57 protein-coding genes and 2 pseudogenes (1 of these 59 only partly in view) are annotated in these 55,149 nt (G+C 65.6%); 29 read left to right on the top strand and 30 right to left on the bottom strand.

Features of this window, described 5'->3' with window-relative positions; genetic code table 11:
- Positions 1-251 carry the 5' end (the start) of a helix-turn-helix domain-containing protein gene (locus CDO44_RS04335; protein WP_087779218.1) on the bottom strand. Its footprint begins 529 nt before the window's first position, so 251 of the gene's 780 nt are visible here — the first part of the coding sequence; it begins with the start codon at positions 249-251; its stop codon lies beyond the left edge, outside the window.
- A gap of 123 nt (positions 252-374) precedes the next feature.
- Here CDO44_RS04335 and CDO44_RS04330 point away from each other — a divergent pair, with 123 nt between their 5' ends.
- Positions 375-746 carry a nuclear transport factor 2 family protein gene (locus tag CDO44_RS04330; RefSeq protein WP_087779217.1) on the top strand — a complete coding sequence of 124 codons (372 nt, stop codon included), beginning with the start codon at positions 375-377 and terminating at the stop codon, positions 744-746.
- 30 nt (positions 747-776) lie between these two features.
- Here the strand turns inward: CDO44_RS04330 and dbpA are convergent, their stop codons facing one another.
- The 4 genes and pseudogenes from dbpA to CDO44_RS04310 form a co-directional block, all read right to left on the bottom strand.
- Entirely contained in the window at positions 777-2,165 is a 1,389-nt protein-coding gene (dbpA, locus tag CDO44_RS04325; RefSeq protein ID WP_087779216.1) for an ATP-dependent RNA helicase DbpA, read from the bottom strand.
- Between the two features lie 203 nt (positions 2,166-2,368).
- Positions 2,369-3,052, bottom strand: a pseudogene (locus tag CDO44_RS04320) (sterol desaturase family protein); the annotation flags it as partial.
- Positions 3,053-3,154: 102 nt separating this feature from the next.
- Positions 3,155-3,919, bottom strand: a complete 765-nt coding sequence (map, locus tag CDO44_RS04315) for a type I methionyl aminopeptidase (protein WP_087779215.1) — start codon at positions 3,917-3,919, stop codon at positions 3,155-3,157.
- On the bottom strand, positions 3,916-4,128 hold the full coding sequence (locus tag CDO44_RS04310) for a ParD-like family protein (protein ID WP_087779214.1): 213 nt from the start codon (positions 4,126-4,128) through the stop codon (positions 3,916-3,918). The genes map and CDO44_RS04310 overlap by 4 nt, the downstream gene beginning before the upstream one ends.
- Before the next feature lie 154 nt (positions 4,129-4,282).
- Between CDO44_RS04310 and CDO44_RS04305 the strand changes: the two genes are divergently transcribed.
- On the top strand, positions 4,283-5,107 hold the full coding sequence (locus CDO44_RS04305) for a helix-turn-helix domain-containing protein (protein ID WP_087779213.1): 825 nt from the start codon (positions 4,283-4,285) through the stop codon (positions 5,105-5,107).
- Positions 5,108-5,124: 17 nt separating this feature from the next.
- Here the strand turns inward: CDO44_RS04305 and CDO44_RS04300 are convergent, their stop codons facing one another.
- Positions 5,125-5,580 carry a hypothetical protein gene (locus CDO44_RS04300; RefSeq protein WP_198951297.1) on the bottom strand — a complete coding sequence of 152 codons (456 nt, stop codon included), beginning with the start codon at positions 5,578-5,580 and terminating at the stop codon, positions 5,125-5,127.
- A 409-nt stretch (positions 5,581-5,989) separates the two neighbouring features.
- On the opposite strand from CDO44_RS04300, the gene CDO44_RS04295 reads away from it, so the two are divergent.
- From CDO44_RS04295 to CDO44_RS04265, 7 genes are all read left to right on the top strand, one after another.
- Positions 5,990-6,856, top strand: a complete 867-nt coding sequence (locus tag CDO44_RS04295; RefSeq protein WP_087779211.1) for an AraC family transcriptional regulator — start codon at positions 5,990-5,992, stop codon at positions 6,854-6,856.
- Positions 6,857-7,103: 247 nt separating this feature from the next.
- Positions 7,104-10,127: a molybdopterin cofactor-binding domain-containing protein gene (locus CDO44_RS04290; protein ID WP_087779210.1), complete on the top strand. Its 3,024-nt coding sequence runs from the start codon at positions 7,104-7,106 to the stop codon at positions 10,125-10,127.
- A complete protein-coding gene (locus CDO44_RS04285) occupies positions 10,124-10,969 on the top strand; it encodes a xanthine dehydrogenase family protein subunit M (RefSeq protein ID WP_087779222.1) in 846 nt (281 codons plus the stop codon). The genes CDO44_RS04290 and CDO44_RS04285 overlap by 4 nt, the downstream gene beginning before the upstream one ends.
- Complete coding sequence (locus CDO44_RS04280) at positions 10,959-11,480, top strand: (2Fe-2S)-binding protein (protein ID WP_087779209.1); 522 nt, start codon at positions 10,959-10,961, stop codon at positions 11,478-11,480. Before CDO44_RS04285 ends, CDO44_RS04280 begins: the two co-directional genes overlap by 11 nt.
- 12 nt (positions 11,481-11,492) lie before the next feature.
- A complete protein-coding gene (locus tag CDO44_RS04275) occupies positions 11,493-13,037 on the top strand; it encodes an AMP-binding protein (protein WP_087779208.1) in 1,545 nt (514 codons plus the stop codon).
- A gap of 67 nt (positions 13,038-13,104) precedes the next feature.
- Positions 13,105-13,911 (top strand): enoyl-CoA hydratase/isomerase family protein, encoded by an 807-nt coding sequence (locus CDO44_RS04270; RefSeq protein ID WP_087779207.1) that lies wholly within the window; start codon positions 13,105-13,107, stop codon positions 13,909-13,911.
- Positions 13,912-14,009: 98 nt separating this feature from the next.
- Complete coding sequence (locus CDO44_RS04265) at positions 14,010-15,365, top strand: MFS transporter (RefSeq protein WP_087779206.1); 1,356 nt, start codon at positions 14,010-14,012, stop codon at positions 15,363-15,365.
- Positions 15,366-15,424: 59 nt separating this feature from the next.
- Here CDO44_RS04265 and CDO44_RS04260 read toward each other — a convergent pair whose 3' ends face one another.
- Positions 15,425-15,835 (bottom strand): OsmC family protein, encoded by a 411-nt coding sequence (locus CDO44_RS04260; protein WP_087779205.1) that lies wholly within the window; start codon positions 15,833-15,835, stop codon positions 15,425-15,427.
- A gap of 210 nt (positions 15,836-16,045) precedes the next feature.
- On the opposite strand from CDO44_RS04260, the gene CDO44_RS04255 reads away from it, so the two are divergent.
- Entirely contained in the window at positions 16,046-16,783 is a 738-nt protein-coding gene (locus CDO44_RS04255; protein ID WP_087779204.1) for an SDR family NAD(P)-dependent oxidoreductase, read from the top strand.
- Between the two features lie 14 nt (positions 16,784-16,797).
- Here CDO44_RS04255 and CDO44_RS04250 read toward each other — a convergent pair whose 3' ends face one another.
- From CDO44_RS04250 to CDO44_RS04220, 6 genes are all read right to left on the bottom strand, one after another.
- Complete coding sequence (locus tag CDO44_RS04250; RefSeq protein ID WP_087779203.1) at positions 16,798-17,157, bottom strand: YcgJ family protein; 360 nt, start codon at positions 17,155-17,157, stop codon at positions 16,798-16,800.
- A gap of 262 nt (positions 17,158-17,419) precedes the next feature.
- Positions 17,420-17,749, bottom strand: a complete 330-nt coding sequence (locus CDO44_RS04240; protein ID WP_087779202.1) for an SRPBCC domain-containing protein — start codon at positions 17,747-17,749, stop codon at positions 17,420-17,422.
- Positions 17,746-18,069, bottom strand: coding sequence for a helix-turn-helix transcriptional regulator (locus CDO44_RS04235; RefSeq protein ID WP_087779201.1), 324 nt, complete (start codon positions 18,067-18,069; stop codon positions 17,746-17,748). The genes CDO44_RS04240 and CDO44_RS04235 overlap by 4 nt, the downstream gene beginning before the upstream one ends.
- A gap of 50 nt (positions 18,070-18,119) precedes the next feature.
- Positions 18,120-18,503, bottom strand: coding sequence for an alpha/beta fold hydrolase (locus tag CDO44_RS04230; RefSeq protein ID WP_233146040.1), 384 nt, complete (start codon positions 18,501-18,503; stop codon positions 18,120-18,122).
- A complete protein-coding gene (locus CDO44_RS04225) occupies positions 18,504-20,303 on the bottom strand; it encodes a glycoside hydrolase family 15 protein (protein ID WP_087779200.1) in 1,800 nt (599 codons plus the stop codon).
- A 52-nt stretch (positions 20,304-20,355) separates the two neighbouring features.
- On the bottom strand, positions 20,356-21,345 hold the full coding sequence (locus tag CDO44_RS04220; protein ID WP_087779199.1) for an SDR family oxidoreductase: 990 nt from the start codon (positions 21,343-21,345) through the stop codon (positions 20,356-20,358).
- 218 nt (positions 21,346-21,563) lie between these two features.
- On the opposite strand from CDO44_RS04220, the gene CDO44_RS04215 reads away from it, so the two are divergent.
- Positions 21,564-22,334 (top strand): membrane-anchored protein, encoded by a 771-nt coding sequence (locus CDO44_RS04215; RefSeq protein ID WP_087779198.1) that lies wholly within the window; start codon positions 21,564-21,566, stop codon positions 22,332-22,334.
- A gap of 40 nt (positions 22,335-22,374) precedes the next feature.
- On the opposite strand, the gene CDO44_RS04210 is transcribed toward CDO44_RS04215, so the two are convergent.
- Positions 22,375-23,064, bottom strand: a complete 690-nt coding sequence (locus tag CDO44_RS04210; protein WP_087779197.1) for a glycosyltransferase — start codon at positions 23,062-23,064, stop codon at positions 22,375-22,377.
- A gap of 128 nt (positions 23,065-23,192) precedes the next feature.
- On the opposite strand from CDO44_RS04210, the gene CDO44_RS04205 reads away from it, so the two are divergent.
- From CDO44_RS04205 to CDO44_RS04195, 3 genes are all read left to right on the top strand, one after another.
- Positions 23,193-24,122, top strand: coding sequence for a hypothetical protein (locus CDO44_RS04205; RefSeq protein WP_144389470.1), 930 nt, complete (start codon positions 23,193-23,195; stop codon positions 24,120-24,122).
- Between the two features lie 41 nt (positions 24,123-24,163).
- Positions 24,164-25,030, top strand: coding sequence for a glycosyl transferase (locus tag CDO44_RS04200; RefSeq protein WP_087779195.1), 867 nt, complete (start codon positions 24,164-24,166; stop codon positions 25,028-25,030).
- Between the two features lie 298 nt (positions 25,031-25,328).
- On the top strand, positions 25,329-26,315 hold the full coding sequence (locus CDO44_RS04195) for a glycosyltransferase family 9 protein (protein WP_087779194.1): 987 nt from the start codon (positions 25,329-25,331) through the stop codon (positions 26,313-26,315).
- Positions 26,316-26,330: 15 nt separating this feature from the next.
- On the opposite strand, the gene CDO44_RS04190 is transcribed toward CDO44_RS04195, so the two are convergent.
- Positions 26,331-27,539: a YbfB/YjiJ family MFS transporter gene (locus CDO44_RS04190; RefSeq protein ID WP_087779193.1), complete on the bottom strand. Its 1,209-nt coding sequence runs from the start codon at positions 27,537-27,539 to the stop codon at positions 26,331-26,333.
- 159 nt (positions 27,540-27,698) lie between these two features.
- Between CDO44_RS04190 and CDO44_RS04185 the strand changes: the two genes are divergently transcribed.
- The gene (locus CDO44_RS04185) at positions 27,699-28,625 is read left to right on the top strand and encodes a LysR family transcriptional regulator (RefSeq protein ID WP_087779192.1); all 927 of its coding nucleotides are present in this window, start codon (positions 27,699-27,701) and stop codon (positions 28,623-28,625) included.
- Positions 28,626-28,648: 23 nt separating this feature from the next.
- Here CDO44_RS04185 and dkgB read toward each other — a convergent pair whose 3' ends face one another.
- Positions 28,649-29,452 carry a 2,5-didehydrogluconate reductase DkgB gene (gene dkgB / locus CDO44_RS04180; protein ID WP_087779191.1) on the bottom strand — a complete coding sequence of 268 codons (804 nt, stop codon included), beginning with the start codon at positions 29,450-29,452 and terminating at the stop codon, positions 28,649-28,651.
- 119 nt (positions 29,453-29,571) lie between these two features.
- Complete coding sequence (locus CDO44_RS04175) at positions 29,572-30,468, bottom strand: LysR substrate-binding domain-containing protein (RefSeq protein WP_087779190.1); 897 nt, start codon at positions 30,466-30,468, stop codon at positions 29,572-29,574.
- Between the two features lie 204 nt (positions 30,469-30,672).
- Here CDO44_RS04175 and CDO44_RS04170 point away from each other — a divergent pair.
- A pseudogene (locus CDO44_RS04170) lies at positions 30,673-31,491 on the top strand (TIGR03571 family LLM class oxidoreductase); the annotation flags it as partial.
- Positions 31,383-31,793 (top strand): AAC(3) family N-acetyltransferase, encoded by a 411-nt coding sequence (locus tag CDO44_RS27790; RefSeq protein ID WP_198951298.1) that lies wholly within the window; start codon positions 31,383-31,385, stop codon positions 31,791-31,793. The pseudogene CDO44_RS04170 and the gene CDO44_RS27790, both read left to right, overlap by 109 nt.
- 26 nt (positions 31,794-31,819) lie before the next feature.
- Here CDO44_RS27790 and CDO44_RS04165 read toward each other — a convergent pair whose 3' ends face one another.
- The gene (locus tag CDO44_RS04165; protein ID WP_087779188.1) at positions 31,820-32,431 is read right to left on the bottom strand and encodes a superoxide dismutase; all 612 of its coding nucleotides are present in this window, start codon (positions 32,429-32,431) and stop codon (positions 31,820-31,822) included.
- A 198-nt stretch (positions 32,432-32,629) separates the two neighbouring features.
- Between CDO44_RS04165 and CDO44_RS04160 the strand changes: the two genes are divergently transcribed.
- The 5 genes from CDO44_RS04160 (at position 32,630) to CDO44_RS04140 (ending at position 37,396) form a co-directional block, all read left to right on the top strand.
- Positions 32,630-32,806 (top strand): ribbon-helix-helix protein, CopG family, encoded by a 177-nt coding sequence (locus tag CDO44_RS04160; protein WP_087779187.1) that lies wholly within the window; start codon positions 32,630-32,632, stop codon positions 32,804-32,806.
- Between the two features lies 1 nt (position 32,807).
- Positions 32,808-33,158 carry a glyoxalase gene (locus CDO44_RS04155; RefSeq protein WP_087779186.1) on the top strand — a complete coding sequence of 117 codons (351 nt, stop codon included), beginning with the start codon at positions 32,808-32,810 and terminating at the stop codon, positions 33,156-33,158.
- A 10-nt stretch (positions 33,159-33,168) separates the two neighbouring features.
- On the top strand, positions 33,169-34,029 hold the full coding sequence (locus CDO44_RS04150; protein ID WP_087779185.1) for a class I SAM-dependent methyltransferase: 861 nt from the start codon (positions 33,169-33,171) through the stop codon (positions 34,027-34,029).
- 255 nt (positions 34,030-34,284) lie between these two features.
- Positions 34,285-36,618: a mechanosensitive ion channel domain-containing protein gene (locus CDO44_RS04145; protein WP_087779221.1), complete on the top strand. Its 2,334-nt coding sequence runs from the start codon at positions 34,285-34,287 to the stop codon at positions 36,616-36,618.
- A gap of 46 nt (positions 36,619-36,664) precedes the next feature.
- A complete protein-coding gene (locus tag CDO44_RS04140) occupies positions 36,665-37,396 on the top strand; it encodes a hypothetical protein (RefSeq protein WP_087779184.1) in 732 nt (243 codons plus the stop codon).
- On the opposite strand, the gene CDO44_RS04135 is transcribed toward CDO44_RS04140, so the two are convergent.
- Complete coding sequence (locus CDO44_RS04135; protein ID WP_087779183.1) at positions 37,393-37,866, bottom strand: helix-turn-helix domain-containing protein; 474 nt, start codon at positions 37,864-37,866, stop codon at positions 37,393-37,395. The two genes, CDO44_RS04140 and CDO44_RS04135, sit on opposite strands and share 4 nt — an antisense overlap.
- Before the next feature lie 108 nt (positions 37,867-37,974).
- Here CDO44_RS04135 and CDO44_RS04130 point away from each other — a divergent pair, with 108 nt between their 5' ends.
- On the top strand, positions 37,975-39,270 hold the full coding sequence (locus CDO44_RS04130; RefSeq protein ID WP_087779182.1) for an MFS transporter: 1,296 nt from the start codon (positions 37,975-37,977) through the stop codon (positions 39,268-39,270).
- An 18-nt stretch (positions 39,271-39,288) separates the two neighbouring features.
- On the opposite strand, the gene CDO44_RS04125 is transcribed toward CDO44_RS04130, so the two are convergent.
- From CDO44_RS04125 to CDO44_RS04085, 9 genes are all read right to left on the bottom strand, one after another.
- A complete protein-coding gene (locus CDO44_RS04125) occupies positions 39,289-39,720 on the bottom strand; it encodes a CopD family protein (protein ID WP_087779181.1) in 432 nt (143 codons plus the stop codon).
- Between the two features lie 9 nt (positions 39,721-39,729).
- Positions 39,730-40,065: a DUF3817 domain-containing protein gene (locus CDO44_RS04120; RefSeq protein ID WP_087779180.1), complete on the bottom strand. Its 336-nt coding sequence runs from the start codon at positions 40,063-40,065 to the stop codon at positions 39,730-39,732.
- On the bottom strand, positions 40,062-40,325 hold the full coding sequence (locus tag CDO44_RS04115; RefSeq protein ID WP_087779179.1) for a hypothetical protein: 264 nt from the start codon (positions 40,323-40,325) through the stop codon (positions 40,062-40,064). The genes CDO44_RS04120 and CDO44_RS04115 overlap by 4 nt, the downstream gene beginning before the upstream one ends.
- Positions 40,326-40,335: 10 nt before the next feature.
- The gene (locus tag CDO44_RS04110) at positions 40,336-40,662 is read right to left on the bottom strand and encodes a helix-turn-helix domain-containing protein (RefSeq protein WP_087779177.1); all 327 of its coding nucleotides are present in this window, start codon (positions 40,660-40,662) and stop codon (positions 40,336-40,338) included.
- A gap of 124 nt (positions 40,663-40,786) precedes the next feature.
- Positions 40,787-41,977: a chromate efflux transporter gene (gene chrA, locus CDO44_RS04105; RefSeq protein ID WP_233146039.1), complete on the bottom strand. Its 1,191-nt coding sequence runs from the start codon at positions 41,975-41,977 to the stop codon at positions 40,787-40,789.
- Between the two features lie 72 nt (positions 41,978-42,049).
- On the bottom strand, positions 42,050-42,478 hold the full coding sequence (arsC, locus tag CDO44_RS04100) for an arsenate reductase (glutaredoxin) (protein ID WP_087779173.1): 429 nt from the start codon (positions 42,476-42,478) through the stop codon (positions 42,050-42,052).
- Entirely contained in the window at positions 42,475-43,572 is a 1,098-nt protein-coding gene (arsB, locus tag CDO44_RS04095) for an ACR3 family arsenite efflux transporter (RefSeq protein ID WP_198951296.1), read from the bottom strand. The genes arsC and arsB overlap by 4 nt, the downstream gene beginning before the upstream one ends.
- Before the next feature lie 9 nt (positions 43,573-43,581).
- The gene (locus CDO44_RS04090; protein WP_087779172.1) at positions 43,582-43,902 is read right to left on the bottom strand and encodes a helix-turn-helix transcriptional regulator; all 321 of its coding nucleotides are present in this window, start codon (positions 43,900-43,902) and stop codon (positions 43,582-43,584) included.
- Between the two features lie 97 nt (positions 43,903-43,999).
- Positions 44,000-44,935 (bottom strand): LysR family transcriptional regulator, encoded by a 936-nt coding sequence (locus CDO44_RS04085; protein WP_087779170.1) that lies wholly within the window; start codon positions 44,933-44,935, stop codon positions 44,000-44,002.
- Between the two features lie 103 nt (positions 44,936-45,038).
- Here CDO44_RS04085 and CDO44_RS04080 point away from each other — a divergent pair, with 103 nt between their 5' ends.
- From CDO44_RS04080 to CDO44_RS04065, 4 genes are all read left to right on the top strand, one after another.
- On the top strand, positions 45,039-45,914 hold the full coding sequence (locus CDO44_RS04080; protein WP_087779168.1) for an aldo/keto reductase family oxidoreductase: 876 nt from the start codon (positions 45,039-45,041) through the stop codon (positions 45,912-45,914).
- 94 nt (positions 45,915-46,008) lie between these two features.
- Entirely contained in the window at positions 46,009-46,467 is a 459-nt protein-coding gene (locus tag CDO44_RS04075) for an Rrf2 family transcriptional regulator (protein WP_087779166.1), read from the top strand.
- 97 nt (positions 46,468-46,564) lie between these two features.
- Positions 46,565-47,458: an NAD(P)/FAD-dependent oxidoreductase gene (locus tag CDO44_RS04070; RefSeq protein ID WP_087779164.1), complete on the top strand. Its 894-nt coding sequence runs from the start codon at positions 46,565-46,567 to the stop codon at positions 47,456-47,458.
- A gap of 433 nt (positions 47,459-47,891) precedes the next feature.
- Positions 47,892-49,331 carry a M20/M25/M40 family metallo-hydrolase gene (locus CDO44_RS04065; protein WP_144389468.1) on the top strand — a complete coding sequence of 480 codons (1,440 nt, stop codon included), beginning with the start codon at positions 47,892-47,894 and terminating at the stop codon, positions 49,329-49,331.
- Between the two features lie 16 nt (positions 49,332-49,347).
- On the opposite strand, the gene nhaA is transcribed toward CDO44_RS04065, so the two are convergent.
- Both nhaA and CDO44_RS04055 read right to left on the bottom strand, forming a co-directional pair.
- Entirely contained in the window at positions 49,348-51,189 is a 1,842-nt protein-coding gene (gene nhaA, locus CDO44_RS04060) for a Na+/H+ antiporter NhaA (RefSeq protein ID WP_233146037.1), read from the bottom strand.
- Positions 51,190-51,324: 135 nt separating this feature from the next.
- A complete protein-coding gene (locus tag CDO44_RS04055; protein ID WP_087779219.1) occupies positions 51,325-52,269 on the bottom strand; it encodes a phytanoyl-CoA dioxygenase family protein in 945 nt (314 codons plus the stop codon).
- 411 nt (positions 52,270-52,680) lie between these two features.
- Here CDO44_RS04055 and CDO44_RS04050 point away from each other — a divergent pair, with 411 nt between their 5' ends.
- Both CDO44_RS04050 and CDO44_RS04045 read left to right on the top strand, forming a co-directional pair.
- On the top strand, positions 52,681-54,252 hold the full coding sequence (locus CDO44_RS04050) for a hypothetical protein (RefSeq protein ID WP_233146036.1): 1,572 nt from the start codon (positions 52,681-52,683) through the stop codon (positions 54,250-54,252).
- 434 nt (positions 54,253-54,686) lie between these two features.
- Positions 54,687-55,058: a hypothetical protein gene (locus tag CDO44_RS04045; RefSeq protein ID WP_144389467.1), complete on the top strand. Its 372-nt coding sequence runs from the start codon at positions 54,687-54,689 to the stop codon at positions 55,056-55,058.
- The last annotated feature ends 91 nt before the right edge of the window (positions 55,059-55,149 follow it).

Genomic DNA, 55,149 nt, shown 5'->3' with positions numbered 1-55,149 from the left:
TCGTCCAGCGTGCGCGCGTTGAAAACCGGCGCGTAGCCGCCGGCGACCAGCAGGCGATTGCGGTCGCGCAGCGGCATGGAAAGCCGTTCTCCAAGCCGCAGGAGAAGTTCGCGGCTGGCGCTGGCTCGACCGCTTTCGACGAAGCTCAGGTGGCGCGCGGACACGTCGGCATCCAGGGCGAGGTCGAGCTGGCTTTTGCCCCGGCGTTTGCGCCAGGCGCGGGTCAGGTCGCCGACTGTTTCGCTGCTCACGCATGACTCCTGTGATCGGGCTGCATCATATTGGCCTGTTGGCGAGAGATTACCTCGGAGGTAATCGACCGGTCTTTTTGTGCCGTCCATCATGCTTCCGGTCAACACCAGGAGAATGAAATCATGTCCGATCCGAAGATTGTCGCGCAGGCCTATCTGGAAACGTGGAACGGGGCGCCCAGCCACAGGCCCGCCGCCTTGTCCGCATGGCGTGCGGACGCGGTTTACACCGATCCGCTCATGTCGAGCAGGGGGCATGAGGCGTTGCGGACCATGATGGAGAGCGCCATGTCCCGGTTTCCTGGCCATCGTTTCGCGCTGGACGGCGAACCGGACGGGCATGGGCCTTTCGTCCGGTTCAGCTGGATCTTGCGCAATGGCGCCGAGGAAGCGATCGCCCGGGGAACCGACGTGGTCAGGCTGGACGAGAACGGCCGGATCGCAGAGGTAATCGGCTTCCTGGATGGCGCCGCCAAGCCATCGCAAGCCATGTGATCGCTTTCCGGCCACGCGGTCTGGGGGAGTTCAGAACTCCTCCAGAAACCGCATCCGGAACCGCCGCCCCTTGATATTGCCATTGGAAATCCGCGCAAATGCCTGTTTGGCAATTTGCCGGTCCAGCGCCACATAAGAACTGAATTCGGTGATATTGATTTTCCCGACCTGCTCGAAAGCCAGGCCGCCATCGCCGGTCAGTGCGCCCAGCAGGTCCCCGGGCCGCAGTTTGTCCTTTTTTCCCCCCTGGATGCACAAGGTGATCATGCGCGCCCGCAGCGGGCGATCGGCCTTGGCGCGCAGCGATTTGAGATCGCCCCATTTCAACGGCGAGCCCTGGTATTGCTCGATCAGATTGGCCCAGCGCATTTCCTCGGGCGAGCACAGGCTTAGCGCCAGCCCCTTCTGGTCGCCGCGACCGCTACGGCCGATGCGGTGGATGTGGACCTCGGTGTCCTTGGTGACGTCCACGTTGATGACGGCGCCCAGGTCCTGGATGTCCAGGCCGCGGGCGGCGACGTCGGTGGCGACCAGCACGGCGCAGCTCTGGTTGGCGAACTGGATCAGGATCTCGTCGCGATCGCGCTGTTCCAGGTCGCCGTTCAGCGCCTGGGCGCTGATGCCCTCGGACCGCAGGCGTTCGAGCAGTTCTTGGCTGCGGATCTTGGTATTGCAAAAGGCCAGCGTGGAGACGGGGCGAAAGTGCGCCAGCAAGGCGACGACGGCGTCCAGCCGTTCGCCTTCGTCGATTTCGTAGAAGACCTGTTCGATGCGGCTGGCGTCGTGCTGGGCCTCGACCTTGACTTCGGCCGGGTTGCGCAGGAAGCGGGCGCTGAGCTTGCGGATGTTGTCGGGGTAGGTGGCCGAGAACAGCAGGGTCTGGCGCTTGGCCGGGCAGTGCGAGGCGATGGCGACGATGTCGTCGTAGAAGCCCATGTCGACCATGCGGTCGGCCTCGTCCAGCACCAGGGTGTTCAGGGCGGACAGGTCCAGGCTGCCGCGTTCCAGGTGGTCCTGGATGCGGCCGGGCGTGCCCACGACCAGGTGGGCGCCGCGGGCCAGCGATTCGGCCTGGGGGCGGGCGGCTACGCCGCCGCATAGGGTCAGGACCTTGACGTTGGGAATCCGGCGGGCCAGCCGGCGCAGCTCCTGGGCGACCTGGTCGGCCAGTTCGCGGGTGGGGCAGACGACCAGCGCCTGCGGAACCAGGCGGTCGACGTTCAGTTTCTGCAGCACACCCAGGCCGAAGGCCGCGGTCTTGCCGCTGCCGGTCTTGGCCTGCGCGATCAGGTCGCGGCCTTCCAGGATGAGCGGCAAGCCTTGCGCCTGGATGGGCGTCATCTGGTGGAAGCCCAGGCTTTGCAGGTTGTCCAGCAGGGCGGGCAGGAGGGGGAGGGAGGTAAAGGGAGCGTCGGTCACGATGGAGCGGGTCGTTAGACCCGCGAAAGGCTGGATTGACCGACAGTGTATGCCGCGCCGCCGTCGGGCGAGCGTTCAAACGCGGTAATGGTGGGGATCATCGAAAGGCTCTCCAGGGATATTCGAGCTGCATGGCGACCACGTCGGCGGTGCGGGCGCCGTAGCGTCCGGCGATGGCTTGCAGCGTCCGGTCCAGCGCCTGCCATGAAGGTGAACTGGAACCCGTAGTTCCCGTTGAAGCAGGCATGGTGCAGATGATGCCGGCGGCTGGCGGCGAACCAATGGGCGTAGGACACCTCGGGAAAGAAATCGTAATTGGCGTGGCCGACGCAGTTGAAGAACAGGCTGAACAAAGGCACCGAAGCCAGCGACCAGAAGCTGAAGTCGTGCACCACCATGGGCAGCAGGATCACGTTGCCCAGCATCAGGGCCTCGACCGGATGGAAGCTGTACGTCGAGAACGGCGTGGTGACGATGGAGCGGTGGTGGGGGAGGTGGAAGCGGCGCAGGAGCTTCGTATGCAGCAGGCGATGATTGATCCAGAAGTGCACGTCGTTCCAGGCGACGAGGGCCAGGATTTCCAGCGCGATCTTCCAACCGCTGGCCGCCGGGTCGAGCCTGGCCCAGCCGAGCTGCAGCAAGCCCCAGGGAAAGATCATTCCCGTGCCGAACAAGAGGATGGACATGCCGGACTGGAACAGTTCCCGGCGCAACTGGCCAGGGGCCAACGGGCGGGGATCCAGCGGGCGGCCCAGGTCCAGCGCCGGCAGCAGGTGGCGGGTAAGCAGCCAGGTCAGCGCGCCGAACGCCAGATAGATGCCGCCGAAGAAAAGCAGGCCCACCAGCATGACCTGCAATGCCGATAGCTCCTGGAAGGCTTGGCCCATGAATTCTTGTCATTGATGCAAGGAAGGGCCATATGATAAGCAATATGCCGGTCCGGGCGTGCGGCTGCGATGCGAAGCGCAGCCAGGCGCCAGCCGTCTGGTTCAGCCCGGTCTTTCTTCCGGGCGCAGCGTCAAGACCCGCACGCCGGTCCGTGTCACGGCCACCGTATGCTCGAACTGGGCGGACAGGGTCCCGTCCCTCGTAACGACCGTCCAGCCGTCATCTTCGGTCCTGACCTCGGGGCGACCTTGGTTGATCATCGGTTCGATGGTGAAGACCATGCCTTCCCGCAACGGCAGCCCGCTGTGCGGCTTGCCCCAGTGCAGCACCTCGGGAGGTTCGTGCATTTCACGGCCAATGCCGTGCCCGCAATATTCCCTGACGACAGAGTAGCCTCGGCGCCGGGCATGGCGCTCGATGGCATGGCCCACATCCCCCAGCCGGGCGCCGGGACGAACGGCCTTGATTCCTTTCCACATGGCTTCATAGGCCACCTGCACGAGCCGCCTGGCCGATGGGGCGACTGCGCCGACGAGGTAGGTCTTGCTGGAGTCGGCGATGAATCCGTTTTTCTCCAGCGTGATGTCGAAATTCACGATATCGCCGTCCCGCAGAATATCCGCCGGGGACGGAACGCCGTGGCAGACCACGTGGTTGCGGGAGGCGTTCAATGCATAGGCATAGCCGTACTGCCCCTTGCTGGCCGGACGCGCGCGCAGTTCATGCACGATGAAGCGGTCGACCATGTCGTTGACCTGCATGGTCGACATGCCGATCAAGTTCATCTGGTCCAGGTAGCCGAATACCGTCGCCAGCAGTCTGCCGGATTCCGCCAACAACGCGATTTCTTCCGGCCGCTTGGTCATGTCGAAACGGCCCTGGCGGCTTGAGCCTCGACGCCGGCGGCCCGCAGTTCCCGCGCGACGATTTCATTGAAAGTCAGCGTCGGGTTCATTTCGCAGAGCATGCCGATCTTGATCCAGAAGGCAGCCTGGGCGTTGATGGACCGGCACGCTACCGCGCTCGCCTTGCGTAGCTGGTCGTGCAGATCGTCGTCAATGTTCACGATGCCCATGCGGCCCTCTAATATATGAAACGTATATAGATCATATTGCCTGTTGGCCGACGAAACAAGACCGGCGAGGGCGCCATGCGGCTTGGGTACGCAGGCTGGTAGCCGGCGTGGCCGCTATAGAATATTCATGACCTGAGATGAATGGTGTACGCCAATGGCCGCCCTGACGATCGATAGAAGCCTGGTCGATGCCTCTGACGGTCCCGTCGTGTTCGTCGTCGCAGGCCGCTGCCAGGACACCGAGTTTGCGCAGGGGCCGCATCGCCACGCCCGCGGGCAGCTTTTCGGGTCGCTGCAGGGGTTGTTGTCGGTCGGCGTCGAGGGCGGGGTGTGGGTCGTCCCGGCCATTCATGCCGTCTGGCTCCCGCCGCATCACGTCCATTCGGCCCGCTCCCACGGCCCCTTCAACGGCTGGAGCGCCTACATCGCGGAAGCGGCGTGCGGGACCCTGCCCAGGCGTCCTTGCACCTTGCGCGTGTCGGGGCTGCTGCGCGAGGCAGTCCTGCGGGCCAGCAGCTGGCCCATCGAACCACTCGACGAGGCGCGCGGGCATGTGGCGGCGGTCATCCTGGATGAGATCAGGAACCTTCCCGTCGAGACGTTCGGCCTGCCGCTGCCCAAGGAGGTCCGCCTGGAGCGCATTGCGCGCGCCCTGATCGACGATCCGGCCGATGCGCGCAGCCTGGAGCAGTGGGCGGAGTGGGGCGCGGTCAGCACCCGGACGCTCAGCCGCCGCTTCGTCGCCGAGACCGGATTCAACTTCACGGCCTGGCGACAGCGCGCCCGCCTGATGCGGGCGCTGGAACTGTTGGCGGCGGGGACGCCGGTGACGAGCATAGCCATCGAGTTGGGATATTCGACGGCCACGGCATTCATCAATCTTTTCAGGAAGACGTTCGGCGAGACGCCCGCGGTGTACCGGGAGCGTCTTCGCCCGGGGGCCGCTGCCACCGGCCACGGCGAACCAAACCGGGCTTGATCGAATCCGGGAACTCGTCACTCCTCCCGGGCCAGCAGTGCTTCGCCCTGGCGGATTGCCTCGTTTTCGTCGGAGGCGAAGGCGACCGCGAAGCCGAAAACCTTGCTGGCGGTGGCCGCCATCAGGCGTGCCGGCCCGGAAGTGGGCTTGCCGCGTTCGATGACGATCATCCCGCGGCACTGGCTGCGCAGGCGATCCTTGACCTTCTTGAAGAAGAGGGCCTTTTCCCGGCGTTCCTCGACGCTCTCGTCGTGGTGATCGTCGGGCGAGTGATCCGTCATGAGCACGAACGGCTGGCCCTTGTCGAGCAACCGTTGAAATTGCTCTTCGATGGAAAGGCCGGTTTCCACTTCCGGCCGAAGGAATACGAAGGGTGCGCGCGAGTCATCAACCAGCATTGCCGAGTTCCTGCCAAAGACGATGAAGGGAAAGCCCGAGCGCTTTCGACCAGTCGCTCGCAGCGGTTCCAGCATCTCACCCGCCCGGAACCGGCGCTCTCGCGCAGCCGCCAATCCGTAGTGCGCAGCCGCCATTCGGGGGGCCGGCCATCGCACAGCCGCGCCCGCCCGCCGTGACGCCGGCAGGCGGTTCGCGTCGCCGAAGCCGACCCATACTAAAATCAAACGAGTCGCTAGACGCCCCTGAACCTTCATTCTGGCCAGAGGCACCTCTCAAGCACCATGAGGAGAGCACGCCCGCGCTTTCGTCGCATACGGATTACGTGGAGCATTCCCACCATGTCAGTCTTCCATCCTGCAGTGTGCCCCCCGTCTCGAATAAAAAGACGCACCCGCTCCTTACCGAGGGCACCGCGGACCCGGCTCCGCCGGTCCGCCAGTGCCGCCCCCCGGGGGGCGCGCGTAAGCGCGTAGGGGGGCGTCCATGTCAGCTGCAATCAGGATCCTGCAGGGAAAGTTCGGGCGCGTCGCCTTGCTCGACATGAACATGCTCCTGGTGTCGCATGCGCATCACCATTGCCACGTCCTGATCAAGGCGTTCGGCGCGGACACGTATTTTTCGGTGCGCGGCCGGCCGCAGCCGCTCACGGACGACAGCGCCGTGCTGGTCAACGCCTGGGAGCCGCATTCCTACACGCACAACGGCGCGGAAGTGAAACGCACGGTCATCCTGGCGCTGTATATCGAACCCAGTTGGCTGGCCGGCATCCAGCAGGCGTTGACGGTCAGCGCGCATCCGCATTTTTTCCAGCAACCCTGCGTCGCGCTTTCTCCCGCGGCACGCAAACTGGCGGATGCGCTCGCCCGCGACATGCTGCTGATGACGGAACTGCCCGCGAGCCAGCTGGAGGAGCGTCTTTTCGAGCTCATGATCGCCACCATCGAGCATCATTCCGAGTGGCGCAGCTATCAGTCGCTGATGGGCAGCCTGCGGCAGCATCACGGCGACGTGCGGATCCGCAAGGCCATCACCCGCATGAAGGAAAACCTTGCGCAGCCGCTGGACATGGACGTGCTCGCATCGGAGTGCGGCCTGTCGCGGGCGCATTTCTTCGAGCTTTTCCGGAAGACGACCAAGCTGACCCCCCGCGTGTATGCCAACGTGCTGCGCATGGAGGCGGCCATCGCCGCGCTGACCGCGGGCGATACACCCATCGCCGACGTCGCGTACGACGTGGGTTTCTCCGCCCCGGGGCATTTCACCCGTTTCTTCCGCGAGCACCTGGGAACCACGCCTACGGAATATCGCCGGGTGGTGGACCTGTTCGATGCCGGCCAGGACAGGCGCTGACAGGCAGTCCTTTGCGCCGTTTTTCCGTCAAGAAACTGAAAAATCAGACTCTACGGTAAGTCGCCCGATGCAGCGGTAACGGCTGCGGGCAGCACGCCGCTTATCTTTCTCCCCATTCTTTTTTGAGGCTTGAACGCCTCGCGCAGACCGCCTCAGGCGGCATGCCGGGAACAGGAGGAAGACAAATGCGATGCTTGCGTGTGATGCCCGCAAGGCACGGCGCTTGCGCTCCAGCAGGAGGGGGGCGATGAGCGAGGCGAGCGTTCTGTCCGCGGCCCGGGCGCCGTTCGTAGGGCGCCGGCTGGAGCGTGTCGAGGATGCGGCGCTGCTTTCGGGGCGCGGCGCCTATGGCGACGACCTGCCGGTCAAGCCCGGCACGCTGCATGCCGCCATCCTCAGATCGCCCCACGCTCACGCGATGTTGCTAGGCATCGATGCGAGTGCCGCGGAAGCGTTCCCGGGCGTCCGGGCGGTACTGACGGGCGCGGACGTGAAGCGCTGGTCCCAGCCTTTCGTCGTGGGTGTGAAGTCTCCCATGGAGCATTGGTCGCTGGCGCAGGACCGCGTGCGCTACGTGGGCGAGCCCGTGGCCGTGGTGGTGGCCGAGGACCGCTACGTGGCCGAGGATGCGCTGGAGCTGATCCGGGTCGATTACGAGGCGTTGCCCGTTGCCGTGGAGATCGAGGCGGCCATCGCCGAGGGGGCGCCGGTGCTGCATCCCGCGGTGGGCAGCAATGTCGTCAGCGATCGCAGCTTCAGCTACGGCGAGCCGGACGCCGCCTTCGAGGCGGCCGAGCACCGCGTCCGGCTGACCGTCCACTATCCGCGCAATTCCTGCACGCCCATCGAGGGAGCGGTGGTGATCGCCGAGCATCTGCCCGGCGAGGACGGGTACGAGGTCAGTTCCAACTTCATGGGGCCGTTCTCGCTGCATTCCGTGATGGCGCTGGCCCTGAAGATTCCCGGCACGCGCCTGCGCCACAAACTGCCCAGGGACTCGGGCGGAAGCTTCGGCGTGAAGCAGAGCGTCTTTCCCTACGTCGTGCTCATGTGCCTGGCCTCGCGCAAGGCGGGCGCGCCGGTGAAGTGGGTGGAGGACCGCCTGGAGCACCTGGTGGCGGCGACCTCCGCCACGTCCCGCATGTGCACGATCGAAGCGGCGGTGGATGGCGAGGGCCGGATCAGCGCGCTGTCGTACGACCAGTTCGACGACGTGGGCGGCTATCTGCGCGCCCCCGAACCCGCGACGTTCTATCGCATGCACGGCTGCCTGACGGGGGCCTACGCAATTCCTCACCTGAAGGTACGAAACCGCGTGGTGCTGACCAATCGCACGCCGGCCGGCCTGGTGCGCGGTTTCGGCGGCCCCCAGGTGTACTTCGCCCTGGAGCGCCTGGTGCAGCGCATCGCGCAGGAGCTGGGCCTCGATCCGCTGGCGGTGTACCGGCGCAATTTCGTGCAGCCCGAGGCGTTTCCTTACCGGGCCGCCGCCGGCGCCTTGCTGGATTCCGGCAATTATCCGCTGGCCGTGGAAATGGCCGCCCGCGAAGGCGGGCTGGACGAACTGCTGCGGCGGCGCGACGCGGCCAGGGCCGAGGGCCGGCTGTACGGCATCGGTTTTTCCGCGATTGTGGAGCCGTCCATTTCCAACATGGGCTACATCAGCACGGTCCTGACGGCGGAGCAGCGCGCCAAGGCCGGCCCCAAGAACGGCGCCATCGCCAGCGCCACCGTCGGCATCGATCCCCTGGGCGGCGTGTCGGTGGTCGTCGCGTCCTCCCCGGCGGGGCAGGGGCACATGACCGTGTGCGCGCAGGTTGTCGCGGACGTGTTCGGCCTGGCGCCGGAACAGGTGACGGTGAACGTGGACTTCGATACGCAGAAGGATGCGTGGTCGGTGGCAGCGGGCAACTACTCCAGCCGCTTCGCGGGCGCGGTGGCCGGAACGGTGCACCTGGCGGCGACCCGGCTGCGCGACAAGGTGGCGCGCATCGTGGCCCACCAGCTGGCCTGCGATCCGGCCGACGTGGTGTTCGCCGGCGGCAAGGTGGGATTGCCGGACGTGCCGGGGAAGATGCTGTCGTTCGGCCGCGCGGCGAGCAGCGCGCATTGGGCCCCGGGACAACTTCCGGAAGGGGAATCGCCGGGCTTGCGCGTGACCGAGTTCTGGACGCCGGAGCCATTGACCGCCCCGGACGAGCAGGATCGCGTCAACACTTCCGCGGCCTACGGCTTCGCCTTCGACATCTGCGCGGTCGAGATCGACCGCGATACGGGGCGCGTGCGCATCGACCGCTATGTCACCACGCATGACGCCGGCAAGCTGCTCAATCCCGCCCTGGCGGACGGCCAGATCCGCGGGGCCTTCGCCCAGGGGCTGGGCGCCGCGTTGATGGAGGAGTTCCGCTACGCGAACGATGGCAGCTTCCAGTCCGGCACGTTCGCCGACTATCTCGTTCCGACCTCCTGCGAGGTGCCGGACCCGGTCATCGTGCATCTGGAAACCCCGTCGCCGTTTACGCCCCTGGGGGCCAAGGGACTGGGCGAGGGCAACAACATGAGCACGCCGGTATGCGTGGCCAACGCCGTCGCGGACGCGCTGGCGCCGATCCGTGGGGCGTGCGACGTGCGCCTGCCCCTGACCCCGTTGAAGGTCATGGAACTGATCGGGTTCGACGACCCGCCGCCCAGCGGAAGCCCGCACGTGGCATCCGCGCCGCCCGCGGGCGTCGCGCCGCAGGGCAGCGGCTCGGGCAAGGCCTTGTCCGCCGCGGGCAGCGTGCAGATCGCGGCCGCGCCCGAAGTGGTCTTCGGCGTGCTGCTGGATCCGGAAGCCCTTGCAAAGGTGGTGCCGGGCTGCCATTCGTTGGAAGCGATAGGGGAGAACCGGTATCGCGCCGACGTGACGGTGGGCGTGGGCATGATCAAGGCCCGCTATGCGGCCGAGATCGCCCTGTCGGAGCTCGATCCGCCGCGTTCCTTGCGGCTGGCCGGTTCCGGGAGCTCGTCGCTGGGCAGCGCGCGCGGCAGCGGGAAGGTGCTGCTCGAGCCCCACGAGGGCGGCACGCGCCTGCGCTACGACTACAGCGCCGAGGTCAGCGGCAAGGTCGCCGCGGTGGGCAGCCGCATGCTGGAAGGGGCGGCCAAGATCGTCCTCGCGCAATTGTTCGAACAACTGGGCCGGCAGGCCAGCGGACAACCGCCGGCCGCCGCATCGCGAAGCTGGTGGCGCAAGGTGCTGGCGCTGCTGGGATGGAGGGGGGCGGCATGAAGCCGGCGGCTTTCGATTACGTGCGGCTGGAGGACGAGGCGCAGGCCTGCGACCTGCTGGCGCGCCATGGCGAGGAGGCCCGCGTGCTGGCGGGCGGACAGTCGCTCATCACGGTGCTGAACATGCGTCTCGCGCAGCCGTCGGTGCTGCTGGACGTCTCGCGCTGCGAGCCGCTGGACTACGCGAAGGTGGTGGGCGGCAAGCTGGAAGTGGGGGCTGCCGCCACGCAGGCCAGCGTGGAGTGGCGACCGGGACTGGCCGACGAGGTGCCGCTGCTGGCTTGCGCGTTTCCGTATATCTCGCATTTCCAGGTGCGTAACCGGGGCACGGTTTGCGGGTCGGTCGCGCATGCCGACCCGAGCGCGGAGCTGCCGCTGTGCCTGGCGTTGCTGGACGGCGAGGTCGTGCTGGCATCCAGGCGGGGCCGCAGGACACTGTCCGCGCGGGACTTCTTCCAGGGAATGCTTACCACGGCGCGCGCCGGCGACGAACTGATCGCCTGCGTGCGCTATCCCCTGCGGGCTCCGGGGACTGGCTACGCATTCGAAGAATTTTCGCTGCGCCACGGCGATTTCGCCATCGCCGCATGCGCGGCCGCGGTCAGCCAGGACGCCATACGCCTGGGGGTGGGCGGAGTGGCCGACCGGCCGGCCGTCGTGCAATGGCCACGCCTGCCGCGGCACGAGCTGGAAGCGGCCATCAATGATTTCGCGTGGACGCTGGGGGCTCAGGACGATGCGCACGCGAGCGCGGCCTACCGCCGGCGGCTGGTGCGGCAACTGGCGGCCAGGGCAATCGCGACTGCCGCGGCGCGGGCGCAAGGGGCAAGCAATGAAGGATGAACGCAAGACCGCCGGACAAGCGCTGCCTGCCGGCAGGACGCATCGCGTCCGCTGCACGCTGAATGGCAAGCCGTGCGAGGGCGCGGCGGAAAGCCGCACGCTGTTGTCCGATTTCCTGCGGCACGAGCTGGGGGCGACCGGCACCCACGTGGGATGCGAGCACGGAGTATGCGGCGCCTGCACCGTGCGCATCGACGGCGTGGCCGGCCGCTCGTGCCTGACCCTGGCCGTCCAGGTGGACGGCCGCAGGGTCGACACGGTGGAGGGGTTGGCCCGCGACGGCGAACTGAGCGACCTGCAGCAGGCCTTCCGGCGGCACCACGCGCTGCAATGCGGCTTCTGCACGGCGGGGATCCTGATGTCGTGCGCGGACTTCCTGGAGCGCGCGCCTGCGCCGACCGAGCAACAAGTGCGCGACATGCTCTCGGGGCACCTTTGCCGGTGCACGGGCTACACGCCCATCGTCCAGGCCGTCCTGGACGTGGCCGCCGCGCGCAACAAGAACACATGAAGGAGGCATTCGATGCTGGATTTGGGACGTACATTCTTGCAGAGCGTGGAGCGCAATCCCAACGCGATAGCGGTCGTGGAAGGCGAATCCCGCCTGACCTATGCCGAGTGGCTGGGGCAGGTCCTGCGCGTTGCGCAAGGGCTGGATGACCTCGGACTCAAGCACGGCGACCACTTGCTGGTGGTGTTGCAGAACCGCCTGGAAATGGCCACCCTGCATTGGGCCTGCCAGTTCCTGGGTGTGATCGTCACGCCCTTGAACTGGCGCGCCAAGCCCGAAGAGGTCGACTATTGCCTGGCAGATTCCGCGGCGAAGGCGATCGTCTATGAAGAAGCCAGCGGGGACGCCGTGGCGCATGCGGCGGGAGCCGCGCACGTCCCGCGCATCGTGGTGGGATCGGACGCGCGCGCGACGCACGAGTATGCGCAATTGCTTGCCGCAAGCCCCTGGACCGCCGGGCCGTCGGCGGGAGCGGACGATGTATCGCTGATGCTCTATACGTCCGGGACCACCGGCAAGCCCAAGGGCGTGCCGCGCAGGCACCGGCAGGAGCGGGCCGCCGCGCTGGGGCACGTGGCGCAGAATCAGTACGGGATCGGCGAGCGCACGTTGGGCGTGATGCCGCTCTATCACACCATGGGGGTGCGGTCATTGCTGGCCATGGCGCTGGTGGACGGATGCTTCGTCTGCCTGCCGCGCTTTTCCGCCGCGACGGCGCTCCAGCTGATTGAGCGTGAGCGTGTCAGCAACCTGTACCTGGTGCCGACGCTCTACCACGACCTGCTGGCGCACGAGGATTTCGCGCGCACCGACATTTCCAGCGTCCGCAAGCTCGGCTTCGCCGGAGCTCCCATGCATGATGCGCTGCTGCTGCGCCTGGACGAGGCATTCCGGCCGGAGCTGTTCGTCAATCACTACGGCAGTTCCGAGGTCTACACCATGGCCATCAATCCCGATGCCCGCCGCAAGCCCGGCAGCGCGGGGCGCGCGGGCATCAATACGCGCCTGCGCCTGGTGCGGCTGGAAACGACCGACCCCGACGACCTGGCGCCGCGCGGAACGGAGGGCCAGATCATCGCCGACCTGGCCGGAGACGAGGCGTTCGAAGGCTATTGGAACCGGCCAGACGCCAACGCCAAGTCGCTGCGCAACGGCTGGTACTTCACCGGCGATACCGGATACCTGGACGAGGATGGCGAGCTGCACGTCACCGGACGGGTCGACGACATGATCATCAGCGGCGGCGAGAACATCTCGCCGGTCGACATCGAGTCCGTGCTGTCGCTGCATCCCGGCGTGGACGAGGTCGCCGTCGCCGGCCTGCAGGACGAACGCTGGGGCCAGCGTGTCGTCGCGTTCATCAAGCGCAAGAACGCCGTGGATGGCGACGAGCTGGACGCCTACTGCCGGGGCACGGACCTCGCGAATTTCAAGCGCCCGCGCGAGTACGTCTTCGTCAGTGAGATTCCCAAGTCGCCGGTGGGGAAGATCCTGCGCCGCAAGCTGACCGCCGGCGAGTTCGAGCCGGATCCGGGCGTGGAGCCCGAACCGCACTGACCGGAAAGGACGCCGCCCGCATTCCCCGTATCGAAGTCTTGTCTACGACCCAAACAAGGAAATTCCCATGCCCAATCTCAACCATCCGGCCCAGACCCTGCTTGAACGACTCGACGGCTTCGAAGTCATCGTCGACGCCGGGCGCGAGCGCGCCGATATCGTCCTGAAGCGGCCGCCCTTCAACATCATTTCCATGCTGCAACGGGAACAGCTGCGCCTGGTGTTCGAGGCGCTGGACGAGGATCCGCGCGTACGGGTGATCGTGTTGCGCGCCGAGGGCGAGCACTTTTCCAGCGGCGGTGACATCCGCGGTTTCCTGGAAGCCTCGCCCGAGCACGTATCCAAGCTGGCCTGGAACGTCGCCGCGCCGGCGCGCTGCACCAAGCCCGTGATCGCCGCCAACCGAGGATATTGCTTCGGCGTGGGATTCGAGATCTCGCTCGCCTGCGACTTTCGTATCGCCAGTGTCACGGCACAGTATGCGCTGCCCGAGCAGAAGCTGGGACAGATACCCGGATCGGGCGGCTCGGCGCGGCTGCAAAGCATGATCGGCATTGCGCGCACCAAGGACGTCGTCATGCGATCCCGCCGGGTTTCGGGCCAGCAGGCCTATGACTGGGGTTTCGTCGTCGAATGCGTGCCGGACGACCAGCTCGAGGCCGCCACCGACAAGCTCGTGGACGAGCTGCGGGAGTTTTCGCCGCTTGCGCAGCGTACGGTCAAGAAACTCCTCAACGACACCGAAGATTCGCCGCTGTCGATCGCCATCGAACTCGAGGGCCATTGCTACAGCCGCCTGCGCAGCTCCGAGGATTTCCGCGAGGGTGTGGAAGCGTTTCACGCCAAGCGCAAGCCGCAGTGGTTGGGGCGCTGAGCCGGCACCGCCGGTTCGCTCGCAGGGCAGGCTGACGACCGGAGTCGCCAGCCGGGCGACAGGGCGCCCCCAGTCCTCGTTCAAACAAAGGAGACATCATGAATTCCACCACTGACACGGTCAGCGGCGCGGGCTCGCGCGAGTCCGCGGCCGACCCCGCGCAATCGCGCAAGGCTTTCCTGGCAGGTGTTGCATCGACCTTCGGGTGGGCGCTGGACCTGTTCGATCTGTTCATTCTGCTGTATGTGGCGCCCATCATCGGCCGCCTGTTCTTTCCCTCGGACAAGCCGACTCTGTCGCTCGCGGCGGTCTACGCTTCGTTCGCCGTGGCGCTGCTGGTGCGGCCCCTCGGGTCGGCCGTGTTCGGTGCCTATGCGGACAAGCATGGCCGCAAGCGGGCGCTGATGATCTCGATGGTGGGCGTAGGCCTGAGCACGGCGGCGTTCGGCTTGCTGCCGACCATTCACCAGGCCGGGCTGATCGCTCCCATCATCTTCCTGGTGCTGCGCATCGTGCAGGGGTTGTTCGTGGGCGGCATCGTGGCCTCGACGCATACGATCGGCACGGAGTCGATCGCGCCGCGCCATCGCGGCCTGATGTCGGGGCTGGTGGGAAGCGGCGGTGCGGGCATGGGAGCTTTGATGGCCTCCATCGTGTACTTTGCGCTGTCCCATGTGTTCCCCGGCGACCGGTTCGACCAGATCGGCTGGCGTGTCATGTTCTTCTCCGGCCTGATCAGTACCGTGTTCGGCCTGGTGATGTATCGGCTGCTCGACGAGACGCCTTCCTTCAAGAAGATCCAGGCCGAAAGGGCGAAGCAGAAAGACGGCGCGGCCAGGCAGGCCTCTCCGCTCAAGACGTTGTTCGCGGGCGAGTACCGGAACGTCCTGTTGATCAACCTGCTCATCACCTTCGGCGGCGGCGCCACCTACTACATCACCGCGGGCTATCTTCCGACGCTGCTGAAACTGGTCGCGAACGTGCCGCACGAGAGTTCGGCGCTCATCCTGATGATCAGCTCGGTGGGAACGATCGTCGGCGCGCTGGCATTCGGCGCCCTGAGCGACGTGATCGGTCGGAAGAAGACGTTCTACGCGCTGGGGGTTTTCTGCCTGGTGTTGCTGCCGTACCTTTTCATGCTCATCGCCAGGCCCGCGTCCCTGCCGCAGATCACGGTCATCGCCTCGGCCATCGCCCTGCTGGGAGGGGCCATCATCGCGCCGGTCATGATCTTCCTGAACGAGCGCTTCCCGGCCAAGATGCGCGCCAGCGGCACGGGGTTGTCATGGAACATCGGATTCGCCATCGGCGGCATGATGCCTACCGTGGTCTCGCTGATGAGCGGCTCGCCGCAGGACATTCCCCATGTCCTGGCTGTCACTTCGGCCTTGCTGGCGGCGGTCTACCTCGTGGGCGCGAAAGTTTCGCCCGAGACGCAGGGCCAGTTCGATTGACCGGAGGAGGGCGGCGGGAACGGCTTGACGATGAGCGGCCCGGCCATGGCGCCGGCTGCCTACGTGTCCGCCGCGACGGCTTCGCTGGTGATTACCGCGCCATTGCTCATGACCTTGGTGACTGGTGTCTTGGCAGCGATCTCCAGCAGCCGGTTCCACTGCTCGCTGGTCAGCGGCTGGTCCGAATACAGCTTGCGGTGGATGTGCGCCGTGCCCTGGTCGTCGAAGCTCAACGTCAGCTCGGCGCGGAATTCGCCCAGGCTCCAGCCCTTGCGCTGCGCATACATGCGCAGCGTGATGGCGGTGCAGGCCGACAGGGACGCCAGGTAGTAGTCGAATGGGGCCGGGGCGGCACCCTGGCCGCCCAGAGTCCTCGGCTCGTCGGTGTCCAGGTCGAATGCCCCGACGTGGATGCGATGCAGGTAGTTGGTGTCGGTGGAGGATATGGTGGCGCTGCTGGCTTGACGCATGACGGGTCCTTCAGGGGTTTCCCCGTGCCGGGTGAAGTAGAAGTCTACCTCCTTGCGGCCTTGCGCTTGAAACGGTTGACGGCCTTGTCCGGCTTCCGGGTATTCTGGCGTGTCGACTCCCTCAAGCCCGGTGACGCTTGCCTGGCATGGCGCGGTGCTGCGTGCGCCGCCGGCTGGGGGAGGTATGCCTGACCGGAGTGGGAGGTCTCAATGTCTCGAATCTTCATCACGGGCTCGGCCGACGGACTGGGCCAGGCTGCGGCGCGAAATCTGCTCGCCGGCGGCCATGAAGTAGTGCTTCACGTGCGCGGCAAGCAACGGCTCGATGCAATCCGGGATTTGCTGGATCAGGGGGCCCGCGTGGCCGTCGGCGACCTGTCGGACCAGGGGGAGATGGAGGCCGTTGCCGACCAGGTGAACCGGCTCGGCCGAATGGATGCGGTCATCCATAATGCCGGCGTCTATTCCGGGCGACAGGTGCTGCCTGTCAACGTCGTGGCGCCCTATGTGCTGACCGCGCTGATCACCAGGCCGGACCGCCTGGTGTACCTGAGCAGCGGCATGCACCTGGACGGTCGCCCGGTTCTTGGCGGGCTGGATTGGAGCGGGCGCGGCGCGTCGGGTTCCTATTCGGACAGCAAGCTTTTCGTGACGGCGCTGGCCGCAGCGGTCGCCCGATTGTGGCCCCGGGTGGTCAGCAGTGCGGTCGATCCGGGCTGGGTCCCGACCAGGATGGGCGGACCGGACGCGCCCGACGACCTACGACTGGGGCATCTGACGCAAGAATGGCTGGCGTCCAGCCAGGATCCGCAGGTTCTCGTCACCGGCGGTTACTGGCACCACCAGCGCCGCATCGAGCCTCATCCGGCATCGCTCGACGTGGCGTTCCAGGACGAGTTGCTGGGCGAGCTTGAGCGGGCCACCGGTGTCGCACTGCCCCGATCCTGACGGTCGAGGCGGCATCATTTGCCGAACAGCAACTGCGTGTACTGTTCCGACACCTCGCCGCTGCGCTTGCCATCCGAGCCAAAGTAGCGATCCTTGCGACACAGGCGTTCCTTCGTGTCGCAGAAGACGCCATTTGCGAGGGTGAATTCGGTACGGTCGAACTCGCCTTGCGAGAAAAGCCGTGCCGCGGCTTTCTCGCCAAGATGCCTGGCTGTCAGCTCCCGCGAAATGCCCTGGTCGTTCGCGCACAGGTACGGGTCGCATAATACGCCAGGCGCTGGAGAGCGCACACCGGCCGCGTGCTCCGCACCGGTTGCCGTCGCCGCCACTGCGAAGAAGAGCGCCAGGCAGGCGAACCGGATCGGCTGCTTCATGGAAGGGTCTCCGTTTTGATGATTGCAGGATGCGAGACGCGCCGCGAGGGCAAAGGCCCACTGCGCCTTACCACCGCGCCGACCGCGTTATCTGCGGAATGTTGCCACAAGTGTCCTTCAAGCGCGCAACGGCCGAACCCGTCACCTCGGTCGGCGCCATGGTGAAATCGTCGCCACGCGCCTTGATGCGTGCGTAGTCTCTCTCGACGTCATCGGTATGGAATTGATTGCTGGCTGGCCCTGCCGGAAGCGCCGGCGCAGATCAAGCCGTTCGCGCCAAGAGTTGTTCCAGCTTGCCGAAGAATTGCGGCCATCCGAGCTTGGCGCCGCCGTAAGCTTGTTTCTGGTCCGGTCGGAAGCCGGATTGCTCCATGCGCAGCAGGGTCCCTGCGCGCGTGGGCGTGAGCGTGAAGGTCACGACGCTCCTCAGGTCGAATGCCGTATCGTCGTGGCTGAAGTTCCATGTATAGGACAGCGCCTTGTCTGGCTCGATCAGGTGCGGCTGGGTGAGCGCGCGCCAGATTTTTTCCGGAGGGTGGGGAAACTCGCGTTCGACGACGACGGTGCGCGTCTCGGCCGGCGTATCAGTCATTGGTCCATCCGTTTGAGCAGGTCTTCAAGGTTGTCGAACCGGCTTTCCCAGAACCCGGCCATCCGGGTGGTCCAGTCGACCAGAGGAATCAGCGAACGGCGTTGGGCGCTGTAGTGCGTCTGGCGTCCCTCGTGCCGATCGAGCACGAGGCCGGCCCGTTTCAGCATCCTGAGGTGCTTGGAGACGGCCGGCTGCGAGACACCGGCTTGCGCCGTCAGGGCGGCGACGGTTTGTTCCCCGTCGCGGCACAGGCGTTCGAAAATGGCCCGCCGGGTCGGGTCGGCAAGGGTCGTGAAAAGCAGGTCAGGAGTGTTCTTCATGGATAATTCATAACCGCTCGGTTATTTTTAAAATCATAACCACTAGGTTATTAATCGGTCAATAGACATCGTCGAGGCGCAAGGCGATCAGCGCACCGGCCCAGGAAATCGCGCATGAGCGCCACCACTTCGTCCAGGTAGGTCTCGAGAAGCCAATGGCCGCCGTCCAGCAAATGCAGCTCGGCCGACGGCAGGTCGCACGGGTACGCACGCGCGGATTCCTCCGGCATGTAATGATCCCGGGGACCCCATACGGTCAACGTCGCGGGTTGGCGGTCGGCGAGGTATTTCCGGTGCTGTGGGAACCAGGCCCGATTCTGTTTCAGGCCCGTGATGAGGTCGACGGCGATCGCCTTGCGCCGCGGCGTGACGAGCGACCCGTGCAGTGTCCACAAATCCGGCGGGATGCGCTGCGCGATGGTTTCATCGCCCATTCATTTCCAGCGGGCTTCCCGCACGGCGCCGCGGGACTGCGAGAAATTGAAGGCCGTGTCGACCAGCGCGAAGTGCGAGAACGCTTGCGGATAATTGCCGGCGAAGGCCTTGGCCTGGGTGTCGTACTGTTCCGCCAGCAGGCCGACGTCGTTGCGCAGGGATAGCAGCCGCTCGAACAGGCGCTCGGCCTCGTCCCGGCGTCCCTGCAGGATCAGGTTGTCCGCCAGCCAGAAGCTGCACGCAAGAAAGGCGCCTTCGCCGGCCGGCAGGCCGTCGCCGCCGCCGCGCGTGTCGTAGCGCAGCAGCAGGCCGTCGCGGCACAGATCCGTTTCAATCGCGCGCACGGTCGAGACGATGCGGGGATCGTCGGGCGGCAGAAAGCCGAATATCGGCATCAGCAACGTTGCGCTGTCCAGTTCCTTGGATCCGTATGCCTGGACGAAGGCGCCTTTTTGCTTGTCGAATCCTTTTTCCAGTATTTCGGCGTGGAGGCTTGAGCGCTGCGTCTTCCAGCGTTCGACGGGCCCCGCGAGGCCGAATCTTTCGGCCGATGCGACGGCCCGGTCGAAGGCGACCCACGCCATCAGCTTGGAGTGGACGAAGTGCCGGCGCTCGCCGCGTATTTCCCAGATGCCTTCGTCGGGTTCCCGCCACACTTGCTCCAGGCGCTGCAGTAGTTCCGTCTGCAGCCCTGTCGCGGCCTCGTGAAGCTCGAGGCCCAGGCAGCGCGCCTCGAAAAGCGCATCCATCACGTTGCCGAATATGTCGATCTGCAACTGGGAGTGGGCGCCGTTGCCGATGCGAACCGGGCGGGAACCGCGATAGCCAGGCAGCCAGGGCAGCTCGCTTTCATCATTGCGGTGCTCGCCCGCCACGCCGTAGAGCGGCTGGATTTGCGAGGCGGCGCCTGCCACGGCGCGCAGCAGCCAGTCGCACCAGGCTTGCGCCTCGTCGCGGTAGCCGGCGTTCATCAGCGACAGCACCGTGAAGGTGGCGTCGCGCAGCCAGCAGAACCGGTAGTCCCAGTTGCGCACGCCGCCGAGCTGCTCGGGAAGCGAGGTGGTGGCGGCGGCGACGATGCCGCCGGTGGGGCGATAGGTCAGGGCCTTGATGGTAATAAGCGACCGGACGACCGCGTCCTTCCACGGTCCCTCGTAGTTGCAGCGTGCGGCCCAGTCGCGCCAGAACCGCTCCGTCTCCGCCAGGGCGCCTTCGCTGTCGCCCGGAATGGCCGCCGGCAGGTGGGACGCTTCGTAGGCCAGCGTGAACGGTACGCGCTCGCCTGCGCCTACGCTGAACTCCGAGACGGTCGTATAGTCTTCGCCGCGCAGGGGAGCGGGCGTCTTGAGCATGACCGAATGCGGGCCGGCGACCGCGCGCAGGCACCCCCCTCCGGTCTTCGTCACCCAGGGAATGAGCCGGCCATAGTCGAAGCGCAGAGCCAGGTCCATGCGCATGCGCACCTTGCCGCGGCGGCCGATGACCAGGCGGACCAGTTCGGAAACGGGCCGGCCTCGGCGGATGGGCATGAAGTCGACCAGCGAGACCGCGCCTTCGTCGTTTTCGAAGTCCGTCCGCAGTATGAGCGTGTCGGGAAGGTATTGGCGCTGTGTGCGCGCGATGCCGCCGGCCGGCGCAATGCGCCATCGTCCATGTTCCGCCGTGCCGAGCAGGGCGGCGAAGCACGCGCCCGAATCGAAGCGCGGCCAGCATAGCCAGTCGATGGAACCGTCGCGCGTCACCAGCGCCGCGGTTTCGCAGTCCCCGATCAAGGCATGGTCTTCTATGCGAGCTGTCATGGGGTTCCTTCGAGGTTCGGCGGGGCCGCTCCGGCGGGGCGGCATGCCCGGTTCAAGCCAGGGCGAGCGTGACCAGCACGATCCCCAGGACCGCGGCCGCGGCGGCCAGTGCGAGCAGCTTGCCGACGCTCTCGGACGACAGGCAGGTCGCCTTGTCCAGGCATGTATTCTCGAAGCGGCCTGCCGTGCGATGCAGTGCGTCCACGGCCTGATAGAGATTGTCGGGGCGGGGCGGTTCGTGATCGTTGGTGGATTGGCCCTCGTACGCCCGCTTGGCCAACAGCCGGTCGAGCCAGCCGGGCATCAGCGCCGTGCCCAATATCGATTGGAACGTGGCGCGGCCGAGCCACAGCTCGCGCGGTGCCTCGGTCGCCGCCCGCAGGATGGCGCGCGCGGCTACCTCGGGCGCATAGATAGGCGGCACCGGTTGGAGCCGGCGTCCCAGCTTGTTGCGGGCCCACTCGAACTGCGGGGTGTTGTGGGCGGGCAGCTGGACCATGGTAAGACGGATATGGCTGCCATCATGGATAAGCTCGCAGCGCAGCGCGTCGGTAAAACCGCGGACGGCGAACTTGGCCGCGCAGTACGCCGATTGCAGGGGAATGGCGCGGTAGGCCAGCGCCGAACCGACCTGCACGATCGTGCCGCTGTCCCGCTTGCGCATGTGCCGCAGGGCCGCCAGTGTGCCGTGCACGAAGCCCAGGTAGGTGACTTCCGTCACTCGCTTGATTTCTTCCGCCGTAAGCTGGCTGACGGAACTGAATACCGTCGCCATGGCGGAATTGACCCATACGTCGATGGGGCCCAGTTCCGTTTCGAAGCGCACCGCGGCGCGCTCGACCGCCTCGGCATCGGCCACGTCGACGCAGGCGGACAGGGTCGTGGCGCCGCGCGCGCGCAATTCCGCTTCGGTGTCGCGCAATCCCGCCTGGCTGCGTGCCAGCAGGCCCACCCGGTAGCCGGCGCTGGCGAAGGCAAGCGCTGTGGCCCTTCCGATGCCGGCGCTGGCGCCGGTAATGACCACGGTGCGGGGTTCGGTCATGGGAACGGGTCCTTGGATCGTGTCGACGCTAGAGCAGATTCCCCAGACAAGAACCGTGCCCGGAGGCGCTCCGCATGGGCCTGTGCCCGGGCATGGCTCGACGCGCGCCGCCGCCATGCCAAAACTTACAAAGACTGAAAGAAAAACACGCGGCAGGCATGGCCGCGCGCCGCGGTACTCTATATCGATGAAGGTACCAACCAGCCGGATTTTCCAGGATGAACAATTTCCTTGTAGATACGAAAAAACTCGTTTATCGATGGATAAAGTACCGCCTCGTCCGGCCGGAGCCGCCCCCATCGCCTTTCCGTTTTACCGGTCCCGCCGTCGTCGTCGGTTCGGCGCCTGTGTCGCATTGCCCCGCGGGTATGGACGACAGTTTTTCCGTCATCACCGTCAATGGATCTCAATCGATCACGTCGCAATGGGGCATCGAGGTCCCCGATATCACGATGATGATGTTCAATCAGATCGAGGGGACCACGCATAATGCGCGGGAAGTAAGGCGAGTGTTATCCGGGCGGCGAACCCGGGCTCTGTTCGTGCTTTTATGGCGCAAGAATGAACGCGAACGGCTGGAGCGCGGGCTGGCATCGTTCAATTACCGATACGACCACCTTTATATCGTTGACCGCTACGAACGAATGGCGCTGCTCGACAAGGTAGCCGGCCTCCGTTCCCTGGAGATCGACGCGGAGTCGAAATGCTCCAACGGCGTCAATGCGGTCCTGTTCGCCCTCTATCACGGCGCGCCGGCCGTCATCATTACGGGAATCAATCCCAATTCAAGCGGCCATGCATACAACGATGCGGGCCTGTCGAGGCTGCACGTCCGAATGGACACGATTATCCTGCGGCGATTGCTCGAGGCGGGCCGGCCTATCTATACCGCTGATCCGGAGGTGGCCCGTGAAACGGGCATCCCCCTGTGGAATGCGGCGCTGACGGAAACCCTCCCGGCGAAGGCAGCGCCGGCCACCGATATTTAGACCTCCCCGGGCCGGGCGGGGGCTCGCCGACCGGCGGAATTCATCCGATGCGCTGCTGGACGTGCAAGAGGCGGTCACGTGCGGCAAACCATTCGTCCGCGTAGTCGTCGTCCTTGTGTTCGTCGAAGTAGGGGCCGCCATCGGTGAAGTGAACCAGCTTGGCGTCGGGCCGGTAATCGTATTCGCTGACGAGCCAGTTCCAGGCGGCAGGTAATTCGCCGATGAGTTCGTCGGATTCCAGCCATTTGAACTGGTGGAGTTCGAGTCCGGTAGCGCTGCTCACGTAGCCCGGTTCGAGTTTCCGGCATTTCCCGTTGTTGAAAAGGAGCACGCTCGACCAGTTTTTCTTGCTGTATTTGGTCTGGATGTGTCCCAGGAATTTGGTTTCGGTTTTCGGAACATAATCGTGCTTCACGCACATCGCGGCATAGCGATCATTCCTCAAGGCCCAGAGTTCGGCGATGTCCGCGCGCACCAGTGTGTCGCAATCGATGAACAGGGACCAGCCCTCGAATCCGCTCAGGTAAGGGACAAGGAATCGCGAGAATGAAAATTCGGTCGATTGCAGGGCATTTCGTTCCCGGGTAAAGACGGGCCTGACGTGATTCAGCGCGACAGGGGTGAAGGAAACCGGAATGGAGCTTTTTTCCAGGATGCTCTGGCACAGTACGTGATAAGCGACGACTTCCTTGCTGTCGAAACCGATGTAGATCCGCGCAGATTCAATCATGATTGGCTGATTCTGTTTCTGGTGAGCTTATGTTGTACCGGGCCGATGCCCCGGAGGAAGTATCACAACGTTTCAATCAGGTGAAAAATCGGTTCGACATTCTGCCCGGTGCGGTAAACAATACGCTCATGTCCGCTTCCCGCCGAATCGCGAATACCGCGCTCAAGCTGCTGTATCGCTACAGCCACGGTCCCGGCCATCGCCACAACGAGCGTCTCTGGCCGCACGTCTCGGTCGGCCGCGACGCCGACGGCAACCTGGTCAGTTATTCCTACCGCGGCCGCCCGCTGCCGCTGGCCAATCCCGTGCTCGGGCGCGGCGCCTTCAGCGGTACCGGACACATCATCGCCTGCGGCCCGTCGATCAACGAGATCGACTACGGACGCCTGTCGCTATCCGGCGTGATGGGCGTCAACGGCGCCATCGCGCTGGCCGACCGGCACCCGGTGCGCTTCGACTACTACTGCTTCAATGACACCGGCTTTGTGCGGGCCCGCCCCGATCTGGTCCGCCGCGTCGTGGCGCAGGAGCTGCTGTTGTTCACCACGCCGCTGTGCCTGTGGCACGTGCTGCAGCGGGTGCCCGCCGCGGCGCTTGGCTGCCGGCTGTTCCTGATCGAGAATCCGCAGCGCAGGGCATTGCTGCCGGCACGCACCATGGCGGAAGTGCGGCGCGACCATCCCGATACCGAACTGGCCATCTTCGATCTCGACCGCGCGTTGGGATTCAGCCACGACATCCGCAAGGGCGTGTTCGACGTGGGTACCGTGGCGTACACTGCCCTTCAGGTCATGGCCTGGCTGGGGTTCTCGGAAATCGTGCTGCATGGCGTCGACCTCGTCAACGCCGCCACCGCGCCACGTTTCTACGAAACGCCCGCCGACCGCCTGCCCACGACGCTCGATCGTTATCTGCCCGACCATATCCTGCCGTCCTTTACCCGCGCCGCGGCGCTGCTGGGCGAGTCGGGGGTGCAGATCGCCAACCTGTCGCGGCATGGCGCGCTGTCGGCCGGCCCGTTCCGCCAGCTCGACTGGCGGGAACTGGTGGTGGACTGAAGCGCCGGCTCGGCGCCGGCGACCCGATCTCAGAGGAGAGCATGGAAGACCGGATCAGGCTGTTCGTCGGATGCGATCCGAACGACTGCGACCTCGAGCAGATGATGGTGCTCGAGTACAGCGCTCGCAAGCATAGTTCGCTGCCTATCGACATCGAATGGATGCGGCTCACGAGAGACGCATCGAGCTTCTGGTACGCAGACCCCGAACGCGGGCTCGGGTGGCGCACAGAAGCGTGGGCAACGCCATTCTCGGGGTTTCGCTGGGGCGTGCCGGCGTTCTGCGGCTACGAGGGGCGGGCCATCTACATGGACACCGACATGCTCGTGCTGTGCGATCTGGCGGAACTCTGGCGCCTGCCTTTCGGTCCCGGCAAGGTCTTGACCGGCAAGGGGCGCAAGGCATCTTGGCGTTTCTGCGTGGCCGTATGGGATTGCGCCGCCGCCCGGGCCCAGTTGCCGCCCATCGAAGACCTGCGCGCCGAGCCCGAGTCGCACCAGCGCATGATGCGGTATTTCGCCCAGCATGCAGAGCTGATCGAGCCCATGCATTCCGACTACAACAACGTCGATGGGGAGAAAAAGCCGCTCGAGGCCATCCGCATCCTGCATTACTCCGACATGGGGACGCAGTTCAGCCACAAATACGCCTTTCCCAGGCTCGCGGAAGAAGGGCGGCGGCACTGGTTCGACGGTCGCGTGCTGCCTCATCCCCGGGCCGATCTGGCCGCGCTGTTCGATCGCTACTACCAGGAAGCATTGTCGGCGGGCTACGACCTCGATCGCTACCGGGCGCCGCAGCCATTCGGCGACCTGATGAAGGCTTCCCAACGCGACTACGCCGGCAACCGGCGCACCCGCAAGCGCTCATTCTGGTCGCGCATAGGCCTGGGCGGCTCCGCAGGCTGATGCCGGGCCCGGGCCGCCGCGGCGGCCATGCCGCGCTCCCCGCAGGAAATTCCTGTTGCCGCGAATGTCGCGGACATACGCCGTTTCGATATCACGGGCGGGATCGCCCCTTGCGGGAAAACCCCTGCGCGCGGGCACGAAATGTGCGCGGAACATCATGGCGTTACCATAAAAAACAAGTTGCGACAAATGTGAGGGTACAGTTTGTTTTGTATCGATCTGAACCGTTACAGCCGGTGGAGTCGCCATCAACCATCCTCAATATTCGATTCAGAAAGACTGGTCCGTTGCCTTCGTGATGTCGCCGCGGATCGGTGACACGCTCATCTCCATGGTGGTCGCCAACAACCTGGTCCGCCATGGGATCGAGGTCACGATTTTCAGCGCACATCTCTACGCCTTGCGCGACTGGTTTCCCGGGTTCCGCATCGAGCCGGCCCTCTGCGCGGCCCGGGCCGGGAGCATGCTCGAGCGTTACGACGTCGTGCTGCACGCCTACGAGTCCGACGTGATGGGCGGGTATGACTGGCATCCGCGAGTCTGGGTCATGGACCAATGGCCGACCTATCGCCAGGTCAAGCCCATGATCGACATCCAACTCGATCTTTGCCGATATTGCTTTGGGCTCGGCTCGCTGACGCGCGACAACGGCCTGGTGGTGCCGGCCGACATTGGCGCGGCGGTGGTCCGCAACCGCGTGGTCATCCATCCCACCGCGAGCGAGATCCAGAAGCAGTGGTTGCCGCGGCGCTTCCTGAGGCTGGCGCGACGCTTGCGAGACGAAGGCTACGATCCCTGTTTCGTGGTCGCGCCATACGAGCACGCCGACTGGACGTGGGTGGAGGCGCACGGATTCCGGCTCGTCTCGCACGCATCGCTGGCCGATCTGGCACGTTGGCTGATCACGGCCAGCGTTTTCGTCGGCAACGATTCGGGCCTCGCGCACCTGGCCTCCAACGTCGGCGTGCCGGCCGTCTCGCTGGCCATGCGGCCGCGCATCGCCTTGCGCTGGGCGCCCGGCTGGGCGCCCAGCCTGGCGATTACCGCGCCTCCGCTGATGCCCGGCCGATGGTTGCGGGAGTTCTCGTGGAAATACCTGCTGCCGGTCTCCAAGGTTGCGGCCGCTGTCGAAAAACTGCGCCGGCGGGTCGCCAACACGTCGCGCGCCTTCGGTCCCGGTACGGCCGACGGCGCCGGCATCCCGCTGCTCGGTGCCGCCCGTCCCGCAAGCAGGATCCTGTCCGTATCCGAGCGCATGTCCGGTCCGCGCCAGCCTACGCACTGAGCGCTGGCTGCCCGTTCATCGATACCTCGCGGCCATCGCCAGGTCGATCATCAGCGCCAGCACCATTGCGCAAGTTCCGACGACGAAGAGCTGGGCATAGTTGCCCCCGTTGTGCGAGAAGAGAAAGGACAGCCCATAGGCGGCCATCGCCTGGAATAGCGCGAATCCCACGGTTGCGGTTCTCCATGCCGGTCCCTGATGCGCGGGATGCCCGGCAAGCAGCTCCTGCACGCGGCCCAGCACCAAAGGAACCGTGCCTGTGACGAACGCGCCCACCACCACGCTGGAGGCCATGAGCCAGACCGCTCCGAGTTCCAGAGCGGGAATGGCCACGGCGCATGCCTCCAGGGCGAACGACATCCGCAACGCCCGGCCGAAACCGACCTTGTCGGCCAACAGGCCGGCGAGGACCGGCCCCGCGGTGGCGCCGATGCCGAACAGCACCCAGTACTGGGCTCCGGCACGGACACCTTGTCCCAACCCGTGCGCAACGAAGTCGACGAGGAAAATCATGTGGGGCACCCAGCCGGCCGCATTGAGGGCGTATTCGACATACAGCGCTCGCAAGGTGCCGGCCCCGGCCACGGGTGCGCGGTGATGCGTCGTTGCCTGAGTTTGCCGGATCTCGCCGGGCCACCCTCGCCAGGCCAGGCCGGACAGCAGCAACGACAAGGCTCCCAGCCCGAGCCACGTCCGGTCCAAGCCTTGCTGTAGCCAGAGTGGCACGAGCGTTCCGGACAGCGCGATGCCCGCGCCCACGCCTGTGAAGACGACGCCGCCGGCGAGTCCTCGCCGTGAAGCGGGGATCCGTGACAATACGGCGGGTGCCGCCAACACCATGAGCGCGCCGCCCGCGAGGCCGGACAGGAAGCGCCAGGCGAAGAACCAGATGAAGGATACCGGCACGGCGCAAGCGAAGAACGCGGCCGTCGCCAGCAGCATCATCCCGCGCAGGACCGCGGAGGCCGGCAGCCTTGCGGCCAAAGGGCGGCCAGTTAGGGCGCCGGCGAGATAACCGGCCAGATTGGCGGCCCCCAGATAGGCCGCCAGGGATGGTTCGAACCAGTGTGCATCGATGATGGCCGGCAGAAGGGGGGTATAGGCGAAGCGGGCAAGTCCGATGCCGACCAGGCTGGCACAGAAGCCTGAAAGAATTCCCCATCCCTCGTGCGGGACGGCGGGATTCCCGGCCTTCGCATGGCCCTGCGCCGTCGACCTTTCCATTGCCGTTCCTTCTGTTCTAAGGATAGGAAAAGCGTACGCGCTATCATTTATCTCAAGAAGCGAATTTATTGGATTGCCGCTATCTGAAATAATGATATGCACGCCATGGTCGATGGCGCGTAGCGTGTCGCAGCGCCGACCCATCACGATAGGAAAAGCATGGATCTAGCCGACCTGAAAACGTTCGAGGCGGTTGCAAGGCACGGCAGCATGAACAAGGCGGCGGCCGAGCTGCATACCGTCCAGTCCAACGTCACGGCAAGGATACGCGCGCTGGAGGACGAGCTCGGACTGCCCTTGTTCGACCGGCATCCCCGCGGCGTCGTGGTGACGCCGGCGGGACAGCGCATCCTTCCCCTGGTGGGACGCATTTCGAAGCTGGTGTCCGAGGTCCGGGTCGCGGCGCGGGACGACGGGACGCCGACAGGCGCTTTGTCGCTGGGAGGACTGGAAACGACGACCGCGCTCCGCCTTTCTCCGGTGCTGGCTTCTTATGCGCGAGCCTACCCGGCCGTCCGGCTGGTCCTGAGTACGGGTACGACAGCCCGGCTGGTGCAGGATGTGGTCGAATACAAGCTCGACGGCGCTTTCGTCGCGGGCCCGGTCACCCATCCCGACCTGTACCAGGAAACCATGCTTGCCGAAGAGCTGGTGCTGGTCAGCAGTCCGGCCGTGCGGACGCTGAAGCAACTGGCAGGCATGCCGGAACTCAAGACCATCGTTTTTCAGTTCGGCTGTTCGTATCGGCAGCGGCTGGAAGCCTTGCTGGCGGGTATGGGGGTGGTCGCCGCCCGGCCCATGGAATTCGGCTCGCTGGACGCCATCGTAAGCTGCGTATCCGCGGGAGCGGGCGTGACGCTGCTGCCCAAAGGCGTGGTCGCCGAAGCGGCCAAGGCTGGGCGGGTAGCCCTTCATCGTATTCCCGGTGAACAAGCCCATGTAGAGACATTGTTCGTTCGCCGGCGGGACGGCCATGTTTCCAGCGCGTTGACGGCTTTCCTGGAGCTGGTCCGGGAGTTCCACGGCCGCGGCAAGAGGGGTGGGGCACGAGCCGGCCGGCTGCCCGGCCGTGCCGCAAAGGTTTGAGCCTTGCTTTCAGGACGTCTTTTTCAATCCCACTCCGGCGCCAGGCCTTTGGGATCCACTTCGCGGCCGTTGCGCTCTAGCGTGCCGATCTTGGCCATGTCGTCGGCGTCCAGCCGGAGGTCGCGAGCGAGCAGGTTGCTCGCGAGGTTTTCGCGCTTGGTGGACGAGGGAATCACCGCGTAGCCGAGCCGTAGCGCCCAGGCCAGCGCGACTTGTGCCACGGTGGCCCCGTGCTTGTCCGCGATCTGCGCCAGGACCGGATCCTTGAGCACCTTGCCGTAGGCCAGGGTCATGTACGAGGTGACGGTGATGCCTTGGTCGTTCAGGAAGCTCGCCAGCTTGAGGTTCTGGAGATAGGGGCTGAGCTCGACCTGGTTGGTGGCTATCTCGCCCTTGCCGACCGCTGCAATGGCTTCTTTCGTCAGCGCGATGTTGAAGTTGGATATCCCGATCTGCCGGGTAAGGCCCAGCGCCTTGGCCTCGGCGAGCGCCGACATGTATTCGGGCAGTTCGACACCGTTGCCCGGCGCTGGCCAGTGGATCAAGGTCAGGTCGACGTAGTCGGTGCGCAGCTTCTCCAGGCTCTCGCGCAAGCTAGGCACGAGCTTGTCCCTGGCGTAGTTGTCGGGCCAGATCTTGGTGGTGATGAATAGATCGGCACGCCGCACGCCGCTCTCGGCGATGGCTTGGCCGACCTCGGCTTCGTTGCCGTAGATCTGCGCGGTATCCACTGCGCGGTAGCCCAGCTCCAGCGCGTTGCGCACCGAATCGATGACGGTCTGGCCGGTCAGGCGGAAAGTGCCCAGGCCGAAGGAGGGGATGCTCATGAAAAGACTCCGGATGGCGTTGAATGATTGCATTCTGCCGGCTTTACGTTTGCCGATAAAGTCCTGAGCGCGCGCCTGGTGCGATGAAGATGGCCGGAAAACGGCCCGCGGCGCCGTGGTCAGGCCCGGGCTTCCCGCAGCGCCTCATCCGTGATCCAGTCGATGAACGCCTTGACTTCGGCGCGTGCGAGGGCGCCTGGCCGGGTGACGGCATAGTACGCAAATCGCGCGGGCCAGGGTTTGTCCAGCACCTGTACCAACCGTCCGTCCGCGATGTCCTCGCGCGCGTACTCGATCGGCACGAGGGCGATGCCCTGGCCCGCCTGCGCGGCGCGGATCAAGAGGAAATCATCGTCGAACGACGACCCGCGGGCGGCGCGCGGATCGTCGGCCACGCCATGCGCGCTCAGCCATAGGGGCCAGTCCGCACGATCGGAATCGTGCAGCAGGGGATACCTGAGGCAATCCTCCGGCGCATCGAGCGTATCGCCGGGGCCGAGCAGCGAGGGGCTGGCCACCGGCACGAGCACCGGCGCCATGAGGCGAATGGTGTCCAGGCCGGGGTAGTCGCCCAGGCCGTGGCGGAGCGCGACATCCACACGCTGTCGCCGCATGTCCGCGAGCGCGGAGGTGGCCTCGATGCGGATCTCGATGTCCGGGTGCCGTTCGTTGAAGCGGCCGAGGCGGGGCACCAGCCAGGAGGCCGCGAACGTGGCGACCGTGCTGACCGTCAGCGAGAGAGGGGAAGCGCTGTTGGCGAGTTGCGCCATGGTTTTTTCGATCTGGTCGAATGCCTGGCGCAATGGCGGATAGGCCTTGGCTCCCGGTTCGGTCAGCCGCAGCCCCTGGCGTTCGCGCTTGAAAAGCATCACGCCCGTCCTGCTTTCGAGCAGGCGCACTTGCTGGCTGATGGCGCCGGGCGTGACGTGCAACGAATCGGCCGCGGCCTTGATGGTGCCGCGCTGCGCGACTTCGACGAAGGCGCGTAGCGCCAGCAAGGGAAGGGGTGCGCTCATAGATTTAGTTTTTCTAAATTGATGGGGTAGAACAAATCGTTTCTACCTGCCAGATATTAGGGTGATCATGATGCAGCTTAGCCTACCTCAAGACTGTAGGAAAACTATATGAATTTCGCACCCAACCCCGGCCTCTCCCGGACGCCGCCCTCCACATCCGGCATGTCGTCGGAGGCGTTCAGTCATCACCGCGGCTACCTGAGAATGTTCAAGCCGGGGGAATTGACCGTGGGGGTCTTTCTGCCGTTGCGCTTCTATAAGGGCGACATGCGCGTGTTTGCCGGCCAGGAAGAGCTCGTGAGCCGGATCGATGCACATGGGTTCGCCGCGGTATGGGTGCGCGACATCCCGCTGTTCGATCCGTCGTTCGGCGACGCAGGCCAGGTTTTCGATTCCTTCTCCTATCTGGCATTCCTTGCGGCGAAGACGCGGGATGTGGCCTTGGCGACCGGCAGCGCGATTTTCTCGCTGCGCCACCCCATCGACCTGGCCAAGGCCGCAACGACCATCGATCATCTTTCCGGCGGACGCCTGGTGCTCGGCATTGCTTCGGGAGACCGTCCCGTCGAGTTCCCTGCGTACGGCATCGATCACGGTGCCCGAGGGGAGCGATTTGCGCAGGCCGTGGACTACTTTCGGCGGTTGATACGGCCGGGCATGCCTGCGATCGATTCGCCGCTCGGGCGCCTCGAGAATGTGGAGCTCCTGCCCAAGCCGGTCGCGGGCGCCATTCCCCTGATAGTGACCGGCGCATCCGGACAGGCGCTCTCATGGCTGGGCGAGCATGCGGACGGCTGGCTGACCTATCCCGGCGAATCGCATACGCGTCAAGGGCCGAAGCGACTGGAAAGCAAGATACGGGCGTGGCGCGACGAGATTCCCGATGGCGGGTTCCGGCCGCACATGACCAATGAATGGATCGACCTCGTGGAAGATCCCGACCATCCTCGCACGCCGTTGCGCGGCGGCTTTTTGCTGCAGACCGGGCGAAAGGGCTTGATCGATCTGTTGGGCGAATGGCGGCAGGGCCGCGCTATTGCACGGTTATCGAGCACGGCTCGCCGGTCCGCGTCGACTATCGCGAGAACGACCATTGCTGCGAGCGCTTCAGTCTGGCCGATGCCTGGCTCGGTGCAAAAGGGCTGCAGAGGAAAGGCCGGGTCGGCCATGCCATGGCGCGCCTGGTCCGGTCGCGCGACATCGTGGCGACGGCGCTCGGCCACCTCGCGCGCGATCCGCTGATCTTCCTGCATCCGCCCGAGGCCCGGTGCGAGGAATGCGACGAGGCGCGCAGGTCGGCGACCGGAGCCGGCCTGCCGCACTGAGCGGGCACCGCGGCCTGCCGCGGGTCCTACGCCATCGCCGCTTCGTATCTCCGACCCACCTCCGGCCAGTTGATCACGTTGTAGAACGCGGAAATATATTCGGGCCGCCGGTTCTGGTACTTCAGGTAATACGCGTGCTCCCACACGTCAAGCCCCAGTATGGGGGTGTTGCCGGTCATCAGAGGACTGTCCTGGTTGGCCGTGCTCTCCACCACCAGCTTTTTCCGGGGCGTGACGCTCAACCATGCCCAGCCGCTGCCGAAGCGCGAGACGGCGGCCTTGGTGAAAGCATCCTTGAATTTGTCCATGCCGCCCAGTTCGCCATCGATGGCGGTCGCTAGTCTCCCTTGAGGTTCGCCGCCGCCGTTGGGCGCCATGACGGTCCAGAAGAGGCTGTGGTTGGCATGACCGCCGCCGTTGTTGCGGACCGGTCCCTGGACCGCCTCCGGCAGCTTGGCGATGTCGGCGATCAACGCTTCGACGGGGGGAAACGGCAGGTTGGCGCCTTCCAGCGCCGCGTTGACGTTGTTGACGTATGTCTGGTGGTGCTTGGTGTGATGGATCTCCATGGTTTGCGCATCGATGTGGGGTTCGAGCGCGTCGTAGGCGTACGGCATAGGGGGAAGGGTGTAAGCCATTTGTTCCTCCAGGATCAGCTCGCGGTTCGGAAATAAACAATAATGATAATCAATATCATTGTGCGCCGAACGGGCGCATTCCGGTAGCAGCAAGCGACAGACCTGCGCTTTTTTCCATCCCGGCAGCTAGGCAGGCGCAGGATTGACCGGCTGCCCGGGATTTTCTAGAATGCTAGCAATCTAGCAATCAGGGCAGCCATGGCGGATGAAGACGTCAAGCAATTCAATGTGTACCTGCCGGTCAGCCTGATCCGGCGGGTCAAGCATCACGCCATCGAGTCGGAGTCGTCTCTCTCGGCCCTGGTGGCTGAAGCGTTGCGCGCCTATCTGGACGCGCGGCAGCCCGAGCGGCGATCAACCAGAAAGGAGAAATGACATGCAATCCGAGCGGATCGAGGCCGTGTTCCTGACCACTCACAACTGGGGCAAGGCGGCCAAGTTCTTCCAGGCGCTGGGCTTTACCCTCGAGTTCGAGACCGACCACAACTCGGGGCAGCTTCGCAGCGGCGACGGCCCTTATCTGTTCATCGCCGAGGTGCCGGCAAGCGAAAAGCCCGAGATGCAAGCCGTGCTCAAGGTGCCCGATGAGGATGCCTTCCGGCCCGAGCCCATCGTCGATGTGGTCACGCCGTTCGAGGATACTCATTGGGGCACGAGGGAAATGACGGTGCGCGATCCCGACGGGCGCATCTGGCGGCTGCAGGCCCCGGCCAAGACGGACAAGTGAGGCCGCGGCCATGAGCGACGAGCAAGATGCAATACCGGACAGCACGGCGGCGCGGGTTGCCTTGTGGCGCGCCCTGCATGTGGAAATCGATCCGCCGCCCCATGTGCTGGAAGACAAGGTCGGTCTTCAGCTGCTGGCCCCGGAGCAGGGCTGGCAGCGCCGCGGAGACATGGACCAGGAATTCACGCGGCCCTTTCGCGCTTCCATCGTCGCGCGCGCCCGCTTCATCGAGGACCTGGTGGTGGAGCAGGCGGGCCGCGGGTTGGGCCAGTATGTCATCCTGGGGGCCGGCCTGGACAGCTTCGCGCAACGCAAGCCGGAAGTGGCGTCCCGCCTCAAGATATTCGAAATCGACCGGCCAGGTCCCCAGGCATGGAAACGCCAGCGCCTGACCGAGCTCGGTTTCGGTGTCCCGGAGTGGCTGCGGTTCGTGCCGGTCGATTTCGAGGCGGGCCAATCCTGGCTGGACCAGCTCCTGGCGGCGGGCTTCGATGCCGGCAAGCCGGCGGTCGTGGTGTCCACGGGCGTGAGCATGTATCTGACGAAAGATGCGAATCGGGCGACGCTGCGCCAAGTCGCGGCGCTGGCGCCGGGCTCGACGTTCGCCATGACCTTCCTGCTGCCGCTGGAGCTGTCCGACCCCGACGTGCGCCCGGGACTGGAGATGGCGGTGAAGGGCGCGCAAGCCAGCGGCACGCCGTTCCTGAGCTTTTTCTCGCCACCCGAAATCCTGGCTCTGGCCCGCGAAGCAGGCTTTGGCGAAAGCCGGCACGTGTCGGCGGCCGAGCTGACCCAGCGCTACTTCGCGGGCCGGACGGACGGCTTGCGGCCGCCGGCCAATGCGGAAGAGCTGCTGGTGGCCCGCACTTGATTTGTTTCCTCGCGCAGGCTGTTTTACCCTGTCCCGGCGCAGCCCGGGGCAGGGCCGCGCCATGCTTCGCCAAGATATCTGTTTTCCCGATCCGGAGACCTCCTAGTGGTTCGACTCGCAACGACAGCATCCATTCTTCCCTTGCAATCAAACCGCGACGTTTCGCTGAGTCGTCGCAGGCTGTCGAAGCCCTGGTCGGTCCACGTCGCCTTGCTGTTGTGCCTGGTATTCGCGCTGGCCGCGAGCCGCGTCGCGATGGCGGCTCAAGCCGAGGGCGCATCATCGGTGTCGACCCCGACGCCGGCCGCCTTGGCGGACCTGCTCGAGAACCCCGAAAGCCGCCAGGCGCTCATCGACCAATTGCGCGCGCACGAGCCGGCTTCCGCACAGGCCCAGGCAAGGCCGGCGTCCGGCGCGGCCGCCGACCCGGACGGTCCGACATGGCGAGAGCGCCTTGCCGACGGTACGCAGCGCTTCCTTTCGGGGCTGGTGTCCGACCTGGCACAGGGAGCCGCGGACATAAAGGCGGCGGTGGCGGGCGATGGACTGCGCCTGGCGAGCGGCGAGACGGCGCAAGCCTTGCGCAGGCTGGCCGTGGCGGCAGCGACCGCCGTCGTGGCCTTCGTGCTGATGCGCTTGATCGCGCTATGGATCTATCGGCGTATCGACAACTGGGTGGCCAGCCTGGGATGGGACGCCACGGCGTCGCCCCGGGCCGGCGTGCCGGTCGGCATGCACGTGCTCTACCGCCGCGCGGGCGCCATCGTCGGCGCCTTGATCATCGACGTGCTGGTGGTGCTGCTGGCCGCCGCGGCGGCCTACGGCGTGGGCGTGTATGGCGGTCCCGGAGGCGGTGCGGTCGATCCGCTGGTGGCGGTGTTCCTCAAAGCTTTCCTGGCGGTCGAGATCACCAAGGTCCTGGTTCGTACGGTGTTTTCGACGCGGCATCCGCATTTGCGCCTGCTGCCGATGTCGGACGACATGGCCAGGTACTGGAACGGGTGGTTGATCGTGCTGGTCATGGCGGCGGGCTATGGGACGATGCTGGTCGACCCGGTGGTGTCCGCCGCCTTGTCCCCGGCCCTGGGCCGGCTGACGGGACTGGTCATCATGCTGGGCGTCTACGTCTACGCGGTGCGCGTCATCTGGCGCAATCGCCTGCGCGTGCGCGAGAAGCTCGAGCGCAGCGGATCGCGCACGGCGACGTTCCTGGGCACGTCGCCGCGCCTGTTGGCGCGGATCTGGCATTGGCTGGGCATCGGCTATTTTTCCGTGCTCCTGGTGGTCAGCCAGATCGATCCGACCAATGCGCTGCCCTTCATGGTCGCAGCCACGCTGCAGACCCTGCTGGCGATGGGCGTGGGCAGCCTGGCCATCGTCCTGTTGAACGCGCTGCTGGCCAAGCCCATACGCGTGTCGGACGAATTGCGCGCGCGCCTGCCCATGCTCGAGAGCCGGCTGAATTCGTATGTCCCGGCGGCGCTGCGGATCGCCGGCTGGGTAGTGCGCGTCGTCGTCCTGCTGCTGGTCCTGGACGCCTGGCGCGCGTTCGACTTGTCGCACTGGATCGCTTCGGGCGCCGGCGCGGCCGCCATCGGCGTGGCGGTGAATGTGGCTATCGTGCTGCTGATCGCGGCGTTGGCATGGACGGTGGTCGCCAGCATCATCGAGCACCGGCTGAACCTGCGGGAAGGCGGGGCGATGCCCACCGCGCGCGAGAAGACGCTGCTTTCGCTGTTCCGCAATGCCGCGCTGATCGTGATCGTGACGATGACCGTCATGGTGGTGCTGTCGCAGATCGGCATCGACGTGGCGCCGCTGATCGCCGGCGCCGGCGTGGTCGGGCTGGCCGTGGGCTTTGGCGCCCAGAAACTCGTGCAGGACATCATTACCGGCGTCTTCATCCAGCTCGAGAACGGCATGAACGAGAACGACGTCGTGCAGGTGGCCGGCGTGTTCGGCACCGTCGAGAAAATGACGATCCGGTCGGTGGGCATACGCACGCTGGACGGCGGCTACCACCTGGTGCCGTTCTCGTCGGTGGACGTGGTGGCCAATCACATGCGGGACTTCTCCTATCACCTGGGCGAGTACACCATCTCGCACCGGGAAAGCGTGGACGACGCCATGCAGCACCTGCGCAATGCCTTCGCCGAGCTGATGACCGACGAGGTGCTGGCGCCCGAGATCCTGGAGGACATCACCATTCCGGGCGTGACGGCCGTCAACGAAAAGGGCGCCACCATACGCGTGCTGATCAAGACCAAGCCGGGCATGCAGTGGGCCGTGCAGCGCGGCTACAACCGGCTGGTGAAGAAGCATTTCGCCGCGGCCGGCATCGAGCTGCCGTATCCGCACATGGTGGTGTATTTCGGACAGGACAAAGAGGGTTACGCGCCGCCGGCGAATGTCGTGCTGCAAGCCGAGCAGCCCGGCGAGCCGGGGCTCGCGCGCGCGCCCGGACATACGCTGCGCGGACTGGCCGCCGAACGTGCCAGGCCCTCCGGCGATGTATTGGGCAACGAACTGGACAAGGCCGTGGATGAGGGAGGGGAGTCGCCGGGCGAAGGAGCGCGGTCGCCGGCCTGAGCGTCCAATGGGTTATTCTCGCGGCAACGCGAAAAACGGAATCCGCATGACCCGTCTCAGGAAGGCCGGCGCGATCGCGGTGGCGTGCGCCATCGTGGCGGGCTGTGCCCAGTACCCAGCATTGCCGCGCGCGGGCCACGACGCGCGCGGCACCGAGGAAATGTCCTCGGACCAGATGGCGCAGACGGATTTCAACCGGACGTTGACCATCGCCATGCGCGACAACCTGTCGAGCCTGATGTCTCTGATGACCAAGCTCTACAAGCGGAATCCGCGCGAATGGCGCAAGTCCGGCAAGCCGAGTCTCGCGGCCGCGGCCGAAGCGGTCCGCCTGTCCATCGATGCCCGCACGCCGCCCGCGGGCCTGGAGGGATTGCGCGATATCGAGATCCTTGCCGTATCGCTCGATCCCGCCTACACCGGCGACCGCGTCGCCGCGTTCATCTACGGGATGGCCGACACCATCGTCACGGCCCATGACGGCAAGACGCGCTTCTACGCCTTCGACCTGCTCGATGGCGAACGCGTCTACAACGCCGCCCGCAACGTCGAAGCGGCTGCCTGGCTGCTCGGCAGCCGCCGCGATGCGCAGGGAGCTCCCTTGCTGCTGGCCAACGAATGGACGGACACGCAGGTGAACCTGAGCTTCGAGCGCGAGTTCGGGGCGATCATCGGACGCCTGGACCTGATCGCGAACCTGCTGGGCGAGAACTCGCGGCGGCTGGGCATCAACTACGCCCAGAACCTCTTTCTGTTTTCCTTTCTGCCGGTGCGCTAGCGCTGGCCAGGTTCCTCGTCAGTCTGCTCCGGAACCCGCAGGATCACGGTGTCGTCGGGGCCCACTTCCCGGCCATCCTGCGCCCGGACGTCGAGCCGCACCGGCTGGCCGGTTTCCCGATCGACCAGAACGGAATGTTCTTCGTCCGGTTCGTACAGGTGCCGTTCGCCCCATTGCCGGAGGGCGACCATCACGGGGAAGAGGTCCCGCCCCATCGGGGTCAGGCGATACTCCATGCGCGCGCCGCCTTCGGCAGCGGGCACGAGTTCCAGGATTCCACGCGCGGTCAGGGTCCGCAGGCGGTCCGAGAGGATGTTCTTGGCGATGCCCAGGCTCTTCTGGAATTCGCTGAATCGCGTCAAGCCATCGAAGGCATCGCGCACGATCAGGAGCGACCACCAGTCGCCGATCGCATCCAAGGCGCGGGCGCTGGGGCAGTAGTCGCCCTTCAGGCTTTTTCGTCCGACCATCGTGCAGCTCCGGCAGCATTGGCGGGGTTTTCGGATAATTGTTGCATTATAAAACCGAATTCGGTATCGTCATTTTGGTTTCGTTATAAAACCAATGACGAGGTTGCGATGGATTCGAAGGGAAGGGCGCCCGCCGGCGCCGTGCAAGCCGATGTTCCGCCCGGGCACCCCGCGCCAAGTGGCGAGGCAGCCGCGCCGACCGCTCTGTCGCTGACGCGGCCGGTGACGCTGCTGTTCGCGGTGGCGAGCGGGCTGGCCGTGGCGAACGCCTATTTCGCGCATCCTCTGCTCGACGTGATGGCGGACGACCTGGGGCTGTCGCGCACGCTGGCGGGCCTCATCGTGGGAGCGACCCAGCTCGGCTACGGCCTGGGACTCGTGCTGCTGGTGCCGTTGGGCGATCTCGTGGGCCGGCGCAAACTCATCATTGGCCAATCGCTGCTGTCCGTGCTGGCCCTGCTGTGCGTCGGCCTGTCGGGCTCCGGCGCGATGCTGCTCGCGTCGATGGCGGCGGTCGGGTTGCTGGCGGTCGTCACGCAGGCGCTGGTCGCCTATGCGGCAAGCCTGGCGCAGCCCGCCGCGCGTGGACAAGTGGTGGGCGTGGTCACGAGCGGGATCGTCCTCGGCATCCTGTTGGCCCGGACGGTTGCGGGGGCCCTGACCGATCTATCCGGATGGCGTACGGTTTACATTGTCTCCGCCATCCTGACGCTGGTAATCGCGGCGCTGTTGTACAAGACGTTGCCGCGGCAGCAACGGCCACGGGCGTCGATATCGTATCCGCGGCTGATCGGTTCGCTCCTGACGCTCTTCGTCGAGGAGCCCGTGCTGCGCATACGCGCGATCATCGCCATGCTGATCTTCGCCAACATCACGACGCTGCTCGCGCCGCTGGTGCTGCCGCTGAGCGCGCCGCCGTTCTCGCTGTCGCATACGGCAATCGGCCTGTTCGGCCTGGCCGGCGCGGCGGGCGCCCTGGGGGCCGCGAGGGCGGGGCGCTGGGCCGACCAGGGCCATGGCCAGCGCACGACCGGCATCGCGCTCGGCCTCATGCTTCTGGCGTGGCTGCCCATCTCGCTGTTGCCGCATTCGATAGCATGGCTGATCGTCGGCGTCTTCGTGATCGATTTCGGCTTGCAGGCCACCCACGTGACCAACCAGGGCATGATCTATCGTGTGCGTCCCGAGGCGCAGAACCGCCTGACCGCCGCCTACATGGTGTTTTATTCCATCGGCAGCGCGCTCGGCTCGTCGTTCTCGACGATCGTGTACGCGCATGCCGGCTGGACGGGTGTTTGCCTGATGGGTGCCGGCATCAGCGCGTTGACGCTCGCATTCTGGGCGTTGACCTTGAAGGCGACGCCGGCGTCGGCCACGCGGCGCGTGGCGTGCACGCAGCCGTGAATGCAGGGAGGGGGGCCGTCAGAACGGCTTGACGACGGCGAGCACGGCAATGACGGCGATGCTCGCCACGGTTGCCGCCGGAATGTGGCGCAGCGCAGACGACGGGGAGGGCAGGCTGCCGAGAGCCAGTCGCTTCAGCGTTCCCGTGGCCAATCCGTGCATCGCGGAGAGGAAGACGACGAAACCCAGCTTGATGGCCAGCCAGAGGGAGCCGAACCATTCTCCTTGTATCGCGATGGCGATTCCCAGCACCCAGGCCAGCAGCATCGCGGGCGAGGTTACATGGCGATCCCAGCGGCGGACGGTGTCCAGGGCGCGGCGACGGTCGGCCGTATCCGCCGGCACCTTCGCGCCGGCGCAGGCCTGTATGGCCATCGCCGCCGCCAGGAGCCCGCCAGTCCAGGTAAGCGCGGTGGCGGCGTGCAAGGCCTTGAGCCAGGGATAGATCATGGCCGCTCCTTAGTCGCACGCCGCGAGCACGGCCTGGCGCCGCGCCAGCCTTCGCTCATTGATGAATGCGCCGAAGGGAATGAATGCGGCGGCGACCAGCCGTATCATTTCGGAACGGGGCCATCCCCCGGCGCAGACCGTCCTGGCGAGCATCCACACATAGAGCAGGAAGGCCAACCCGTGGATCGGCCCCATGATGCGGGTGGCCATGGGCACGCCGGCCAGGTGCTTCAACGGTACGGCTACCAAGACCAGGGCCAGCAGGGTGCTGCCTTCGAGCAGCGAGACCGCCCGCATCCATCGCAGTTGCCGATGCTCCTCGGCACGCGCCTCCGGGGTGGTCATTCGACCTCCTTCAAGACCCTCTCGACATGGGCGAGCCGGGTTTCAATCGTCGCGGTGTGCTGCTTGAGCGCGGTCAGCGCGGCGGCGCTTTCCTCCTGCGCCTTCACCGCTTTGGCGGCCAACTCGCGATAAGCGTCTTCGCCGGCGGCGCGCAGGCGCGCCTGGCGCGCGCCGGAGAAGTACTTCATGCCGAAAACGGCGATGCACGTCGCCAGCGCGAGAACGGTGATGAGCAGAAACACCACGGATTTGTCTGTCATTGCTTTTCCTTCAGGGATCGGACTTGCCAGTGGGGGAGGCCAGCGTGCGTACTGCCCTTGCAATGGCAGGCGGAGTGAGATCGATGCGGAAGTCCGCCACCTCGAAATAGTGAAGCGCCTTGCCATCCTCGGAGAGCTCCAGCCGGCTCTTGACCAGTCCGGCCTCCTCGAGTTTGCGCAAGTGGAGGTGCATGAGCGGGCGGCTCATGCCGAGCTCGCGGGCGAGTTGGCTGATATAGGTGCGGCCGTTGGTGCTCAAGGCCGCGACGATCCGCAGACGATGCGGGTTGGCCAGCGCCGATATCCTCTCCAGCAGTTGATCGCCAGTGTTGGCCAAAGCGTGTTACCTCCTCCTGTCAGATTTAGTTTACGGGTGGATGGTGCCTCGTGTCAAAATTTTCTAACGTAAGTAAGAAAAAAATTACTAGTATCTAGAGAGGATTCGGGAAGAGAGGCGGCCGCTAGTCCGCCGCCAGCGCCCATCCGCCTAGCGCCGCCAAACCTACCACCAGGACGGGCGGCATGCGCCCATGCACCAGCAGTCCGAAGGCGGCCAGCGCCAGGCCGAAATCCGCGCGGCTGTGGACCGCGCTGGTCCACACCGGGTCGTAGAGCGCGGACAGCAGGATACCGACCACGCCTGCGTTGACGCCCGCCATGGTGGTCTGGACGTCCGGGCGCTGGCGCAGCCGTTCCCAGAACGGCAGGGCCGCGACGAGCACCAGCATGGCCGGCAGGAAAAGCGTGAGCAGCATGACGAGGCCGCCCGGCCAGCCCTGCAGCGGGCCGCGGGCGATGGTCCCAAGGTAGGCGGCGAAGGTGAACAGCGGACCGGGCACCGCCTGCGCCGCGCCGTAGCCGGCAAGGAATTCGGCATTGCCCACCGAGCCGGTGGGAACCACCGTGGCCTGCAGCAGCGGCAGCACCACGTGGCCGCCGCCGAAGACCAGGGCGCCCGACCGATAGAATCCTTCCAGCAAGGCGATCGTGGGCGAGCCGCCGGCCGCCGCCCAGATCGGCAGGATGGCGAGGGGCAACAGGAACAGCAGCAGGGCTGCGAACCCCAGCTTGCGAGAGATGGGGTACGAGGCGGCCTGTAAGACGTCTGGTGGGGATGATTGCAGCGCGATGCGGCCGAGCATGCCGGCAAGGGCAATGGCTGCGACCTGCCCTACGGCCGAGGGCAGGGCGAGTGTGATCAAGGCGGCCAGGATCGCCAGTCCTGCCCGGAACCGGTCCGGGCAAAGCGCCCTGGCCATGCCCCAGACCGCCTGTGCCACCACCGCCACGGCCACGACCTTGAGTCCGTGCACCCAGCCCGAATCGGCCAGCACCTGGTATTCGTTCATGCCATAGGCGAACAGCATCAGGATGAGGGCCGAAGGAAGCGTAAATCCCACCCAGGCCGCCAGCATGCCGGGCCAGCCCGCGCGCCCGAGGCCCAGCGCCATGCCGACCTGGCTGCTGGCCGGCCCAGGCAGGAATTGGCACAGCGCCACCAGGTCCGAATAGCTGCGGTCGTCCAGCCAGCGGCGGCGTTCGACGAACTCCGCACGGAAATAGCCCAAGTGGGCGATGGGTCCGCCGAAAGAGGTCAAGCCCAGTCGCAGGAAGGCGAGGAAGACCCGCCACGCGCTATCGTGTCTTTCCATGTCCGCCGGCATCAAATGGCCTCCTGCCGCATGCGGCGGGACAGCGCGGTGTCGATGCCGGGAAGACGAGTCTCAGGTCCGCACACGTTGGCCATCCTTGTCGATCACGGGCTCGCCGTCTTCCTTGTTGAAGGCGCCTTGCTGCGGCTGGGGAAGGATATCGAGCACGGCTTCCGAGGGCCGGCACAGCCGCGTTCCCAACGGCGTGACCACGATGGGCCGGTTGATGAGGATGGGGTGTTCCAGCATGAAGTCGATCAGTTGTTCGTCGGTCCACTTGGGATCGCCCAGGCCGAGTTCCTCATACGGCGTGCCCTTGACGCGCAGTACCTCGCGCACCGGCACTTGCATCGCCGCAATCAGGGCTTTCAGGGTTTCCCGGGTGGGAGGCGATTTCAGGTACTCGATGACTATCGGTTCGGCGCCGCTGTTGCGGATCAGGCCCAGCGCGTTGCGCGACGTGCCGCAGGCGGGATTATGGTAGATCGTGATGTCGTTCATGAGGCTGTCTCGCAGGAATCAGTTTGGGGCATACCGCGTTCATACCAGCCGCGCGAGCGATTGACCACGCGTACCACCAGCAGCATGACCGGCACTTCGATCAGTACGCCGACCACGGTCGCCAGCGCCGCACCGGAATGGAACCCGAACAGGCCGATGGCGGCGGCCACGGCGAGTTCGAAGAAGTTGCTGGCGCCGATCAGCGCCGAAGGGCACGCTATGTCGTGCCTTTCGCCCACCTTGCGGTTGAGCCAGTAGGCCAGCCCCGAGTTGAACAACACCTGGATGAGAATGGGGACCGCGAGCATGGCGATGACCAGCGGCTGTTGCAGGATCGCCTGGCCCTGGAAGGCGAACAGCAGCACCAGCGTCAGCAGCAGCGCGGCGATGGACAGCGGGCCGATGCGTGCCAGCGCGCGCTCGAAGGCGGATTGGCCGCGGCGCAGCAGCGCACGGCGCCATGCCTGGGCGATGGCGACCGGGATCACGATATAGAGTGCTACCGAGATCAGCAGCGTATTCCATGGCACGATGATGGACGAGAGTCCGAGGAGCAGGCCCACGATGGGCGCGAAGGCGAACACCATGATGGCATCGTTCAAGGCGACCTGGGACAGCGTAAAGACGGGGTCGCCGCCAGTCAGTCGGCTCCAGACGAACACCATGGCCGTGCAAGGCGCGGCGGCCAGCAGGATCAGGCCGGCGATGTAGCTGTCGAGCTGGTCGGCCGGGAGCCAGGCGGCGAAAACATGGCGGATGAACAGCCAGGCCAGCAGCGCCATCGAGAAGGGCTTGACGGCCCAGTTGATCAGCAGCGTCACTCCTATGCCGCGCCAGTGCCGTCGCACTTGGCCGAGCGCTCCGAAATCCACCCTGAGCAGCATGGGAACGATCATGATCCAGATCAGCAATCCCACGGGCAGGTTGACCTGGGCCACTTCCATGCGCCCGATGGCCTGGAACGCGTCGGGCGCCATCTGCCCCAGCGCGATGCCGGCGACGATGCACAACAGGACCCAGACGGTCAGGTAACGCTCGAAGAGATTCATCGAGGAGGCGGCCGCTTGCGGCGCCGGCATGAAATGTCCGGTCATGGTGGTCCCTCAGCAGCATGCCGCGGTCGAGGAGACCTCGCAGACGCCGCCCTGGCAGCAGTGCTCGGTCAGGTAGCCGATGAGCTCGTTCATCCGGGCGTATTCGGCGCGGTAGATCAGGTTGCGGCCCTGCTGCTCGATGGTGACGAGGCCGGCATGGGCCAGCTCCTTCAGGTGGAAAGAGAGGGTGTTGCGGGCGACGTCGAGCTGCTCGGCAAGCGTACTGGGCGTGAGCCCCTCCGGGCCGGCAACGACCAGGGCGCGAAATATTCGCAGGCGTTGCGGGTGAGCGAGGGCGGCGAGAGCGGAAATGACTTGGGGTTCTTGCATAATTCAATAATACAACAAATATTGAATAGTAGTGTGGCAAGATCGTCCGCCATAACGATATGGGACTTCCGCCGCAGTGAAGGACCGCCTGCCTCGCCTATTTGCGGCCGGTCTTGCCCGGCGGTTCCCACGTCCCGCGGTCCTTGATGAAATCGATGAACGCGCGCAGCGGCGAGGGGAGGTGGCGGCGGCCCGGATAGTACAGGAACGGTCCGGTGAAGCTCTGCCACCATGGTTCGAGCACGGGTTCCAGCGCGCCGCTGTCCAGATGGGGCTGCAGCCAGCCTTCGAACAGATAGATGATGCCCAGGCCGTCCAGCGCGGCGTCCACGGCCAGGTCTACTCCGCCGCTCACGTTCACGAGCAGCGGGCCGCTGGGGTCCACCCGTACGACCTGCCCCTTGCGCTCGTATTCCCAGGCCGGCATGGCGCCGCTGGCGAACCGGCCGCGCAGGCAGGCATGGCGGAGCAGGTCGCGCGGGTGTCGCGGCCGCCCCCGGGCTTCGAGGTAGGCGGGCGCCGCGGCGGTGGCGAATCGCTGGCGGCGGGGGCCGATGGGCACGGCGATCATGTCCTGCTCCAGCCGTTCGTCGTAGCGGATGCCGGCGTCGCAGCCGGCGGCCAGCAGGTCCACGAATCCGTCTTCGACGATGACTTCCAGCTTGATGTCGGGGTAGGCCCGCAAGAACGGCGTGACCAAGGGCGCCAGGACGAGGCGGGAAGCGCTGGCCGGTACGTTCAGGCGGAGCGTTCCCGCCGGACGGTCGCGAAAATTGTTGACGACGTCGAGCGCGGCTTCCACCTCGCCCAAGGCGGGCACCAACCGTTCGACGAGGCGTGCGCCGGCTTCGGTGGGGGCGACGCTGCGCGTGGTGCGATGGAGCAGCCGCACGCCCAGCCGGGATTCCAAGCGCCGGATGGCTTCGCTCAGACTCGAGGCCGAGGTGCCGGTGGCGCGGGCTCCTTCGCGGAAACCCTTGGCCCGCACCACGGCCAGGAACGCAAACAGGTCTTGCAGGGGAGGAGAGGACATTGTTCGAAATTCCGCACAACCTGTATCGATTACATAGGATTATCGATCGGCAGGTCAATGCCTATAGTGGCGGGGATTCTTCGCTACCTTCTGGAGAAACCGCATGACCGACTTGAAGCAAGCAGGCCGTTTCCCGCTGGCCGACCGCAGCGTGACCCGCATGGGCTATGGCGCCATGCAGTTGGCGGGTCCCGGCGTATTCGGACCGCCGAAGGACCGCGGCGCGGCGCTGGCCGTGCTGCGCGCTGCGGTGGAAGCGGGCGTGGATCACATCGATACGAGCGATTTCTACGGCCCGCATATTACGAACCAATTGATCCGGGAAGCGCTGCATCCGTATCCCCGGGACCTCGTCATCGTGACCAAGGTCGGTGCCGTACGCGGGGCCGATGCGTCGTGGAATCCCGCGCAAAGCCCGGCCGAGCTCGCCCGTGCCGTGCACGACAACCTGCGCAATCTCGGTCTCGACGTGCTGGACGTGGTGAACCTGCGCCTCATGGGTGACGTCCATGCGCCGTCCGAAGGCTCGATCGAAGCGCCCTTCACCGCCTTGGCGGAGCTGCAGCGACAAGGGTTCATCCGGCATCTGGGCCTGAGCAACGCCACGCCCGCGCAAGTGGCGCAGGCCCAAGGTATCGCGAAAGTGGTGTGCGTGCAGAATCACTACAACCTCGCGCATCGTGCGGACGATGTGTTCATCGACGATCTTGCCAGACAGGGGATCGCCTATGTTCCGTTCTTCCCGCTCGGCGGCTTCACGCCGCTCCAGTCCGGAATCCTGTCCAAGGTCGCGGCACGGCTGGAAGCCACGCCGATGCAGGTGGCGCTGGCGTGGCTGCTGGCGCGTTCGCCCAACATCCTGCTCATCCCCGGCACGTCTTCGTTGGCCCATCTGCGCGAGAACCTGACAGCGGCGTCGTTGGCGCTGCCGGCCGACGCGCTGTCCGAGCTGGACGGCATCGGCAGGCCCGCAGGCTGAAAGCCGGCGCGTTGCGCAGCCGACGGGGACAGGGCAGATGCGGTATCGTTGGGAGACTCGATCCATCCGCTTCCCGATACCGCAAGACCGACGCGTGAGAACAGATAGCCGCCTTTCCCGGATGTTGCACGTCCTGCTGCACATGGCACGGAACGATCGGCCGATGACGTCCGAACAGATCGCCGCCATGCTGGGAACGAATGCCGCCGTCGTGCGCAGGACCATGGCGGGCATGCGCAAGGCCGGCTACGTGCAGTCGGAGAAGGGACACCACGGCGGCTGGCGCCTGGCCTGCGATCTGCGCCGCGTCACGCTGCTGGACATCCACCATGCCGTGGGTGGCCCGAGGCTCTTCGCGATTGGCGCCGACCGGGACAATCCCGACTGTGCGGTGGAACGGGTCGTCAACGCCGCCCTTGCCGATGCCTTGCGACAGGCGGAGGAGTTGCTGACAAGGCGGCTCGGTGCCGTGACCCTGGCCGACCTTGCGGCCGAATTCGACCAGCTTTGCTCCACGCATCCGGCGGCTGCACACGCGCATTCCCACGCCTGAGCGGCCCGGCGCATGCCGGGCATTGCAATCCGCTCGCCACGCCGGCCGGTCAATCATGTATCATTAAAAGTATCATGATTGCTCAGGGAGCGTGGACATGGACTACGACGTAATCATCATCGGCGGCAGCTACGCGGGCTTGTCGGCAGCGCTGCCGCTCGCACGCGCACGGCGCAAGGTACTCGTGGTCGACGCGGGCAAGCGGCGCAACCGGTTCGCGGCCCGCTCCCACGGTTTCCTGACGCAGGACGGCGTCGAACCCGACCAGATCGCCGCGCAAGGCCGGGCCCAGCTCATGAAGTACGAAACCGTCGCCTGGATGGATGGCCGCGTCGATAGCGTGCGGCGGGATGCCGAGGGCTTCCTGGTGTCGGTGGACGGGCGAGCCGTACAAGCGGCGCACCGCCTCATCCTGGCCGCCGGCGTCGAGGACGAGTTGCCTCCGGTTCCCGGACTGGCCGAGCGCTGGGGCAAGCACGTCTTCCATTGCCCCTATTGCCACGGCTATGAGCTGCAGCAGGGCCGCATCGGCGTGCTCGCCACTTCCGAAATGTCGATGCACCAGGCCTTGATGCTGCCCGACTGGGGGACGACGACCTTCTTCCTGAACGAGGTCTTCGAGCCGGACGCGCAGCAGCGATCGCAGTTGCAGTCGCGAGGCGTGCGGGTCGAGAGCGGGGCCGTGTCGCGGCTGGATGGCGACGGCCTGGAGGTGATCATGGCGGACGGCAGGGCAATTGCGCTGGACGGCCTGTTCGTGGCGACGCGCGTGCGGCCTTCCGGACTGGCGGCGCAACTGGGCTGCGCGCTCGAGGAAGGACCGTTGGGCGCGGTCGTCAAGACCGATCCCATGAAGGCGACGACGGTGCCCGGCGTGTTCGCATGCGGCGACCTGGCACGGGCCGCCGGCTCGGTGCCGCTGGCGGTGGGCGATGGCGCGATGGCTGGCGCGGCAACCCACCGCTCGCTGATGTTCGGCCTGGGCGGGTAGGGAAGGCCGCTGGCATCAAGAGGGCCTGAGCGCGCCCGCCCGGCCGTCCGAAGGGCGCGCTCCCTCCCTCGGGGGGGATGTCGCGCAGCGACAGGAGGGTACACCAGTGAGGGCGCCGGCAGTGATGTCGTCGATGCTGGTGGCCGCAACGCCTTTCTTGAGGAACAGGCGCTCGGCGGCGTCCATCAGATCCGCACGCCGGCTGCGGGCGCGCGGATCCGGCGCCGGGATGGCGGGACAGGGCAAGGTTTCTATTGAAACTTTCCGTTACAATCCGCGCCCAGCGGAGGTAGGGCGCGGCGAGGTCCGCCCTTGGCTCTCTTTTCCCGATTCTTCAAGGATATTCCATTGAATTGGCATCTTCCTGGCCGGCCGCCTGGCGGCCGTGGCCGGCTCGGCACTAGTGCTAGCGGCCTGCGGCGGCGACGGAGCCGTGGCACCGGCACAGGCTTGTGCGCAGCAGGTGAACGATACCGAGGACAAGCTCCTGGCCTGCGTCACGCTGGACGGCGTGCTGGCGCACTTGCGCGAGTTCGACCGCATCGCCAAGGCCAACGGCGGCCACCGCGCGGCGGGATCGGCGGGGTACGAGGCGTCGGGCGCGTATGCCGAGAAGGTGCTGCGCGATGCCGGATATGTCGTCACGCGTTCAGAGTTCGGCTTCGTCCGTTTCGACGATCTCGGCGGCAGCGTGCTGCGGCAGATGGCGCCGCTGCCCGGCGCCGATTTCGCGCATGAGGTCATGCCGTATTCCGGCTCCGGCGACGTGACGGCGAGCGTGACCGCGCTGGCTGGACCAGGGTGCGCCGCCGCGGATTTTGCCGGTTTTCCCGCGGGCAATATCGTGCTCATCGAGCGCGGCGGCTGCGATTTCAGCCAGAAGGCGTCGCTGGCCCTTGCCGCAGGCGCCGCCGGCGTGGTGGTCTACAACAATGCGGAAGGGCCGGTGCACGGTTCGCTGGGCGAGGGCTTCACCGCCGACCTGCCGGTCTTGGAGGTCTCGCAGGCCGTGGGAAGACAACTGGCCGGCACGCCGGGCCTGGCGCTGCGTATGGCCGCGACGACGCGGCGCGAACGGGGAACGACCTTCAATGTCCTGGCCGAGAGCCGGGCCGGCGATCCGGACCACGTAGTGATGGCGGGTGCGCATCTGGATTCTGTCCTCGACGGGCCGGGCATCAACGACAACGGCAGCGGCTCGGCCGCGATCCTGGAGACGGCCGTGCAGATGGCCAGGGTGACGCCCCGGCACAAGGTACGTTTTGCGCTCTGGGGGGCGGAGGAGATAGGCATACTAGGCGCGACGGATTACGTCGAACGGCTCGAGCCGGATGCATTGGCGAAGATTGCGCTGTACCTGAATTTCGACATGATCGCGTCGCCCAATGCGGGCTACTTCATTTATGACGGCGACGATTCGGACGGCATCGGGGAGGGGCCCGGGCCGGAGGGGGCCGGGGCCATCGAAAAGTTCTTCGAGGCTTTCTATGCGGCCCGCGGCAAGGCCTTCAAGGGTACGGACTTCGATGGACGCTCCGATTACGGTCCCTTCATCCGGCAGGGCATTCCGGCGGGCGGCATCTTCTCTGGTGGCGAGGACATCAAGACGGCAGACGATGCGGCGCGATGGGGCGGAACGGCGGGCATCGCGTTTGACCCGTGCTATCACGCTGCCTGCGATGGCCTGGCGAACCTGGACCTGGCGGTGCTCGATCTGAATTCGGACGCGGTCGCCGCGGCCACGCTGCGTTACGCGAACGACCTCGGGGGCATTCGCGGCGCATCCGCGGCAAGACCGCTCCAGTCGGTCCGAGCCGCGGCCTATACGCCGCCGTCGGATATCCGGCCCAGGCACTTGCCGGCGCTGAAATGAGCGCCGGAGCGAGCGGCTAATCCGCGTCGGCCGGCCCCGTCCGGCCGGCGTTCCACAGGATGGCCACGCCGGCGAGGGAGGACAGGATGGAGCCGATGAACACGGCGACCTTCGCCGCGGCGAAATCCGTATTCTCCGGGAAGGCCTGGCCGGCGATGAACAGCGACATCGTGAAGCCTATCCCCGCCAGTGCGCCGGCCCCCAGCAGCTGGCGCCAGGAGTAGTCGGCCGGCTTGCGTGCGATGCCCAGCCGGACGGCCAGTACCGACGCGGAGAACAGGCCGAGCGGCTTGCCGATCACCAGTCCGGCGATGATGGCCATGGCCAGGGGCTCATGGCCGGAAAGGATGTCCGGGGCGATCGCCACGCCGGCATTGGCGAGGGCGAACAAGGGCAGCACGACGTAGCTGGAGCGCGCGCCCGCGGTCCGCAGCAGCCGGTCTGCCGGCGACTCCAGCCGGTCGTGGATCGCGTCGAAGGCTGCCAGCGCGGGCAGCGACGGCCCATGCCGCAGGACTTCGCCGCTGCGGCGGGCTTCGGCCGTCAGGATCGCGTCGGCCTGGGCCACCAGGCTCGCGAGGTTGGGAGGAGGCCGGGTAGGGATGAACAGCGCCAGCAGGACGCCCGCCATCGTCGCGTGCAGGCCGCTCGCGTGCACGCAGGCCCAGAGCAGGATGCCGACCAGGGCATAGGGCGCTACGCGGTAGATGTGTGACCGGTTGAGCAGTGCCAGGACTGCCACCAAGGCGGCGGCCGCGGCCAGGTAGCCGAGGCTTAGCGAACCCGAATAGAACAGGGCCACCACGACGATGGAGCCGATGTCGTCGACGATGGCCGCCGCCGTCAGGAAGACCCGCAGCGCGGCCGGGACGCGGTTGCCCATCATGGCGATGAGCGCCACCGCGAAAGCGGTATCCGTGGCCATGGGCACGCCCCAGCCGTGCGACCATGGCCCGCTGGGAGTGAACAGCCAGTAGAGCAGGGCCGGCACGAACATGCCGCCCAGCGCCGCCGCCACCGGCAGCGCGGCGGCGCGCAGGTTGGCCAGGTGGCCCACGGTGAATTCGCGCTTGATCTCGAGTCCCACGACCAGGAAAAAGATCGTCAGCAGGCCGTCGTTGATCCAGTGCAGCAGCGACATGCCGAATCCGTCCTGCCCGAATGAAACCGCCAGCGGGCGTTCCCAGAAGGCCGCGAAGGTCGTGCCCAGTCCTGAGTTGGTGAGCAGGACGGCCAGGGCGGCAGCCAGCAGGAGCAGCACGCCGGCGGACGGCGCCCAGCCGGCGAAATCCTGCGCCACGCTGCGGATGCGGTGGCCGGGCGTCCGCAACATGGCGTCGGTGAAGGAGCTGTCGTCCCAGGGGCCATCGTAGCGGCGGCCGTTGATGAAGAAGGTGGGCGTCACCATCACGCGGCTGGCCCGGGCACTCTGGACGTCCGCCTCGACGCGGGCCCGGGCGCGCGCATCGGCCTGGGCCGCTTCGGCTGGCGCCGCGCCGGTTACGCCCAGCTCGCCGGCGACCAGTTCGAGATCGTCCTCGGTCAAGGTCTTGGAGTGCGTCATCAGCGCGACGTGGGCATCCCAGAAGCGCCTGGGATCCTGGGCGTGTTCGACCAGTTCGGCCGCCCTGCGGGCAATGTCGCTGCCGGGCAGCGGATAGTGCCTGAAGACGTACCGCAGGCGGTCGCCGAGCTGGTGGCGGATCTCGGCGATGCGCTCGTTGGCCGCGCGGCAATACGGGCAGGCATAGCTGCCGTATTCGACGAGGGTGATCTCGGCGCCGGGCGGGCCGAGTACATGGTCGTTGGCGTCGTCGACAGGGCGATCGAGCCTGCCGGTCAAGGGGTCTGAAGACACGTGTAGCCTCGCGTTGCCCGAGGCCATCCGCGCCGGGAAGGGGCGCCGCAGCCTCGGGGCCCCATTGTAGGGGGAGACGGGAGGCCGCAGCACCGTGCGGGTTCCGGCCGGAGGGGGGGCCGGAGAAGACCAGGTTCAGGCGACTTCCTTGGGCGGTGCCTCGCCGCCGGAGGCGGGCTGCCGCTTGCCCCGCAGGACCTTGTTGACGGCCCGTATCGTCGCCCAGGCCATCCATCTCGGGCTGGTCAGGCGGGCCGAAGGAAGCCGCCGCATGACTTCGATGGCCAGTCCGCCGCGCTTGTGCCACTGCTTGCGCCGTGTCTGGCTGTCCGTCCACCGGCCTTCGAGCCAGGGGAACTCGCGCCTGCCGGGCTTGTAGACGGGAGGCGTGTTGAAGATCAGGATGTAGGCGAGGCGGGGCGCCGGCGAAGTATTGGGCGCGGTGTAGTGCAGGGTGCGCATGTGATGAACGGTCGCATCGCCCGCCTGCAGGGGCGCGGGTACCGCGAGTTCGCGCGGAAAGTCCGCGCAGCACTCCAGCGGGTGCAGGCTCTTGTCGCCCCCCGGCGAGCGATGCTCCAGGACTTCGTACTTGTTCGAGCCGGGAATGAACTGCATGCAGCCGTTTTCCTCGGTGACCGGCTGCAGCGCGAGCCAGATGCTCAGTTCCTTGTACTCGAAGTCGGGGGAGCGGAAGGCCTCGTCCTGATGCCAGGGGGTCTCCGGACCCGTCAGGCCGGGCTTGAGCAGGGCATGTTCGCCGTACAAGGCGGCGTCCTCTCCCAGCAACTGCCGGGCCAGCGCCAGGGCATGCTGGTGGTAGCGGGTCTTGAGCAGCGCGGGCGCATAGTGCCGCGGATCGTGCATGCTGGGGAATTTCGCCGGCTTGGAAGGATCGTCGCGGCTGACGAAGTCGTACTGCGCGCCTTCGTCGTATCCGGTCCGGTTCTTGAACAGATCCAGCAAGGTGGTGCGGATCAATTCGATCTCTTCGGGCGGACATATGCCCTCCAGCGTGAGGAATCCCTGTCTCTGGTACAGCGCGGCCTGCGCGTCCGATATCACGCTCGTCTCTTCCATGATTCCCCCCATGAATGCCTTTCGGCTCGTAGCCTTTTGGCAAGGTTTGACATGGGGCCTAACGTATCGCTTCGAACGGTTGCCTAACCATCGCGCATCGGCCCTAAATCAGAGCGCCGAGACGGCGGAGGGGTTGGCGTATGGAGAGCTAATGCAGACGTGCTACGCGTGACAGCGGCGTGACGGCATGCGCGCTAGGGTAATCCCGCGAACTAGGACGTGTGTAGGAGGTGTTTATACGGCTTCTTCAAGCGCGTGTCGTATTGCATGGGGAGCATTTCCTCTGTTGTCCCGGGCATTCGCCCTAGGACGTGCGCAGGCTGGAAAGCACATGGGAAAGCAAGCAGTATCCACAGTGTGACTTGACTCCAGAGCGCGGGTGCGGCAATGAGCATAGCGAGGATTGCGCTGTTGGTTGATGCCTACGAGCAGCCCGGATGGGTGTGTGATCTCATTGAATGGATCGTGCAGCGTCGAGACTTCGAGCTGGCTGCGATCCTTGTGGCGCCCCATCGTCCGATACGTGCCGGCTGGACGCGCAGGAACGGCCCGTTGATGAAAGCCCTGATCCAGATGGAGCAGCGCGTGCTGACCGAGAGGCAGCGTGCATTGCTCAAGAGCCAGGACATACGCCTGCTGCCGAGCGTCGAGAGTAAGCCTATAGGCCTATGGCCCAAGTCGAATGCGGCGGAGGCGCTGCGCGGACTGGAGCTCGACCTGATCATCGCGCCCGACGGCCTGCCCGTTGCGCGCGACCAGTTGCAGGGGGCGGCGCGGATCGGAACCTGGTGCCTCTCGTATTGCGCGACCGACGCGGGGTCGGGCAGGTACGCCGGCTTCTGGGAAGTCCTGCGCCGGGCCGACCATACGGTGGAGACCCTGTGGTGGCTGGCCGAACGTCCCGAGGACGACGAGCCGATAGAAAAGCGCAGCTTCAATACCGAGGCATTCTGGCTGAAGAACCAGGCCCGCGCCTTCGACCTGGGCAAGCTGATCATTTGCGATGCCCTTTGCTGCCTCGCGGTGGCGGCGCCGCAGCGGTACACGGATCCGGTCCCGCGCATCGACACGGCCCTGCCCACAGGCCACCCCACGGAGTGGGATGGGGCCAGCTATCTCGCAAGGCAGGTCTGGCTGGCCGCCGTGCTGACGATGCGCCGTCTGATGAACCGGAACATGCGATGGCGGATAGGCATGTTCCCCTCGATGGGGGCGCAGGCCATGGCGTCGGACGCGCTCGTCCTCACGCCGCCGAAAGGCCGTTTCTTTGCCGATCCCTTCGTGCACATGCGCGACAACCGCCCCTACATTTTCTTCGAGGACTACGACTTCAATGAGCGCAAGGGACGAATCGCCGTAGCCACCTACCGCGACGGCCGCTTCGAACTGCTCGGCGACGTCCTGAATCTACCGTACCACCTCTCGTTTCCCTTCGTGTTCGAATACCAGGGTGCCACTTACATGGTCCCCGAAACTTGCGGCAACCGCAGTATCGAACTATGGAAATGCGAGGAGTTTCCGATGAAATGGAAACTCGAATGCACCTTGATGCGGGATATATCGGCGGTGGACACCATCGTGTTCCAGCACGGGGAGTATTGGTGGCTGCTGACCAATATCGACAGGACCGATGGGCTGAGCCATTGCGACGAGTTGTTTGCGTTCTACGCATCTTCGCCCACGGCGACGGACTGGCGGCCGCATGCGGCAAACCCGGTGGTGCGCAGTCCGGCGAAAGCCCGGAATGCCGGCCTGGTGGTGTCGCCGTCAGGCGATATTATCCGCTGCGCGCAATATCAGGGTTTTTGCCAATATGGCAAAGGGATATCCCTTAACCGTATCGAGAAACTAACCCCGCTGGAATATCGGGAAAGCGACGGAACTGTTCATTACGCGCAATTCGTCGGTAAAAACAACTCAGCCATGCATCATTGGCACAGCCATGGCGGGCATACCGTTTTCGACTTTGCATATATGGAATAGTCCGGCCGGTTTTCCTCCGCCGTTCGGTTTCATCCCGATGAACTAAGTAATGGGTCTAATCATGCGTATATCGCACAAGATGATATATCTTCGTAACCAAGACGCGAGGGGAGGTCGACACATACTCGCGCGGAAATGCGCATATCGTATCGGTGTTGTGCTACAACTAACGAAAAAGGCCACTTCAAGCGGAATGACTCATTCTTGAAGTTTCCGGATTCGTAGGAACGCCTTTTCTTCGGGGTTACCTCATTTTATTCCACTGTAAAGAATCCAATCACTGTCCGCCACCGGATAGTGACGCAATTCCGCGATTTTGAGACAGTTGTAACAAAAAATAATTGGATGCGGCGCTGGTCTTTTAGTGGGTACCGATGTTGATGCGGGCAGGCGCCCATTTAGAAACAGAGGAAGTGATGGGAAAAATAGTCCTGATGGAATCTCATCCGTTACTACGTCTCGGTTTATGGCAGATAGTGAACAAGCTGGGAGAACTCTGGGAGATCGTCGAGTTAGATTACGACGATATTTCCAAGGCGGATCCCGCTGCCATCGGGGTCGATCTTCTGATTTATGGCGTGTCGTCGGCGATGGACTCCGACTGGCATCTCCTCATGGAGATACACAAGACCTTGCGGCCCAAGCGGATCCTGCTGTTGACCGATGTGCTGCCGCTGCCGGGCGGTTTGCACAACCTGGCGGGAGTGCCGGTTTCCGGGTGCGTCATGAAAACGGTGTCGGTAGAAATCCTGGAAGCAGCCATCCGGCTGGGTAATCCCCCCATTTTTAGCGTTTGCCAGAAGTAGGAACGCTATGCGGCCATGGCGAGCCGCTGTTTCGGGGTAAATCCGCCCAGGGCCATGTTCGGGCGCTCGTGATTGTAGGACCACATCCACT

The organism is Pigmentiphaga sp. NML080357 (assembly GCF_002188465.1).
Lineage (GTDB): Bacteria > Pseudomonadota > Gammaproteobacteria > Burkholderiales > Burkholderiaceae_B > Pigmentiphaga.
The sequence above is the reverse complement of the archived record's forward strand: the minus strand, read 5'-3'. Positions and strand labels throughout refer to the sequence as shown.

Bases quoted from the DNA above. Each gene is read 5' to 3' on its own strand.
- CDO44_RS04330 (WP_087779217.1), top strand. From the start codon at position 375: ATGTCCGATCCGAAGATTGTCGCGCAGGCCTATCTGGAAACGTGGAAC.
- map (WP_087779215.1), bottom strand. From the start codon at position 3,919: ATGACCAAGCGGCCGGAAGAAATCGCGTTGTTGGCGGAATCCGGCAGA.
- CDO44_RS04310 (WP_087779214.1), bottom strand. From the start codon at position 4,128: ATGGGCATCGTGAACATTGACGACGATCTGCACGACCAGCTACGCAAG.
- CDO44_RS04305 (WP_087779213.1), top strand. From the start codon at position 4,283: ATGGCCGCCCTGACGATCGATAGAAGCCTGGTCGATGCCTCTGACGGT.
- CDO44_RS04300 (WP_198951297.1), bottom strand. From the start codon at position 5,580: ATGCTGGAACCGCTGCGAGCGACTGGTCGAAAGCGCTCGGGCTTTCCC.
- CDO44_RS04295 (WP_087779211.1), top strand. From the start codon at position 5,990: ATGTCAGCTGCAATCAGGATCCTGCAGGGAAAGTTCGGGCGCGTCGCC.
- CDO44_RS04290 (WP_087779210.1), top strand. From the start codon at position 7,104: ATGAGCGAGGCGAGCGTTCTGTCCGCGGCCCGGGCGCCGTTCGTAGGG.
- CDO44_RS04285 (WP_087779222.1), top strand. From the start codon at position 10,124: ATGAAGCCGGCGGCTTTCGATTACGTGCGGCTGGAGGACGAGGCGCAG.
- CDO44_RS04280 (WP_087779209.1), top strand. From the start codon at position 10,959: ATGAAGGATGAACGCAAGACCGCCGGACAAGCGCTGCCTGCCGGCAGG.
- CDO44_RS04275 (WP_087779208.1), top strand. From the start codon at position 11,493: ATGCTGGATTTGGGACGTACATTCTTGCAGAGCGTGGAGCGCAATCCC.
- CDO44_RS04270 (WP_087779207.1), top strand. From the start codon at position 13,105: ATGCCCAATCTCAACCATCCGGCCCAGACCCTGCTTGAACGACTCGAC.
- CDO44_RS04265 (WP_087779206.1), top strand. From the start codon at position 14,010: ATGAATTCCACCACTGACACGGTCAGCGGCGCGGGCTCGCGCGAGTCC.
- CDO44_RS04260 (WP_087779205.1), bottom strand. From the start codon at position 15,835: ATGCGTCAAGCCAGCAGCGCCACCATATCCTCCACCGACACCAACTAC.
- CDO44_RS04255 (WP_087779204.1), top strand. From the start codon at position 16,046: ATGTCTCGAATCTTCATCACGGGCTCGGCCGACGGACTGGGCCAGGCT.
- CDO44_RS04250 (WP_087779203.1), bottom strand. From the start codon at position 17,157: ATGAAGCAGCCGATCCGGTTCGCCTGCCTGGCGCTCTTCTTCGCAGTG.
- CDO44_RS04240 (WP_087779202.1), bottom strand. From the start codon at position 17,749: ATGACTGATACGCCGGCCGAGACGCGCACCGTCGTCGTCGAACGCGAG.
- CDO44_RS04235 (WP_087779201.1), bottom strand. From the start codon at position 18,069: ATGAAGAACACTCCTGACCTGCTTTTCACGACCCTTGCCGACCCGACC.
- CDO44_RS04230 (WP_233146040.1), bottom strand. From the start codon at position 18,503: ATGGGCGATGAAACCATCGCGCAGCGCATCCCGCCGGATTTGTGGACA.
- CDO44_RS04225 (WP_087779200.1), bottom strand. From the start codon at position 20,303: ATGACAGCTCGCATAGAAGACCATGCCTTGATCGGGGACTGCGAAACC.
- CDO44_RS04220 (WP_087779199.1), bottom strand. From the start codon at position 21,345: ATGACCGAACCCCGCACCGTGGTCATTACCGGCGCCAGCGCCGGCATC.
- CDO44_RS04215 (WP_087779198.1), top strand. From the start codon at position 21,564: ATGAACAATTTCCTTGTAGATACGAAAAAACTCGTTTATCGATGGATA.
- CDO44_RS04210 (WP_087779197.1), bottom strand. From the start codon at position 23,064: ATGATTGAATCTGCGCGGATCTACATCGGTTTCGACAGCAAGGAAGTC.
- CDO44_RS04205 (WP_144389470.1), top strand. From the start codon at position 23,193: ATGTCCGCTTCCCGCCGAATCGCGAATACCGCGCTCAAGCTGCTGTAT.
- CDO44_RS04200 (WP_087779195.1), top strand. From the start codon at position 24,164: ATGGAAGACCGGATCAGGCTGTTCGTCGGATGCGATCCGAACGACTGC.
- CDO44_RS04195 (WP_087779194.1), top strand. From the start codon at position 25,329: ATGTCGCCGCGGATCGGTGACACGCTCATCTCCATGGTGGTCGCCAAC.
- CDO44_RS04190 (WP_087779193.1), bottom strand. From the start codon at position 27,539: ATGGAAAGGTCGACGGCGCAGGGCCATGCGAAGGCCGGGAATCCCGCC.
- CDO44_RS04185 (WP_087779192.1), top strand. From the start codon at position 27,699: ATGGATCTAGCCGACCTGAAAACGTTCGAGGCGGTTGCAAGGCACGGC.
- dkgB (WP_087779191.1), bottom strand. From the start codon at position 29,452: ATGAGCATCCCCTCCTTCGGCCTGGGCACTTTCCGCCTGACCGGCCAG.
- CDO44_RS04175 (WP_087779190.1), bottom strand. From the start codon at position 30,468: ATGAGCGCACCCCTTCCCTTGCTGGCGCTACGCGCCTTCGTCGAAGTC.
- CDO44_RS27790 (WP_198951298.1), top strand. From the start codon at position 31,383: ATGGATCGACCTCGTGGAAGATCCCGACCATCCTCGCACGCCGTTGCG.
- CDO44_RS04165 (WP_087779188.1), bottom strand. From the start codon at position 32,431: ATGGCTTACACCCTTCCCCCTATGCCGTACGCCTACGACGCGCTCGAA.
- CDO44_RS04160 (WP_087779187.1), top strand. From the start codon at position 32,630: ATGGCGGATGAAGACGTCAAGCAATTCAATGTGTACCTGCCGGTCAGC.
- CDO44_RS04155 (WP_087779186.1), top strand. From the start codon at position 32,808: ATGCAATCCGAGCGGATCGAGGCCGTGTTCCTGACCACTCACAACTGG.
- CDO44_RS04150 (WP_087779185.1), top strand. From the start codon at position 33,169: ATGAGCGACGAGCAAGATGCAATACCGGACAGCACGGCGGCGCGGGTT.
- CDO44_RS04145 (WP_087779221.1), top strand. From the start codon at position 34,285: ATGGCGGCTCAAGCCGAGGGCGCATCATCGGTGTCGACCCCGACGCCG.
- CDO44_RS04140 (WP_087779184.1), top strand. From the start codon at position 36,665: ATGACCCGTCTCAGGAAGGCCGGCGCGATCGCGGTGGCGTGCGCCATC.
- CDO44_RS04135 (WP_087779183.1), bottom strand. From the start codon at position 37,866: ATGGTCGGACGAAAAAGCCTGAAGGGCGACTACTGCCCCAGCGCCCGC.
- CDO44_RS04130 (WP_087779182.1), top strand. From the start codon at position 37,975: ATGGATTCGAAGGGAAGGGCGCCCGCCGGCGCCGTGCAAGCCGATGTT.
- CDO44_RS04125 (WP_087779181.1), bottom strand. From the start codon at position 39,720: ATGATCTATCCCTGGCTCAAGGCCTTGCACGCCGCCACCGCGCTTACC.
- CDO44_RS04120 (WP_087779180.1), bottom strand. From the start codon at position 40,065: ATGACCACCCCGGAGGCGCGTGCCGAGGAGCATCGGCAACTGCGATGG.
- CDO44_RS04115 (WP_087779179.1), bottom strand. From the start codon at position 40,325: ATGACAGACAAATCCGTGGTGTTTCTGCTCATCACCGTTCTCGCGCTG.
- chrA (WP_233146039.1), bottom strand. From the start codon at position 41,977: ATGGAAAGACACGATAGCGCGTGGCGGGTCTTCCTCGCCTTCCTGCGA.
- arsC (WP_087779173.1), bottom strand. From the start codon at position 42,478: ATGAACGACATCACGATCTACCATAATCCCGCCTGCGGCACGTCGCGC.
- arsB (WP_198951296.1), bottom strand. From the start codon at position 43,572: ATGACCGGACATTTCATGCCGGCGCCGCAAGCGGCCGCCTCCTCGATG.
- CDO44_RS04090 (WP_087779172.1), bottom strand. From the start codon at position 43,902: ATGCAAGAACCCCAAGTCATTTCCGCTCTCGCCGCCCTCGCTCACCCG.
- CDO44_RS04085 (WP_087779170.1), bottom strand. From the start codon at position 44,935: ATGTCCTCTCCTCCCCTGCAAGACCTGTTTGCGTTCCTGGCCGTGGTG.
- CDO44_RS04080 (WP_087779168.1), top strand. From the start codon at position 45,039: ATGACCGACTTGAAGCAAGCAGGCCGTTTCCCGCTGGCCGACCGCAGC.
- CDO44_RS04070 (WP_087779164.1), top strand. From the start codon at position 46,565: ATGGACTACGACGTAATCATCATCGGCGGCAGCTACGCGGGCTTGTCG.
- CDO44_RS04055 (WP_087779219.1), bottom strand. From the start codon at position 52,269: ATGGAAGAGACGAGCGTGATATCGGACGCGCAGGCCGCGCTGTACCAG.
- CDO44_RS04045 (WP_144389467.1), top strand. From the start codon at position 54,687: ATGGAATCTCATCCGTTACTACGTCTCGGTTTATGGCAGATAGTGAAC.